Below are 55,889 nucleotides of genomic sequence, written 5' to 3'. Positions count from 1 at the left end.
GATGCGCAAGGTGGCACTGACCCAGATCGAGCGCTCGAAGCTGGGCCGCAAGAGCAAGAGCTAGCCGCCCGCGATGGCGGGTGTGGTTGTTACGCTCGACCGGTTCTGCAAATCGTGCTTAGTCGGAAGTGAGAAGACACCGAGCCATGGTGGATCGTGCGGTTGTTGATGGTCTGTTCCCGAGCGACCTTCCGGAGCCCGCGTACTGGGAGGAGCAGTATCCGGCGCGCGAGCTTCCGGAAGGGGCGAAGGTAACGCGGTTCGGGCCTTCGCCTACCGGGTTCGTGCACATCGGCGGGATCTACACGGCGATGATCGATCGCGATGTCGCGACCGACTCCAAGGGCGTGTACCTGGTCCGGGTCGAAGACACCGACCAGGCTCGTGAGGTCGAGGGCGCGCTCGAGCAGTTCGATCGCGCCTTCAGCTACTTCCGCATCAGCTCCGACGAGGACCGGCGTCAGGGTTCGTACGGGCCGTACGTGCAGTCGCAGCGCGAGCAGATCTACCTGACCTTCGTGCGGCACCTGCTCCGGCAGGGCAAGGCGTACCTGTGCTTTGCGACCAAGGACGAGCTCGCCGACATCACCGCCCGCCAGCAGGCCGCAAAGGTCCCCACGGGGTACTACGGGAAGTACGCCCTGTGGCGCAACGCCGATCCGGCCGACGTGCAGGCGAAGCTCGACGAGGGTGCGCCGTACGTCGTGCGCTTCCGGGCTCCCGATGACGCCGACGGGCAGCGGACCAGTTTCGTCGACGCGATCCGCGGCCGGCTCGAGCATGAGGCGAATCGCAACGACGCAGTGATCCTGAAGTCGTCGGACCAGTCGCCGCGCCTTCCGACGTACCACTTCGCGCACGCGGTCGACGACCACCTGATGCGGGTGAACCTGGTGATCCGCGGCGACGAGTGGATCTCGTCGGTTCCCCTGCACCAGCAGCTGTTTGCGGCGCTCGAGTTCGAGCCGATCACCTACGCGCACGTCGCACCGCTGATGAAGCAGATCCCGGGCGGGAAGCGGAAGCTGTCGAAGCGGAAGGACCTCGAGGCCGGCGTCGACTTCTACATCGGCGCTGGGTACCCCGCTGACGCGGTCCTGTACTACCTGCGCGGCTTGGCCAACGGCCGGCTCGCGGAGATGCCGTTGGCGGAAGCGCTGACGACGCCGATCGATCTGGCCCAATGCGGCGTTGCCGGTCCGCTGGTCGATCTGGTGAAGCTCGAGGACATCAGCGCCGACTACATCGCGACGCTCAGCGGTCAGCAGATCCTCGACGCGGTGCGGGTGTGGGCGACGGAGTACGACCCTGACCTCGTGCCCGTCCTCGACAACGAGAAGGAGCTCGCGCTGCGGGCGCTCGCGGTTGAGCGCGACGGCGTCGAGAACCCTCGCAAGGACCTGCGCAAGTGGTCGGACTTCCGCTCGGCGTACGGCTTCTTCTTCACCGAGCTGTTCGTCCCGGTCGACGGTCCGACCGACGAACGCCTGGCACCGCTCGGCGTCGCGCCGGACGTCACGGCGGCGTTCGCGGCCGATCTGGTCGCCGGGTACGAGCACCGCGACGACCCGCAGGAGTGGTTCGACCAGATCCGTTCGCTCGCGGCCAAGCACGGGTTCGCGCCGAACGCCAAGGAGTACAAGAAAGATCCGGACGCGTACGCCGGTTCGATCCGCGAGGCCTCGCAGCTCGTCCGCGTCGCGATCACCGGTGCGACCCGGAGTCCCGACCTGCACGCGACGGCCCAGGCGCTCGGGGCTCCTGAGGTGCTGCGCCGGCTGCAAGCACTGGTTGGCAAGTAACTCCTGTGGCGTAAGTGGCTGCCGGGAAACCCGTAGGGCACGAACTGGACACGGTGGCTCACAGCGCGCGACCGCAACTACATCGGTGTGATACATAATTCTCGGTCGCCGGTGGGGGAAGAAGTTTTGATTCGTTACCAACCAGACGCCATGCGGCGACGTCTGTCTTGTGGAAGCACTCTTTTGGGGGAAGGACAAGGGAAACATGGGCATTCTGCGTAAGGTCTGCGCAACTCTGACGGCCGTTGCGTTCGTGGGCGTCGGTGCACTGTCGGCGACCACTTCGGCTGAGGCCGCGCCCCAGGTTGCGGGGTCGGCGCAGAAGTCGGCCACGGCGCCGGCGCCGGCCGGCCTGCCGCCGAAGGCGGTGACGAAGGCCCCCGCCGCCTCGTCCACCAGCAAGCTCATCGCCAAGTACAAGATCGACCGGCGATGCCTGACCAAGGGCCGGGTCCTCTGCATCAACAAGAAGACCCGCAAGCTGGTGTACCTGGTGAACGGCAAGCCGATCCAGGTCATGGACGTCCGGTTCGGCGCGATGAAGACGCCGACTCGCAGCGGCGTCTTCAAGGTCTACCGCAAGTCGAAGAACCACGTCTCTTCGCTGTACCACTCGAAGATGCCGTACGCGATGTTCTTCAGCGGCGGTCAGGCCGTGCACTACTCGTCGGACTTCAAGGCCCGCGGCTACAACGGCGCCTCGCACGGCTGCGTCAACGTCCGCGACAAGAAGAAGATCGCCTGGATGTTCGCCCGGGTGCACGTCGGCGACAAGGTCGTCGTCTACAGCAAGTGAGCTGAGCGTTCAGAAACAGCGGCCGGGGAGCTACTGCCCGGCCGCTGTTGCGTTCCGGAACGCTTTGTACAGCCGCGGCTCCACCAGACAGAAGGTGCCCTGGGCAACATTCGTCGGCGTACGACGCAACGTCCCGACGGCGATCTCCGCCGCGGACTGCGCCGGCCACCCGTAGATCCCGGCCGAGACCGCCGGCAGCGTCATCGTCTTCACACCAAGGTCGTCCGCGATCCGCAACGCGTTGCGGTAGCAGGACTCGAGCAGCGCGGGATCGCGTTGCCCGGCCACGTAGTTCGGCCCGACCACGTGGATCACGTACGACGCCGGTAGCGCGCCGGCCGTCGTCCACACCGCCGTACCCGGGGGTGTGCCGTTCGGATACCGCTCGATCAGCTCCGCGAGGATCTCCGGCCCACCTGCCCGATGGATCGCCCCGTCGACGCCACCACCGCCGCGCAACGCGTGATGAGCAGCGTTCACGATCGCATCCGCAGGCACCGTGGTGATGTCCGCCGTACTCAGAACGATCTCCATGGTCGGGTCTCCTTCAGCAGGTCGGGATCCAGTCGACGAGTGCCTCCGCGATCGCGGCGGCCGAGTCCTCCGGCAGGAAGTGCAGGCCGGCGACAGTGACCTCACACTGGTTCGGCCAGCGCCGGCACAGCTCACGCAGCGGCCCGGTGAGCAGCGCTCCCGGATCGCCGTTCACGAACAACTTTGGTACCCGTGAATCCGCCATCCACGCCGCGTTGGCCGCCACGATGTCGTGCACGTCGGCCGGCCATCCGTCGATCGGGATCTCGCGCGCCCAGGTCAGGGTCGGGCGGCGGCGCTCCCCGGCCTCGGCGAACGGCTTTCGGTACGTCGCGAGCTCGTCGTCGGTGAGCTCGCGCAGGACGCCGCTGGGGAGGACCGTCTCCACGAACACGTTCTGTTCAAGGACCAGCTCTTCACCCTCCGGACCACGCAGCCGGCGGAACAACTCCGGCGCAGGCGCGTTCGGGCTGTCCCAGGTGACCGGCGCGACCAGTGTCTCGAGGTACGCGATCCCGCGGACAGCATCCGGATGCCGACGCGCCCAGTCGGTTCCGAGCACGCCGCCCCAGTCGTGGCCGACGATGATCACGTCGCTGGTCAGGCCGAGCGCCTCGAAGAACAGGTCGACGTACCGACGATGGTCGATGAACCGGTAGCGGTCCGCCTCAGCGGCCCCTGACGGATCCGAACTGCCCATCCCGGCCAGGTCCGGAGCGACGCAGTGAGCGATCGCGGACACCGGGCTCAAGACGTCGCGCCACAGGTACGACGACGTGGGATTGCCGTGCAGGAACACGACCGGCGGTCCGGTGCCGGCCTCGCGGTAGGCCATCCGGATACCGACGTCCACGGAGTTGAGCACGGTCACCAACTGGGCTTCCTCCGGTACGCTGAGCCAACCGAATGGCCGGTGAGGACGTCCTACAAGTGTAGGGACGAGGTCGAGACGGAGGGTGCCCGATGCGTGGGCTGATCATTCGCAAGGCACTGAGCACGTTGATCGTGGGCGGTGTGATTGCGACACTCCTGAGTTCCGGAACGACCGTGACGGCGAGCGGCTCCGATGTGAAGACGGTGCCGTTCGAGGTCAGTGGTGAGCTGCCGATCTACCCGAGGGCGTTGTGGAAGAACGGCTCCAGCGGGACGAACGTCCGCAAGGTCGAGGCGCGCCTGGTGCAGCTCAAGCTGCTCGAGAAGAAGTACCTCGACGACGACTTCGGCACGATGACCCGGTCCGCGGTGAAGAAGTTCCAGAAATCCCAGGGCATCCCCGGGCTCGGGTACGTCGACCAGAACACGCTGGACCAGCTGGCCAAGGTCACCCATGTGCCGACCCAGGCCGAGCTGTATCCGCCGGCGCCGGTGGTGAACGGCAAGAAGCTCGACGCGCGGTGCGCGACCGGTGTGGCGCTGTGCATCGACAAGACCACCCGCAAGCTGCGGTACGTCGTCGACGGCGTCGTGAAGATGCAGATGGACGTCCGGTTCGGCGCAGTGAAGACCGCGACCCGCGAGGGCAGCTTCACGGTCGGCTGGAAGAGCCGGAACCACGTCTCGAAGCTGTACGACTCGAAGATGCCGTACGCGATGTTCTTCAGCGGTGGCCAGGCGGTGCACTACTCGTCGGACTTCGCGGCGCGTGGTTACAACGGCGCGTCCCACGGCTGCGTGAACGTGCGTGACCTGGCCAAGATCAAGGTGCTCTTCGACGAGGTCCAGGTCGGCGACAAGGTCATCGTCTACCGCTCGTAATCCGTCGTACTGAACCTCGAACCGGGGGCTTGCACAGCTGGTGGCGGGCTTGAACAGGTTATTGCCTGTTCAAGCCCACCACGAGGTGTGCTGACCCTCCGCAAGGTGACGGCGAGCGCGGGGTGCTTCAGAGCGGGCGGGGGGTGCGTCAGAGCGGGCGGGGTCCGCGGCGGCGACGCAGGGCGCCCCATCCGCCTCGGCCGCGGCCGGTGGCGGCGCGGAGAGCAGGGCGGGCGTCGACCAGGTAGACGGCGGACGCGACGATGCCGATCAGGCCGAAGAAGCTCAGCCAGCCCTGGAAGAACTGACTCAGCGTGAACACGACCAGGATCAGCACCCAGCCCGGCTTGGTCAGCTTGTCGGCGGCGATGAACACTGCCCGCGGCCGGAACGCCGCGTCGAGCAGCGCGACCAGCTTGAGGACAAGCAGCACCCACCAGATGACCGACAGTGGATCGCCGAACCCGGGGATCAGGTTCTGGAAGGTGATCATGCTACGAGCCTAACCGACAGACCGGGCGGTCCACCTCTGCTGAGTCGCAGCTGTGGACCGCCCGGGCGAGGATTCACGCGAAAGATCGGTGAATTGTCACCGTCAGTGGTGCGTCAGTCGCCGATCTTGTCGGCCGCGGACCCGGCAGCCTTGCCGGCCGCCTTCGCGGTCTTGCGGGCGCTGGTCGCGGTCGCCTTCACCGTGCGGGTCGCGGTCTGGGCGGTCTTCTTCACCGTGGTCCGGGTCGCCTTGGCCTTGCTGACGGTGGACTTGACCTGGGTCTCCAGGTCCGCGGTGGCCTGCTGGTGGCGGATCCGCTCGACCAGCTCCTTGCCGCGGCCGGCCAGGTCCTCGTAGGTCTCCTCGGCCTGGCCGAGGACGGTGGTGAAGCCGGCCTGGGCGGTCTTCGGCAGCTCACGCAGCTTGGCCGGAGCGGTCCGCGCGTCGGCGACGATCGCCTCGAAGCGCTTGTTCAGCTCGGTCTGGGCCTTGGTGAGCTCGGTCTGCAGGGTCTTCTGGTCCAGCTTGGCGAACCGGGCGGTGACGTCCTCGCTGATCGCGCGGAACTTCTCGACCGCGAGGTCGCCGGCGCCGGCGATCGCGTAGAACGGGGTAACAGGCGTACGGGTAGCCATCAGGCTTCTCCTCGGGATGTCGTCAGCAGGTTTCAGTCGGTACCGGGTTCGGTACTGCGCTTGCGGGCGGAGGTCTTCTTCGCCGCAGGCTCTTCCGGGACGGCGTTCTCCCGGACGAACGACGTGTACACGTCCAGCAGGACGCGTTTCTGCCGCTCGTTCAGCGCGGGGTCGAGCAGGACGGCGTCGACCACGCCAGAGGCCTGTCGGCCCTCCTCGTTCTCGTCCGGATCGAGGATGCCGGCCCGTACGTACAGCGTCTCCGCGGAGATCCGCAACGCCTTCGCGAGCTGCTGCAGCACCTCGGCCGACGGTTTCCGCAGGCCACGCTCGATCTGGCTCAAGTACGGGTTCGACACACCGGCCAGGTCCGACAACTGCCGCAACGACAACTGCGCGTGCCGCCGCTGCTCGGCGAGGTACTCCCCAACGGAGCCCACCGCCCCAGCCGCCCGATCACTCAACCTGGCCATACGCCCAGTGTGCTAGCAAGCTGCTTGCAATTGCAAGCAGCAACCCCGTGACCCCGCTCACCCTCCCTCCGCAGCCGCCGCGTTTGGTGGGTAAACCCACCGGCACGTGGGTTGGCCAACCGGAATCAGGCTGGCCAACCCATGGTTTCGTGGGTCTACCCACCAAACCCTGGGGCGGACCGGCAGGGGCGGAAGGGCTACTGCTCGCGGAAGACCTTGTGCTGGGCGGCCTGGGCGCGGGGACGGACCGTGATGCGGTCGAGGTTCACGTGGGCCGGGCGGGTTGCGACGTACGTGACGATGTCAGCGATGTCGTCGGCGGTGAGGGGTTCGCGGACGCCGGCGTACACGGCGTCGGCCTTGGCCTGGTCGCCGCCGAAGCGCGTCAAGGCGAAGCCTTCGCTCTGCACCATGCCGGGGGCGATCTCGGTGACGCGGACCGGCTGGTCCCAGAGCTCGAGGCGCAGGGTGTCGACGACGGCCTTCGCGCCGTGCTTGGCGGCGACGTATCCGCCGCCGCCTTCGTATGCGACCTGTCCGGCCGTCGAACCCATCACGATGATCGTGCCGCGACCGGCGATAAGGGCCGGGAGCAACGACTTCGTGACGGCCGCGACCCCGATCACGTTCACCTCGTACATCCGCCGCCACGCGTCGAGGTCGGCCTCGGCGACCGGCTCGAACCCGAACGCGCCGCCGGCGTTGTTCACCAGCACCTGCAGTTCGTCCCCGACGGCCGCGGTCAGCGTGGCGACGTCCTCGGCCGAGGTCACGTCGCACTGCACGGCGCGGCCGTCGATCTCTTTCGCCAGCGTCTCGATCCGGTCGAGCCGCCGCGCGGCGCAGATGACCTCGAACCCTGCCCGGGCGAGGTATCGCGCCGACGCGGCTCCGATCCCGCTGCTAGCTCCGGTCACCACGGCAAGAGGACGCTCGGAAGTCATAGTCCGAGTCTCTCAAACCCACCGGTCGAGCCAGTCGGCCGTCTCAGCGCGGCATCTGTCGGCATACCATACGGTTTGGTATGCCGCCGCTCAGACGCGGTGGGTCGACGGCCGGGGTCGGCCAGGCGCGGGCGGTCGGCGGCTGGGGTCGGCTGGGTCGCCTCGGGCGACTCGAGCGGCTGGGGCGGCTTTCAGACGCGGGCGGCCGGGGTCGGCTGGATCGGTTCTAGCGGCTGGGTGGGCTGGGTCGGCTCGAGCGGCTCGAGTGCCGCCGTGCGGCGGGCGGCGGTGAGGACGCCGGTCAGGGCCGCGAGGCTGATCACGGCAACGCCGGCCAGCATGCCCAGCGTCTTCACGTCTGGGTGGATCAGGGACTGGCCGCGGAAAGCCTGCACGGTGACGGTCGCCATCAGACCGGCGTACGCGAAGGCGGCGACGCCGATCAGGCGGGCGCGGACGCGCTCGGGGCGGAGCCAGGTGATGCGACCGGCGAGGAGGTGCAGGACCAGCAGGGTGATGAGCAGGAAGTGGATCGCGTGCAGGCCGACGAAGTGTGGGATGCGCAGGTCGCCGCCGACGGTGCTCCAGTGCGTGAGCGGCATCCCGGGACCGCCCGGCTCGACGCCGATGCCGTGGCTGCCGGCGAGGGTGACGGGGTGGCCGTAGGCGTCGGTGACCTGCTCGCGGCCGCTGTGCGAGCCCACCAGGTAGAACGCGATCGCCATCCCCGCGACGGCGAGGCCGAGACCGATCCGGATGGCGCGGTTCATCGGGGCGTCGCCGACGCGCTGGAACAGCAGCATGATCGCGACCACCAGGCTGGCGCCGAACAGCCCGAGTACGCCGGACATGAAGACCTTCTGCCCGACCTGGTTGAACGTGTCGGTGTTGTCGTTGAAGTGGCTGAACGTGCCGCGGGCTGCCTGTACGGCGATGAACCCGACGTCGACGATCCCGGTGACCGCGAACACGGTGCCGGTCCACCAGCCGAAGCGCCTCGCCTTCCGCAGCTTCGACAGCAGCCAGGCCAGCGTCGCGCCGTACAGGACGAACGAGATACCGAACTTGAACGGCTTGAGCCACACGGACTCGTTGAGGATCTCCCGATGGTCGACCGCCATGCCGATCCCCGACGCGACGACGAGACCCATCATGGCGAGCACCATCAGCATCAGAGGACGGTGCCAGGACTTGGCTTGCTCGAGGACTGTACGCATGGGGTCAATGCTTTCGGCGCAGAGACCCGAGCGCAGTGGTGCGAATCCGCCAACGCAGGTAGGGATAAACCCACCCTGAGAGAGACTCCGGGTATGACCAGGTTTGCGTTGCGGGCCGAGCAGATCTTCGACGGTGAACGGGTTTTCGACGAGAACGTCGTGCTGGTGGACGGCGGCAAGGTGGTCGGTGTCGGGCGGCAGGTTCCGTCGGATTGGGCAGTTCGCGAGGTGCCTGGTGGGACGATCCTGCCTGGGCTGATCGATGCGCATGTCCACCTGACGGCTGACGGAGGTGCCGGTGCCCTGGATCGGCTGGGCGTATCGCCTGCCGAGGCGGCGACGAGTGAGTACGCCGAAGCGATCGGTGCGACGATCGAGCAGTCGCTCCGGACCCACCTCGCTGCCGGTGTCACCACGGTCCGCGACCTCGGCGACCCCCACGACGCCGTACTCCGCTGGCGAAGCGCCGCAACGTCCGGCCCAAGCGCTCCTACCGCGGTCGGCTCGGGCACTGGTTCGGGCCTGCCTAGTGTGGTTGCGTCGGGCGCTCCGCTGACGAGCGTTCGCGGACATTGCTGGGCTTTCGGCGCTGAGGTGTCCGGGCCTGACGAGATGCGTGCGGCCGTTCACCTCCGCGCCGACCGCGGTGCAGACGTCATCAAGATCATGGCGAGCGGCGGAGTACTCACCCCAGGCACTGACACGATGAGCCCGCAGTTCACCCTCGAAGAGCTCAAGGCAGCCGTCGATGCGGCGCACGAGCACGGCCTGCCGATCACTGCGCACGCGCACGCGTTGACCGCGGTCCGTCAGGCTCTGCAGGCCGGTGTGGACGGCATCGAGCACTGCACCTGCCTCACTCCAGCAGGTGCTGCCCTCGACGACGAACTCGGCCGTGCGCTCGCCGCATCCGGGATCGCCATCTGCGGCACCCTCGGCTCGGACCGCTCGATCGTCGTACCGCCCGCAGTCCTGGAGTTGGTCGCAAAGGCCGGGATCGGGGAGGCCATCCTGCAGGAGGCCGTCCGCCGGCTGTACGCCGCAGGAGTCAGGCTGGTCGCCGGCTCCGACGGCGGGATCGGCCCCGCGAAACCGCACGGCCTCCTCCCCGCCACGCTCGCCGAGTACGTCGAGGCCGGCATCCCACCCGTCGCGGCCCTGACAGCTGGTACGTCGACCGCCGCCGACGCTCTTCGCGTCCGGAAAGGTCGCATCCGACCCGGCGCGGACGCCGATCTCCTCGTCGTACCAGGTAATCCCACCGAAGACATCACAACGTTGGCCACTCCAACGGCCGTCTACCTCGCCGGGGAAGACGTCACGCCTGGCGCGTCGGTAGCGCGATGATCTGACGCAGGTTGACCTCGCGACGGCGGCTCACGGCGAACGTCACCACGTCTGCGATGTCCTCCGCGGCGAGCGGCCCGATCTGCTCGTTCATCGAGGCGATCAGGTCTTGCCCGGAGCTGTCCAGGTGGGTGGCGAGTTCGGTGTCGGTCAGCCCCGGCTCGACGTTCGTGACGCGGACGTCGTACGGCGCGAAGTCCGCGCGAAGTGACGTCGACAGCTGCGTCAGTGCGGCCTTGGTCGCCCCGTACACGGCGTACCCAGGAAAGACCACATGCGCGCCGATCGACGAGATGTTGACCAGGTCGGCGGTCCGTCCGTCGCCGGCGGCCGAGATCAGATCGGGCGTGAACGCCTGCACGAGCCGGAGTACGCCGGTCACGTTGGTGTCGATCATCCGCGTCCAGTCGTCGAGTCGGCCGTCCTCAATCGGCGCGGCCAGCATCACCCCGGCAGCGTTCACGACGAGGTCCGGCCGGCCCAGCCGCTCGTGGATCTGCCGGACGCCGGCATCGACGGAGGTCTGCGACGTGACGTCGAGGCTGACACCGATCGTCCGCGGCCCGAGCTTGCCGGCCAGGTCGTCGAGGCGGTCCTGCCGCCGCGCCACCAGTGCGACCGACGCGCCTGCATCCGCCAATTGGGTGGCGATCGCAGCTCCGATTCCGCTGGCAGCGCCGGTGACGACAGCAATGCGGCCGGTGAGATCGGTCATGGTGTTCCTCCAGGTTCGGTTGATGTCACCGATCCTGGAGCGGTCGCCGAGGCTTACCCAGGTGTCTGTTGAGCCTGGTCCTGGCAGAACCAGGTTGAGATCGGGGCCGGCCTGGATACTGGAGGCATGGATCGTCGAGCGGAGCTGACCGAGTTCCTCAAGTCGCGCAGGGCCCGGGTGCAGCCCGAGGACCTGGGGCTGAAGGTGTTCACCGGCCGGCGCCGCGTCCCCGGGCTGCGCCGCGAGGAGCTCGCGCAGGCGGCCGGGGTCAGCGCCGACTACTACGTCCGGTTCGAGCAGGGCCGGGCGGAGAACGTCTCGCAGGAGATCCTCGACGCTGTCGCCGACGTACTGCGTCTGAGCGACGACGAGCGCAAACACCTTGCCCTGTTGGCGAAACCGGCCCGGCGCAAGGCACGACGCCGTACGGCGGAGCGCATGCGTCCCGGGCTGCAGCGGCTGCTGGACTCGATGACCGACGTACCGGCGTTCGTGCTGGGCCGTCGCATGGACGTCATCGGGTGGAACCGGCTGGCCTCGGCCCTGATCGCCGACTTCGACAGCCTGGACCTCAAGGAGCGCAACATCCTGCGGATGGTGTTCCTCGACCCGGCGTCGCGCGACTTCTACCCGCAGTGGGAGGCCGTCGCGGACGAGACCGTCGGCTACCTGCGGATGTACGCCGGTCGCTACCCGGACGACCCGGAGCTTGCCGAGCTGGTCGGCGAACTGTCCATCCGCAGCCCGGAGTTCCGCGAGCACTGGGCCCGGCACGACGTGAAGGACAAGACCTTCGGGACCAAGACGCAGCACCATCCGATCGTGGGCGACATCACTGTGCAGTACGAGACCCTGCAGCCGCCGGGCGAACCGGACCAGCTGCTCGTCACGTACACCGTCGAGCCGGGATCGACGTCCGAACAGAATCTCCGTCTGCTCGCCAGCTGGACGGCCGCGGATAGGGAGGATTCCCGATTCCCGGCGGAAAGCCCGGAGTTACCCTGACTCCGTGAACAAACCCCTCCGGGACTTCGTGAACAAACCCCTCCGGCGGGTCGCGATGATCAGCCTGCACACGTCGCCGCTCGACCAGCCCGGGACCGGGGACGCCGGTGGGATGAACGTCTACGTGGTCGAGCTGTCCAAGCAGCTCGCCGGCCTCGGGATCGAGGTCGATGTGTTCACCCGCGCTACCGCGTCGGTACTCCCGGCCCGGGTCGAGCTGATGCCCGGCGTAGTGGTCCGCAACGTCGCCGCCGGACCGTACGAAGGCCTCACGAAGAACGAGCTGCCCTCCCAGCTGTGCACGTTCGCCCGGGCCGTACTGCGCGCCGAGGCGATCCACGAGCCCGGCTGGTACGACGTGATCCACTCGCACTACTGGCTCTCCGGCCAGGTCGGTCTGCTCGCCCGCGACCGGTGGGCGGTCCCGCTGGTGCACACGATGCACACGATGGCCAAGGTAAAGAACGCCAGCCTGGCAGACGACGACGTACCGGAACCGCCCGCGCGCCTGCTCGGCGAGGAGCAGGTGGTCGAGTCCGCGGATCGGTTGCTGGCCAACACGTCCGACGAGGCGCAGGAGCTGATCGACCTCTATGGAGCGCAGCCCGCGAAGGTCGGCGTCGTCAACCCTGGCGTGGATCTGGAGCTGTTCAGCCCAGGTGATCAGGTCGCCGCTCGCAGCGCGGTCGGTCTGCCGGCGGATGCCGTCGTACTGGCGTTCGTCGGGCGGATCCAGCCGTTGAAGGCCCCTGATCTGCTGATCCGGGCGGCGGCGCGGATGCTGGAGCGGGATCCTTCGCTGCGCTCACGGCTAGTGGTCGCGATCATCGGCGGGCCGTCGGGGAACGGGATGGAGCATCCCGAGTCTCACGCCGAGTTGGCGCGGGCGCTCGGTATCGACGACGTGACGCAGTTCGTGAAGCCGATGGAGCGCGTGCGGTTGGCTGAGTGGTACCGCGCGGCCTCGGTCGTCTGCGTCCCGTCGTACTCGGAGTCCTTCGGGCTGGTGGCGTTGGAGGCTCAGGCCTGCGGTACGCCGGTTGTCGCGGCGGCTGTGGGTGGTCTGAGTACTGCGGTGGTGGACGGGCGGACCGGGTACCTCGTGCGCGGGCACCGGGTCGACGACTTCGCCGACGCGCTGGCCCGGATCGCGACGGATCCGGCCACTCGCGAGAGCATGAGCACCGCGGCGGTCAAGCACGCACAGGGATTCGGCTGGGAGGTGACCGCCCGCAAGACGCTGACGGCGTACCGGACCGCAGCGGACACGATGGCGGCGGAGATCGCCGCGGAGGTGGCCGGGTGAGAGTTGCAGCGGCGGACGTGATCCGCCAGGTGCTGACCGAGAACGAGATCGAGTTCACCGAGAAGGACGGGGCGTTCACCGCGGATCTGCCGGGGGAGCGCAAGCTGAAGACGACCGTGACGCTGACGGTCGGGCCGCAGGCCGTCCAGGTGCACGCGTTCGTGGCCCGGCACCCGGACGAGAACCACGAGGCCGTGTACCGCTGGCTGCTCGAGCGGAACCTGAAGATGTACGGCGTCGCGTTCGCGGTCGATCATCTCGGCGACATCCACCTGGACGGGCGCGTCCCGCTGCACGCGATCACGCCGACCGAGGTGGACCGGCTGCTCGGCGCCGTACTGGAATATGCCGATACGTCGTTCAACACGATCCTCGAACTCGGGTTCGCGACGTCGATCCGGCGCGAGTACGAATGGCGGATCGCGCGCGGTGAATCGACTCGAAACCTGGACGCTTTCAAGGGCTGGCTGGAGCCTCGATAGACTCCGGAGCATGACCTATCGCCTGATCCTGCTCCGCCACGGCCACAGCGACTGGAACGCCAAGAACCTCTTCACCGGCTGGGTCGATGTCGACCTGAACGCGCAGGGTGTCGAGGAGGCGCAGCGCGGCGGCGAGCTGCTCCGCGACCGCGATCTGCTCCCCGACGTACTCCACACCTCGGTGCTGACCCGGGCGATCCGCACCGCGAACATCGCGCTCGAGGTCGCCGATCGCCAGTGGATCGACGTACGGCGCTCCTGGCGGCTGAACGAGCGGCACTACGGCGGCCTGCAGGGCAAGGACAAGAAGCAGACCCTGGAGGAGCTCGGCGAGGAGCAGTTCATGCTGTTCCGCCGTTCGTACGACACCCCGCCGCCGGCGATCGAGCGCGGCTCGGAGTACGACCAGGCCGGCGACCCGCGGTACGCCGGACTCCCGTCCGAGCTGCTGCCCGCGACCGAGTGCCTGAAGGACGTCGTCGAGCGGATGCTGCCCTACTGGTACGACGCCATCGTCCCCGACCTCCGCGCCGGCAAGACCGTCCTGGTAGCCGCCCACGGCAACAGCCTCCGCGCCCTGGTCAAACACCTCGACAACCTCGACGAGAAGACCGTCGTGGGCCTCAACATCCCGACCGGCATCCCGCTGTACTACGAACTCGACGACGACTTCAACCCGCTCACCCCCGGCGGCGAATACCTCGACCCCGAAGCCGCCAAGGCCTCCATCGAAGCCGTCAAGAACCAGGGCCGCTAAACAGCCCGTCAGCCGCGCCGGGTCCAAAGGACACGCCTCCGGCGCGGCTAGTCTATCGCCGGCTTCGCCGGGGCGCGGGATCGCACCACAAGCACTTGCCCCGGCGCACGCAACTGCAGTTCGCGGGCAAAGGACACGCCTGCGGCGCGGCTGTTCTATTGCCGGCTCCGCCGGAGAGCGCGACCGCTCCACCAGCACTCGTCCGGCGTGGGCTACTGCAGTTCGCGGGAAAGGACGCGCCTTCGGCGCGGCTGTCTTATTTCCGGCTTCGCCGGGGTGCCGGATCGCACCACCGGCGTCTGCCCTGCGTGCGGGCAACCGGCGTTGGCGGGATGAACGGGGACGCCTACGACGCAGCTGCCTCATGCCGCCAGCGTTTGGTCATGTCATCCGGCCCTCGGTGTGCAGTCAGTCGAGGGGCTTGGTGCGGAGCTGGGTCAGGCGGGCCTGGAGGGCGGGCTGGTCGGCCAGGGCTTCTGCGTTCGCTTCGAGGAGGTCGCGTTCGGTGCGGAGGAGGTCCTTCATCCGCTGCTCGACCGCTGCCAAGTGGGCCTTCAGCTCCGTGGGGGTCAAGACGGAGACGTCGGTATTGACCAGGCGGTCGGTCTCGGAGGCGTCTGTCATGCGGTGAAGATATCGGTGATCGCACCTGGAAAAGCAAAAGCCCTCGGCAACCAGTTGGTTGCCGAGGGCTGCTTGGTTGGAGTTACAGGCCGACGAGCTGGTCGTAGTGCGACGCCTCGCGGACCGAGTCGACGCTGTCGCCGGCTTCGCCGGGCGGGAGCTGGATCCGCGCGATCTGCTTCCAGCGAGGCATCCCATCTCACCTGGAGCACCGCCGCTCGAGATCCCTGTCGCGGCAGGCGTCGTCGCACAATAGTCGGGATATCCGCACTTTAGTGGGGACAGTCGGCGCGCGAAGCCCAGCCGGACGCAAGCCTCTTCGCTTCGCAGACAGCCACGATTACGGAATGTAGGCGGACACTGCTTCAATTGTTTCCTCTCTTCTGGGTCGCGTCGCATGGTGCTGTGAGGGAAGGAAACACGTGGGAACCGGGATCGTGCACTTCGCGGAGTACCGCGCGTTCGAGGTGCAGCGTCAACAAGCTAGCAACGCGATGATGGGCCTATTGGCCGGTGCCGAACTGGCCTCGCATCAGCTGCAGTTGACCGAGGGCTCGGACACTCTGCTACCTGAGGTGTTCCCGCGTGTCCCGCACATCCGCCGCTTCAACCTCCGAACCGAGGCTGCACGGTCCATCCTGCAGTCTGCCGACACGCATCTCGGTGCGATGAGCGTTCCGTACGCCCTCGCACTGCACGAGGATTTCCTCAAGACCTGCGTCGGGCTCCTGATTCGAGACGGGAGAGCGCCCTCGAGTGCGGGCAGCGCTGTGCGCGCTCAATTGCACGATGGGATCGAGACGGCCACCGGTGAGACATTCGACGCGGACAGCATCATCCAGATCGACACAATTCGGCTGATGCGCAATGCGACCATCCACAGTGGTGGCCGGGCGCACCAGGCTCTGGTAGACAAGGTTGCGCAGTGGACACCGACCGCGGAGGCCGGCTGGGTGAGGATTGCGAAGAAGTCCCTGGCCGCGATCGCAGTGGGCGATCGGGTGGACTTCGGCCACCCCGAACTCATCCTCACGTTGGCAGTGACCAAGTCCCTTGGACGCCAGGCCAATTCCCTCAGCCGGACCTTGTGGGCGCAGCTCGTCATCGAAGACGTCCTTGCCGAGGAACCCGGGAACTTGAACCGGCACCAGCTTGAACGGAAAGCCGCAGGAAAGGCCCGGCGCCACTACGCCAGCCTCAAGCTGACCGACTACGAACTCACCGCTGCGATGCGCGTCGTACTGGCCAACACGTGACGAGGGGCGGACTGCCGAGCAGCCCGCCCCTCACGAAAAAGTGGGGCTCTGCCATTTGAGCTACGTCCCTCCAACGAGGGCGCCGGGACTCGAACCCGGATCGTCCACTTCAGTCGGAGCATCCGGCGATGAACCGCTGGGACTGACTCCCCATGCTCCGTTACAGCGAACTTCTTTTCACTTCTACTGTATAGCCGAGGCGCCCTCAGCAGACAGTTGCTGAGGGCGCCCTTCGGTTGGTGACTACTCGCCGACGAGTTGGTCGTAGTACGACGCCTCGCGGACGGTGTCTACGCCGTTGAAGACGACGCCTTGGATCGGGCCGTAGCCGGTCAGGGCGGTGGCTGCGCCGTTGGCCTTGCTCATCGCGTAGAGCGTTCCGCTCTGGGTGTTGTTGTCGACACCCAGGATCAGCAGACCGCCGCGGGTACCGCAGTTCTCGACGACCAGCGACTCGAAGTTCTGCCAGCCGCCGCTGCGGATCCGCTTGAGGATCGGCTTGGTCGAGGCGGCGGTCGGGATCCGGACCGACCACAGCGCGCCGGCCGTGGTCGTCATCAGCAGGGTGTCGTACGCCGCGTTCTCGCTGATGACGGTCATCGCCTTGAAGCCCTTGAAGCCGGGGAACGAGCCGTACGACTTGATGCCGGCGCCGACGATCGAGTACCGGTACAGGCTGCCGTTGCTGTTCAGGCCGTACAGGAACGCGTGGCGGGCGTTGTAGGTGTTGAGGTTCGACGTGGCGATCGTCTTGAAGCTCGTCCAGCCGCTACCGACCTTCTTGAAGGTCGCGAGCGGGGCGCGGTCGTCCTCGTAGATGTACGTCGTGTGCCGGTAGAGGTTCCCGCCCTGCAGCAGCAGGCCGTAGTAGTAGAACTGCGTGAGCGCGGCGTTCGACGCCAGGTACCACGTTGCGTTGGCGCGGGTTCCGACGAACTTGAACGGGTCGTACTGCACGCCCTGCGCCGGCCGTCCGGCGATCGCGTCGGCCTCCGACACGGTGCCCGCCGCGCTCGGGAAGGCGGCCGAGACCAAGCAGGCCGTCCCGGCTTTGGTCGTGTTCGTCTGCTTGGTCCGGTCGGACCAGGGCTTCGAGTCGGTCGTACTGGCGGTGGCCGGTGCAGAGACGACGGACGCAGCGAGCAGGCCCATCCCTGCCATCGCGAGGGCGAGTCGTTGCAGTCTCATGGGCGGATCCTCTTTCAGGAGAAGTCTTTCAGGTCACTTCCCGTCCCATCGCGCCGCGAACACCCGGCGTTACATCGACCACTGGACGTGATCAGATCGAGACATCGCTTCACAAGAAACGGCCCCCGGCAACCGATGGTTGCCGGGGGCTACAGAAAATCGGAGGGTCAGTTGCCGTTCGGGTTGGGGGCGGAGGCGCCGGCGCCGGAGCCTGCGGCGGTGCCGCCGATGGCGACCGGGAGCTCGCCGGTCACCAGGTAGACGACCCGGCGGGCCATGGCGACCGCGTGGTCGGAGATGCGCTCGTAGTAGCGGCTCAGCAGGGCCATGTCGACGGCCACCTCGACGCCGTGCGGCCAGGCGTCGTCCATCATCAGGCGGAACTGGTTGGAGCGGAGCTTGTCCATCTCGTCGTCGCTGGCCTCGAGCTTGCCGGCGGCCTCGACGTCGCGGGTCGCGATCACGTCACCGGCCGCGTCGACCATCTTGCCCGCGACCGAGCCCATCGACTCGATCACGTCGTGCAGCTCGGTCGGGATCGCGGGAGCCGGGTAGCGCATCCGGGCGATCTTCGAGACGTGGGCGGCCAGGTCGCCCATCCGCTCCAGGTCGGCGACCATCCGCAGCGCGGCGACGAGCATCCGGAGCTCGTTGGCGACCGGCGACTGCCGGGCCATCAGCTCGAAGACCTTCTCCTCCACGCCTTCGCCGGCGGCATCGAGCTGGATGTCGGCCGCGATGACCTCTTCGGCCTTGCGGATGTCGGCCTCCAGCAGCGCGGCGGTCGATCGGCGTACGGCGGTCGACACCGTCCGGGTCATCCGTTCCAGCTCGGCGAGGATGTCGTCGAGCTGCTCGTGGTAGGTGTCACGCATGGTGTTCGAATCCGATCTGTGGTCTCCGGTGCCGCGGCGGTGCACCCGCACGGTATCCCGCCACGGTGACCGTATGCCGTCGAGGTTGCCGGACGGCGACGAGTGGTGAACGACCGATGAACAGTTAGGTCGTGTCCCGGTCATCCGGTGCTCATTCGGTCTTTCCCTGCTGGTTGCCCGCGTAGCATCGTTGCCGTGGACCCCACGCTGGCTGCGGTGCTGGGCGGCGTCATCGGCGCGGCCCTGGCTCTGCTTTCACTCGGTGCGATGATGCTTTCCGAGCGGGCCCAGCGCAAGATTCCCGAGACCTCGGATCCGATCGTCCCGGCCGGCGTCGCCACGGTTCTGTCGGTACTGCGTTCGTCGGCGGTCGTGATGGGCCCGGAGGACCAGGTCCTGCAGGCCAGTGCCCCGGCGCACGTGCTCGGCATCGTCCGCGGTGAGCGGCTGGTGGTCGACGACATCCTGACGATGGTCCGCCAGGTCCGGCGCGACGGCGAGATCCGGCAGCAGGATCTCGAGATCGTCCGCGGCCGGCTCGGCGCCACGCAGTACGTCAGTGCCCGCGTCGCGCCGCTGGGCAGCCAGTTGGTCCTGGTGCTGGTCGAGGACCGGACCCGCGAGCGCCGGCTGGACGCGATCCGGCGGGACTTCACCGTCAATGTCAGCCACGAGCTCAAGACCCCGGTCGGCGCGCTGATCCTGCTCGCCGACGCGGTCTCGGAGGCCTCCGACGACCCGGACGCGGTGCAGCGGTTCTCGGACCGGATGCGGATCGAGGCCTCGCGGCTGAGCCGCCTGGTCAAGGAGATCATCGAGCTGTCCCGGTTGCAGGGCGACGACCCGCTGGAGAACCCCGGCCCGGTCGACGTCAACTCGATCATCGAGACCGCGGTGGACCGGTGCCGGATCGACGCCGAGGACCGCGACATCAAGATCGTGGTGAAGACCGAGCCCGACCTCGAGGTGATGGGCAGCGAGGACCAGCTCGCGATGGCGATCGGCAACCTGGTCGAGAACGCCATCAACTACAGCCCGGACGGTACCCGGGTCGCGGTCGCCGCGCACCCGATCGGCGACCTGGTCGAGCTGACCGTGTCCGACCAGGGCGTCGGCATCCCGAGCAGTGACCTGGAGCGGGTCTTCGAGCGGTTCTACCGGGTCGACCGGGCTCGCAGCCGCGAGACAGGCGGCACCGGGCTCGGCCTGTCGATCGTCAAGCACATCGCCTCCATCCACGGGGGCGACGTCCGGGTGTGGAGCGTCGAGGGCCAGGGCTCCACCTTCACCGTGAGACTCCCGCTGCGGCTCGAACCCGCGCCGGGCCAGACCGGCTCCTCCAGCCAGGAAGAGCAGGCCGTTCCCCTGACGCCTACCCCGTCAGGTCAGATCGCAAAGGAGACAGCTTCGTGACCCGAGTGCTGGTCGTCGAAGACGAAGAGAGCTACAGCGACGCGCTGTCGTACGTACTGCGCAAGGAAGGGTTCGAGGTCGCCGTCGCGGAGACCGGCCCGGATGCGCTGGACGAGTACGACCGCGCCGGTGCGGACATCGTCCTGCTCGACCTGATGCTGCCGGGTCTGTCCGGCACGGAGGTCTGCCGGGCGCTGCGCAGCCGGGGCAATGTCCCGGTGATCATCGTGAGCGCCAAGGACACCGAGGTCGACAAGGTCGTCGGGCTCGAGCTGGGCGCGGACGACTACGTGACCAAGCCCTACAGCCCGCGCGAGCTGCTCGCCCGGGTGCGCGCCGTACTGCGTCGTGGGCAGGACGTCGAGCTGTTGCCGGACACCCTCGAGGCGGGCCCGGTCCGGATGGACGTCGAGCGGCACGTGGTGACGGTGTCCGGGACCGAGATCCGGCTGCCGCTGAAGGAGTTCGAGCTGCTCGAGATGCTGTTGCGGAACACCGGCCGGGTGCTCACCCGCGGTCAGCTGATCGACCGGATCTGGGGCGCCGACTACGTGGGTGACACCAAGACCCTCGACGTGCACGTGAAGCGGTTGCGTTCCAAGCTCGAGAAGGACCCGTCGAACCCGCAACACCTGGTCACTGTGCGTGGCCTGGGCTACAAGTTCGAGTCCTGAGTCACACCTCCGGAGGTCGCAACGGCCGATGGGGTTAGCTTAGGCTCTCCTTAGTTGAGGCAACTGGTCTAAGGAGAGTCACCATGTCCTGGTCCCGTACCAAGGTCGTCAGTGCGGTCACCACCGTGCTGCTCGCCACGACCACGCTGGCCGCCTGCGGCAGCGACGGCGACAAACAGGCCGGCACATCGGCCGGTTCGGCCGATTCGTCACAGTCCGGGTTCCCGGTCACGCTGAAGAACACGTTCGGTGATACGACGATCACCAAGAAGCCGGAGCGGATCGTCACGCTCGGCTGGAACGCCCAGGACGTCGTCTATGCGCTCGGTGAGACCCCGGTCGGGATGCCGAAGGTCACCTACGGCCCGACCGCCGACGGCGTCACCGCGTGGGACGCGGACAAGTTCGACAAGTCCAGGACGACGTTGCTCGACACCGGGGACAAGTACCCGTTCGAGAAGATCGCGGCGCTCAAGCCCGACGTCATCCTGGCGCCGTACGAGGGCTTCGACGAGGCGACGTACAAGACTCTCAGCGGGATCGCGCCGACCGTCGCGTACCCGGGGGCGCCGTGGCAGACCACCTGGCAGGACCAGACGCTGCTGGTCGGTGAGGCGCTCGGCCGGAAGGCCGACGCGGAGAAGCTGATCTCCGGCATCGAGGACAAGATCAAGCAGGTCGCCGCCGCGCACCCGGAGTTCAAGGACAAGACGATCACGGTCGGCTCGTTCGGCGCGGACAACTACGTCTACATGCCGGGCGACCCGCGGGTGCAGATCCTGAACGAGATGGGCTTCAAGAACGCGCCGGGTGTCGAGGCGCTGGAGAAGACCAACACGAAGAAGGAGTTCTCGCTCGCGATCAGCAAGGAGAAGGTCGCCGACGTCGATGCCGACGTGCTGATCGCGTACGTCGACGGGATCGGGACGCAGAAGTTCCTGTCCGACCCGGTCTACTCGTCGTTGCAGGCGGTCAAGAGCGGCGGGGCATACGCGCTGCAGGACCAGCAGGTGATCTCCGGGATGAGCGCGGTCAGCGTGCTCAGCGTCCCGTGGGTGCTGGACAAGATGCTGCCGGGCCTGTCGAAGGCAGCCTCGGCCGGCAAGAACTAAGCACGACCAAGCGAGGGGTTGACCCCTGATCCGGACGGTTGCCCCCCGAGAATCTCGGGGGCAACCGGCAGGTTGCGGGGTTGACCCCTCAGACGTTCCGGGGGTGCGGGATTGACCCCTCAGACGTTCCGGGGGGGGGCGGGGTTGACCGCTCAGACGTTCCGGGGGGGCGGGGTTGACCGCTCAGACGTTCCGGGGGGGCGGGGTTGACCGCTCAGACGTTCCGGGGGTGCGCGGTTGGGTTACTGGGCCGCTGGGGACGGGGAGTAGTGGTCGTCGGTGAGGACCGGGATGTACGCCGAGACCGGCGCGGCGGTGCCGAACGTGACGGTCACGTTGACCATCTGACCCGGCTTCGCGCCGGTGACGATGATCGCCGGACCGGCGGCCTCCGCGCCCGGTTCCGGGGCCGACGGGGTGTCGGTCGGCGCCGCCGACGGGGTCTCGGAGGGGGTCTCGGACGGGGTCGCGCTCGGCGTGGCCCCGGCCTCGGCGATCGGCGGTGAGTCGGTGCCCGGCAGGCGGAGCGCGGTGTGCGGCTCCAGGTCGATCGGCTGCGTCAGGCCCTCGAACTTGACGTCGGTCGCCTGGTCGGCGCCTGCCTGGCCGTCCTGCGTGCCGGGTGCCGCCTGCGCGATGCCGACCAGCGTGTCCGGCTCGTCACTGTCGTTGACGATCACGCTGTGCAGTTCGCCCTTGCCCTCGGCATCGGCCAGCACCAGCATGTTGCGGATCTTGAGCTGGCCGGACTCGAAGTTCGTGCCCTCGGCGGCCTGGTACGGCTGCAGGGTCGGCGCATTGAAGCTCGCGCTGCACGCCGCCAGCGCGATACTGAGAGTGGCGGCGGCACTCGCCAGCGCAGTACGCCGGGCGAACCGCGAGGACAACGTGATCGGCACTGGAATCCCTCTCGTGCAAGCTGATTCGACACTGTCTAGGACAGTTCGTGACGCCGTCAGGCGGCCGCCTCCGGCGCCCCAAAGCGTAGCCCTCGGGCTCCCCGGGGCCGACGGCGGGATGCCCCTGGAGGGGGCGGTAGGCAACGGGTCGCGCGCGTACGAGGCACGCAAGAGAACGTTTGTCAAGGCGAGAAGTGGCCCCTGACCAGCGCAAACGCCAGAACCGGACCACCGGCCGCGTGGTAGGATGGATCTTGGAAAGGGGCATTTCACACATGACTTTCACAGTCGGCGAGACGGTTGTATACCCCAATCACGGAGCGGCCGTCATCGAGGACATCGAGACCCGTCAGATCAAAGGTGAGGACAAGACCTATCTGGTCTTGAGGATCGTCGCTCAGAACGACCTGGTCGTCCGGGTCCCCGCGTGCAACCTCGATCTTGTCGGCGTGCGTGACGTCGTGGATCAGGCCGGCCTGGAGCGCGTCTTCGACGTGCTGCGTGCACCGCACACGGAGGAGCCGACCAACTGGTCGCGTCGTTACAAGGCGAACCTGGAGAAGCTGCACTCCGGTGACGTGCTGAAGGTGGCAGAGGTCGTCCGCGACCTGTGGCGCCGTGAGCGTGACCGCGGTCTGTCCGCCGGTGAGAAGCGGATGCTGGCGAAGGCTCGCCAGATCCTGGTCTCCGAGCTGGCGCTGGCCGAGCACACCAACGAGGACAAGGCCGAGGCCATCCTCGACGAGGTCCTCGCCTCCTAAGACTGTTGACACAGTCTGAGCTGCAGTTCTGAATGACTAGCGCGGTCGTGATTCCCGCGGCCGGTTTAGGGCTGCGGCTCGGTGGAGAGACACCGAAGGCATTTCGAGAGGTCGGTGGCGATTCGCTGCTGGTCCACGCGGTCCGTGGACTGAAGGCAGCGACCGCCGCCGACCTCAGCTGTTTCGTGGTCGCCGTGCCGCCGGGTGCCGAGGAAGCGGTCTTCAAGGAGCTCGAGCCGTACGTCGGGGGCGCGGAGCTGCTCGTCGTCGCCGGTGGCGCCGAGCGAGCCGATTCGGTCCGGGCCGCGCTGGACGTGGTCCCGGTCGACGGGATCGACTGCATCCTGGTGCATGACGCGGCGCGGGCCTTCGTCCCGGCCGATGCGATCGAGCGGGTGGTCGCGGCGGTGCGAGCCGGCGCCGAGGCCGTCGTACCGGTGGTTCCGGTGACCGACACGATCAAGCGGATCGGGCCGAGTGGCGAGGTCGTCGACACGCCCGACCGTTCGACGCTGGTTGCCGTCCAGACGCCTCAGGGGTTCGCCCCTGAGGTGCTGCGTCGCGCGCACGCCGCGGGCGCTGATGCCGGCGTGACGGACGACGCGATGATGTGCGAGCGGCTCGGGGTGACCGTGCAGACGGTCGAAGGGTCGCCGGACGCGTTCAAGGTGACCCGCCCGCAGGACCTGCTGCTGGCCGAGGCCTTGCTGGCGGAGAGGCGGTCCGCGTGAAGATCCCGCGGGTCGGCAACGGTATCGACGTACATCCGTTGGAGGCCGGTCGCCCGATGTGGCTGGCCGGACTGCACTGGCCGGACGAGCCGGCTGGGCTGTCAGGTCATTCCGACGGCGATGCGGCCGCCCATGCCATCTGCACTGCGTTGCTCACGGCAGCGAAGCTGGGCGACCTGGGATCGAACTTCGGCACCGCCGAGCCCGAGTGGGCCGGTGCGGCCGGCGTCGCGCTGGTGGCGGAGGCCGCGCGCCGGGTGCGAGCGGCCGGGTTCGAGATCGGCAACGTCACGGTGCAGATCGTCTGCAACCGCCCTCGGATCGGCGCCCGCCGCGAGGAGGCCGAGAAGGTCCTCTCCGCCGCTTGTGACGCCGAGGTTTCGGTCAGCGCGGCAACGACCGACGGCCTGGGCTTCCCCGGCCGCGCCGAAGGCATCGTCGCCCTCGCGACCGCCCTCATCTACTGATCCTTGAGCACCGACCAACCGTTTTCAGGCGCTGTCCTTGGTTGGTGGGTTCCCAAAGTCGACCGGTTCCGGGGAGAAGCGGGCCGCCCGGGGATCGAGCTCGTTGCCTTGGCGTTCGGTGAGTAGGCCGTAGAGCTCGGGGCGTCGGCCGCGGAGCCAGCGGCGGCCGGTTGCCAAGGGCACCAGATCCAGGTCGAGATCGGCCACCACGACGGCCTCGGCGGGTACGGGCGTCTCGGCGACGATGCGACCGTATGGGTCCAGGATCATCGCGTTCCCGGTCCGCAGCTCGTCGTCGTCCCGGCCGACGCCGTTGCTGAACAGGACGAACATCCCGTTGTCGTGCGCCCGCGCCGGCAGCCACCGCATCAGCCAGCCCCGCCCGCTCGGCCCGTTGAACGCCTCCTCGATCCGCGCGCGGTCGCCGCTCTCCCAGACCTCGAGCGGGATCGGCTTCATCCCGTGCGGGCTGCGCGAGTTCGTCCCTCCGGTCTGGTGCGGCGCGATCAGGACCGTTGCACCGAGCAACGCCGTGATCCGGACATTCTCGACCAGGTTGTTGTCCCAGCAGATCAGCACGCCGGCGCGGAAGCCCCACGGCGTGTCGAACACCGTGTACGACGACCCGCTCGCGATCTCCTCGTGCTCGAACGCATGCAGCTTCCGGTGCACGTGGACGGTGCCGTCCGGCAGGCACACGGCGTACGCGTTGAACAGCGCGCCGTCGGCGTCCTCCAGGAACCCGACCCCGATACCGGCGTCCAGGTCCTTGGCCAGGGCAACGACCTGGCTGATCAACGGCCCGTCGGCCAGCTCGGCCAGCTCGTGGAGTCGTTCGGGGGTGTGCCGGCGCAGATGCCAGTAGCCGAGCAGACACATCTCCGGAAGTACGACGAGCCGGGCGCCGTCGGCGACCGCCGTACGGGCGAGTCGCTCGACGGTGGCGAGGTTGGTCGCGGGCTGGTCGGGAGTCGGCTCGAACTGGACGACGGCAGCGCGGAAGGGCGTCATACGACCATCGAAACGCCGATCGGTCCATGACGTCCAATAGCCGTTCGGAACGATTCCATATCCTGGAGTTATGGATCTCCGTCTGCTCCGGGCGTTCGTCACGGTAGCCAGGCTGCGGAACTTCGGCGCCGCGGCCGAGGAGTTGTCGACGAGTCAGCCGGCGCTGACCAAGCAGATCCAGGTGCTGGAGCGTCGGGTCGGTTCGGTGCTGTTCAGCCGGGGTCGGCACGGCGCCCGGCTGACCCCGGCCGGGGAGCTGTTGCTTCCTGACGCTCTGGAGTTGCTCGACCGGTCCGAGGCGTTCGAACGACGGGCTGCCCAGGTCGCGTCCGGGACTGAGGGATCGCTGGCGATCGGGTTCGGACTGTCCGGCATCGAGCTGGCTCCGAAGGCCGTTGCGTTGTTCCGGAGTCGGTGGCCGGGAGTGACGATCTCGCTCGAGGACATGCCGTCGTCGGTGCAGTGTGAGCGGCTGCTGGCGGGGAGCTTGCAGATCGGGTTCGTGCGGCTGCCGGTGCCGGCGGGTCTCGAACACCTTCGGTTACGACGGGATCGGCTCACGCTCGCGGTCCAGGCGGAGCAGGACCTCCCCCGCGACCTGGTCCACTGGATCGACTCCCGGCCGCTGATCCGGCTCACACCCTCGCGGGGACCCGGACTGGCGTCGCAGATCAACAGCCTGTACGCCGAGCTTGGTTGCCATCCGCAAGTACTTCAGGAAGCCGGTGATCTACAGACCGTGCTCGCCCTGACCGCGGCCGGCGCCGGGCCTTCCGTCGTACCGCAGTCTGCCGAGCGGATCGCGCCGCCGGAGGTCCGGCTGGTGCCGCTGCCGGGACGCGCGGCGACCTGGTGGATCGGGACCGCCTGGGCGACGAGGACGCCACTCACCGAACGTTTCGTGAAGGCTGCCGCCGAGGTGGCGCGGCAGGGCGCGGCGTGACGGTGCGTGTTCTTGCTGACGCTGCCTAGGGGCCGGAGCTGAAGCCTGGCTTCACGACGTGCCGGACATCGCCGTGCAGGCGGCGGTTGTGGACGGCCGCGGCCGCGATGATGCCGGCGGCAACGAGCAGGCAGAGGATGCCGCCGACGAGGTCCGCGGTCACGTTCTCCTCGCCGACGAACTCGGGTTGCAGTACGCCGTGCTTGTCGACGATCACCGGCACGTTGCCGCCGGGGAAGTCGTGCGAGCCGTGTTTGGTGAAGTCGTAGCTGTGGCCGTTCGGGCAGTCGGCGGTGAACTCGTACACCGGGTGGCCGTGATACCCGCGGACATGGCAGGTGATCGTCGTACCGACCTGGGAGAGGGCGACCGGCGTCGGCGTCATCACGAACGGCACCGCCGCGAGTCCGCCGGCCAACGCACCGAAGTACCCGAAGTTGCCGCCGCCCAGAGTCGCAACGCCCATCACCAGGAAGCCGACGCCGAGAACCAGCACCAGCACCGACAGCACGATGTCGTGCGGCGGGAACGTGTACAGCGCGCCGGCCGCGACCAGCAGCACCCAGCCCAGGACGATGTGATGCCAGGTCGGCCCCTTCGGCGAGCCCGGCCGCCGGAGGTGACGCCCGGCGACGATCACGATGGCGATGATCGCCGCCATGCCCCCGAAGAACTCGATCCCGATCCGCATCGACTAGCGTCTCCGCGGCAGCGGCGGCAGCTCGTAGGAGTCCAGCCAGGCGGCGAACAGGTGCCGGAGGGCTTCCTCGTCCGTGCTGAACGTGGTCGCCAGGGCGATGAACTCGGCGGTGGTGACGGAGCCGTGCCGATGCACCTTGGTCCAGGTCTGCAGGAGTTCGAAGAACGCGGCGTCGCCCAGGTGCTTCCGCAGCACGTGCAGGGTGATCGCGCCGCGCTTGTAGAGCCGGTCGTCGAACATCAGCTCCGGTCCGGGGTCCGACAGCATCAGGTCCTGAGGCAGGCCCTTCAACCGCGAGTGTGCCTTCGAGACCTGCTGGTCGGCGGTGAGGCCGCGCGACTCCTCCGACCACAGCCACTCGGCGTAGCAGGCGAAGCCTTCGTTCAGCCAGATGTGCTGCCAGCTCGCCGGGGTCAGGCTGTTGCCGAACCACTGGTGCGCCAGTTCGTGCGCGACCAGCCGCTCCGACCCCCGCCGGCCGTCGACGTGGTTGCTGCCGAACACCGAGATGCCTTGCGCCTCGAGGGGGATCTCCAGCGGATCGTCGGTCACGACGACCGTGTACCCGCCGAACGGATACGGCCCGAACTGCCGGCTGAACAGCTTCATCATGTCCTGCTGCCGCCCGAAGTCGTGCCGGAACTCGCGGGTCAACCGTCCCGGGACCGCACCCTTCGTCGTCACCGGTGTCGTGGCCAGACCCACCTCGTCGTACGACCCGATCTGCACGGTCGCGAGGTACGTCGCCATCGGCGCGGCCTGGTCGAACACCCACGTCGTACGACTTGCCTTCACCCGCCGCGACACCAGCCGGCCGTTGGCGACGACCTGGTACGGCGAATCCGTGGTGATCGACATCCGGTAGTGAGCCTTGTCGCCGGGGTGGTCGTTGCACGGGAACCAGGTGGCCGCGCCGCTCGGCTGGCTCGCGACGATCACGCCCTCGGTGAGTTCCTCCCAGCCGAGCTCGCCCCACGGGCTGTCCTCGGGTTTCGGGTTGCCGCCGTACTGGATGTCGACCGTGAACTCGGCGCCGTCGGGCAGGTTCGCGGTGATGTAGAGCTTGCCCGCGCGCTGGGTGAAGCGCTGCGGGCGACGGCCGTTGACCAGCACCTTGGACGCGCGCAGTCCGGACAGGTCGAAGCTGAACCGGGACAACGCCTGGGTGGCCAACGCCGTGATCGTCGCCTTGCCGCTCAGCCTGTTGCTGTTGACCCGATAATCGAGCTCGAGGTCGTAGGATTCGACCTTGTAGCCGGCGTTTCCATGGGTGGGCACATAGGGGTCAACCATCAGCCCTGCCACGGAGCACGGTGCTGCCACGGTGCAATGGGGTTCCCCGCCCAGCGCGTACCCGCCGGGACGCCTTCACCGCGCATCACGAGAGACACCGGCCCGATGGTAGCTCCTGCTCCTACCGAGGCGGCCGGGAGGACGATGCCGTGGGGCCCGAGGGTTGCTCCCGGCCCGAAGGTGACTGTGCTCATGGAGAGAACTCGATCATGAAAAAGGTGCGTCTGCAGCACACAACCGCGATTCACCGTGGCACCGTCGCCCAGGGTGACCAGATCTGCCTCGGGTAACCAGTACGTCTCGCACCAGACGCCCTTGCCGATCTTGGCTCCGAGTGACCTCAGCCACAGGTTGAGTACCGGCGTACCGGCTGCCGCGTTCGCGAACCACGGCGCGGCGACCAGCTCGACGAAGCTGTCGACCACCTCGTTGCGCCAGACGAACGAGCTCCACAACGGGTACTCGACCGCGCGCGTGCGGCCCACGATCAGCCACTTCGCGACCGTCGCCATCCCTCCCGCGACCGCGCCGGCGGCCAGGATCACCGCGCCGGAGAGCAGCAGTGCAGCCAGCGGACCGAGCCAGATGTCGAGCGCCTGCAGCGCGAACAGCACGCCGAGCGCGATCAGCACCGTGCACATCATCGGGACGAAGCGGCACAGCTCGACCAGCGCCCGCGCGACCTTCAGCTTGTACGGCGGGTTGAACGTCCGGCTCTGATCGCCCGTGACGGCCTGACGGCGGAGCTTCACCGGCGGCGACCCGAGCCACGACGTACCGGCCTTGGACTTCTTCGGGGCGGCGGACAGTACGGCGACGAGCCCGTTCTTCGGCACGCTGCGGCCGGGTGCGGTCATGCCCGAGTTGCCGAGGAACGCGCGTTTGCCGACCTTCGCGCCGGCCACGTGCAGCCAGCCGCCACCGAGCTCGTACGACGCGATCATCGTGTCGTCGGCGAGGAACGCCCCTTCGCCGACGGTGGTCATCTTCGGGAGCAGCAGCACGGTCGAGGCCTCGACATCGCGGCCGATCTTGGCGCCGAGCGCCCGCAGCCACCACGGCGTCAGCAGGCTCGCGTACATCGGGAAGAGCAGGGTGCGGGCCGAGTCGAGCAGCCGCTCGGTCGCCCAGACCTGCCACCCGATCCGGCTGCGGACCGGGAAGTGACCGGGCTTGATCCCGATACCGAGCAACCGGACGCCGATCAGCGTGAGGACCGCCATCGTCACGAAGCCGACCAGCGTCATCAACGGGATCGCTTCCAGCGCCTTGAGTGCCGCGTCGCCGAGGGTCTGCGTGCCCTTCACGTACTGTCCGAGGACGACGAACGCCGCCGCGGCAGCCGCGACTGGGATCAGCGACATGATCGCGGACTGGGCGCCGTACGCCGCGACCCACCAGGGCGCGCGAGCGGGCCGATGATCCGGCCACGGGTGCCGGGCGCGACCGATCCGGGCCGCGGGCGAACCGGACCAGCGCTCGTTCGCGGGCACCTTGCCGGAGACAGCCGAGCCGGCCACGATCTCGGCGTTCCGGCCGATCTCCGCGCCCGGAAGCAGTGTGCTGCGGGAACCGACCACGGCCTCCGCACCGACGGTCACCGGGCCGACGTGCAGTTGGTCGCCGTCGATCCAGTAGCCGGCCAGGTCGACCTCGGGCTCGACGGACGCGCCCCGACCCATCGTGAGCATGCCGGTCACCGGCGGAAGCGTGTGCAGGTCGACGCCGCGGCCGACCTTGGCGCCGAGTGCGCGGGCGTAGTACGCGATCCATGGCGCGCCTGCGAGGTTGGCCGCACCGGCCGCGTCGGACAGGTTCTCGGCGGCCCAGAGGCGGACGTGGACGGTGCCGCCGCGGGGGTAGGTGCCGGGTTTGAGGCCGCGCAGGAGGATCCGGGCACCGAGCACTGCAATGCCCATCCGGCCGGCCGGGCTGATGAGGATCAGCCAGCCCGCAAGGATCCACCACCAGGACACGGTCCGCACCCACGGCAGTGGCCCGATCAGCTCCGCGAGCAAGTTGTTCAGCGTGAAGAGGTAGACCAGCCAGCGGACGCCGACGACGGTCTGGAGGATCAGGGTCAACGCCGTCTGCAGGAGCTGGGTGCCCTTCGGCGTCGGCCGGATATCGCGCAGCTCGACCGGCTCGAGCGCGGCCGGCTGGAACTCGTCGAGCCGCTCGGCCAGCGCGCCGAGGCGCGGGTACTCGTAGATGTCGCCGACGGTGACGTCCGGGAACTTCTCCCGGAGTGCGGAGACCAGCTGCGCAGCGGCGAGACTGCCGCCGCCGTGCAGGAAGAAATCGTTGTCGGCGCTGGTCACCTTGGCGCCGAGGACCTTGGTCCAGCGCTCGGCGAGCCAGCCCGCAGTGCCGGACAGCTCGGCAGGCGGGCCGTCGCTGTCCATCCCCGGCAGCGGCCAGGGGAGCGCGTTGCGGTCGACCTTGCCCGAGGTCCTGGTCGGCAGGGTGTCGACGACGGCGAGCAACGGCACGAGCGCCGCGGGGAGTTCTTCACGCAGCCGCGCGGTGGCTTTGGCGTTGTCGAACGATGTCGGGTCGTCCGGTACGACGTACCCCACGAGGAGCTGATTTCCGGCCGCACTGTTGCGGACGGCGGCCGCGGCGCCGGTAATGCCGGGGAGGGCCTGCAGGGCGGCATCGACCTCGCCGAGCTCGATGCGGCGACCGCCGAGTTTGACCTGTTCGTCGGCGCGACCCTGGAACAGCAGGCCCAACGGATCGGATCTGACCAGGTCGCCGCTGCGGTACGCCCGCTCCCAGCCGAGCGTCGGCATCGGGGCGAACTTCTCCGCGTCCTTGACCGGGTCGAGGTACCGGGCCAGGCCGACACCGCCGATGATCAGCTCGCCGATCTCACCGTCGGCAACTTCGTTGCCTGCAGCATCTACTACGGCGAGATCCCAACCGTCCAAGGGTAAACCGATCCGGACCGGGCCAACGCCGGTGAGCTGGGCGGCGCAGGCCACCACGGTCGCCTCGGTCGGGCCGTACGTGTTCCAGACCTCGCGGCCGTCGACCGCGAGCCGCTCGGCGAGCTCGGGCGGGCACGCCTCGCCGCCGAAGATCAGCAGCCGCACCTGGTCCAGCGCGTCCGGCGGCCAGAGCGCGGCCAGGGTCGGCACGGTAGAGACGATAGTGATGCCTTGGGCAACTAACCACGGGCCGAGGTCCATACCGGTCCGCACCAGCGAGCGCGGCGCCGGTACGAGACAGGCGCCGTGCCGCCAGGCCAGCCACATCTCCTCGCAGGACGCGTCGAACGCGACCGACAGGCCGGCCAGGACGCGGTCGTCCGGCCCGATCGGCTCGTCCTGCAGGAAGAGGCGGGCCTCGGCGTCGACGAACGCGGCGGCCGACCGGTGTGTGACCGCGACACCCTTCGGTACGCCGGTGGAGCCCGAGGTGAAGATGATCCATGCGTCGTCGGTGGTCTCCGGGCCCTGCTTGCTGCGGGGGACGTCGGTCACCGTCGGGGCGTCCATGCGCGCCGAGTACGGGTAGTCGAAGGCGCCGTTGGCCGCGTCGTTGTCGACGATCGGTTGTTGCTGGGGACGGGTCACCGTCAGCTTGAGCTCGTCGCCGACGGTGGCCGCGACCGCTGCTTCACCGAACACCAGCTCGGCGCGCTCCTCGGGGTCGTCCGCGTCGACGGGAACGTACGCCGCGCCGGCTTGGAGGGTGCCGAGAATCGCGACGTACAGGTCGTTGTGGCCGGACGAGATCCGGATGCCGACGCGGTCGCCGGGACCGATCCCCGCGGCCGTCAGGCGGTTGGCGAACTTGGTGGTCTGCTCCAGCAGTTCGCGATAACTGAGGCTGACGCTGCCGTCGTCGAGCGCCGGCTCGTCGGCAAACCTGTTGGCCGTCTCCTCAAGCACATCCACAAGCGTCCGCGCGGCCGTCGCCAACTCCCCGCGTCGCAACGTCACGGCCGGATAATACGCCGCATGGTTATCTGCTGGATAACCCGAAGCGAACACCTCAACTGCTTGTTTTCTCCCGATCGTGCGCGAATGCCTTGAAAGTACGGGCTGCGCGACCGAGCGCTTGCTCCACATCGGTCGTCGGTTCGCCGCCGTGCCCGTCGGCGATCGAGGCCAGGATGCGGGTGAGAAGTTCGGCGCCGGCCCGCGGAACGCCTTGGGCTACTTGCTGTTCGATGTACTCGGCCGGAGACAGAGCGACGTACTCGACGGGCCGGCCGGCCTCGGTCAAGTGGTTGGCGGCTTCGGTGAAGGTGATGGCTTCGGGGCCGGTCAATTCGTAGGTGCGGCCGTTGTGATCGGCGGTCGTCAGGGCGGCGGTGGCTACGTCCGCGATGTCGTTGGCGTCGATGAACGGCGTACGGCCGTCGCCGGCTGGTAGGGCGAGGGTGCCGGTGCGGACCGCGTTCTTCCACGGGCCTTCGGTGAAGTTCTGCGCGAACCAGTTGGGGTGCAGGATCGTCCACTCGGCATCGGAGCCGCGGACGGCCTGTTGGACGGCGTGCAGGGGATGGCTGGGGTCGGATGCGAGGGACGCCGACAGCAGGACAAGCCGTCGTACGCCGGAAGCGAGCGCCGCCTCCGCGAACCGGGCCAAGCGGTCTCCCGGACGGACCGTGGGTTCCATGAGATACGCGGCAGCGACGCCGTCGAGCGCGGGCGTCCACGTGGACGGGTCGTCGAGGTCGAGTCGTACGTCGCTTCCTGTGCGCGACGCCGTACGGACCTCGTGGCCGGTGGAGCGAAGGCGGTCTGCGATGCGGCGGCCGGTGGTGCCCGTGCCGCCAAGGACGAGGAACTTGTTCATAGGACAAGCCAACGGGAGTCGGTGCAGACGATCCATGGGAGAGCGTCGCCGATCCATTTGTGATCGTCTAGCTTAGACTGGTGGATGTCCTCAGCGACCTGCTGCAACGCGCGCAGGCGACCGATGCGCTGGTCCGGCAGATCATCGCGCGCGGGCCGTGGTCCGTGACCTACGCCGACGTGCCGTCGCTGTCGGTTGTCGCGACGCTCGGCGGCAGCGCCTGGCTGCGGCTCGACGACGGCGTACCGACGATGCTGGCGGCCGGCGACATCGCGCTGATCACAGGAGTCGGCAGCTACACGATCGCGGACGATCCGGCGACGCCGGCGTACTACGTGATCCGCGGCGGGCAGAAGTACACGATCGACGGCGATCCGGTGGAGTGGCGTGGCGAGTACCTGGCGCCGCGCACCTACGGCGATGGGCTGCCCGGCGCGACGACGATGGTGCGTGGCGCCTACGACCTGCGCGGTGACGTCGGCCGGCGGGTACTCGATCTACTGCCTCCGCTCGCGGTGGTGTCCGCTACGCCGCAGACCGGGCCGGCGCTGGACCTCCTCACCACTGAGATCGCCCGTGAGGAGCCAGGACAGGACGCCGTACTGCGGAGGCTGCTCGACTTCGTGCTGGTGCTCGCTCTCCGCGCATGGTGCGCCGAGTCGAGGCTCCCGTCCTGGTACCAGGCCCTCACCGCACCTGGCGTTGGCGATGCGCTCCGCCACCTCCACGAGGACCCCGCGCACCGCTGGTCGGTCGCCGAGCTGGCCTCCAAGGTCGGGCTCTCCCGCGCCACCTTCGCCGCTCGCTTCACCAAGCTCGTCGGTCAGCCGCCGCTCACGTACCTCACCGCCTGGCGGATGACGCTCGCAGCCGACCTCCTCCGCACCACAACCGCCACCATCGCGACTGTGGCCCACCAGGTCGGCTACGAGGACCCCTTCGCCTTCAGCGTCGCCTTCAAACGCACGTACAACGAGTCACCGACGACCTGGCGCAGAGCGGCGGCAGATTGACGGTGTTCACTTCACCAGGTCCGCCGATACCGCGAAGGTGTCGCACGCCTTGTTGGCGCCGATGTTGAAGCCGTTCTGGATCCAGAAGCCCTGGCTGGTGGCCAGACCGTGCGTCCGCTCGTCCTCCGGCGTGTCCGGGGACTCACCGAAGCTGTTGCTGGACTGCTCCTTGAACTCGTCCAGCCGGTTCGTCAACGGGTAGGACTTCTCAACGGCCTTGCTGAACACACCGCCGAAACAGGACGCCTGCAACTCGTTCCGCCGCGAGCTCTCGAGCTTCTGGTCCGGGTGGTCCTGCAGGTAGACGGCACGCGCGTAGAACAGTCCGGTGACGCCTTGCACGTGGTGCCCGTACTCGTGCGCGATCGTCATCAGATACGCGAGGTCCTCCTGCGGTCCGAACGCCTTGTTCATCTGCTTCACGTCGACGTACATGACCTGGTTGCCGTAGCAGTAGAACGCCAGCACGCGTCCGGACAGCGGCTGGAAGTTGCCGCACGCGGTCTGGACCGGCTGGTCGAACACGACCAGGCCAGGGTCCGGCTTGTCCTGCCCGAGCTCGTGGAAGACCGGACGCCACGCGTCGTTCAGGCACTTGAAGAGTCGCTGGTAGTAGACCTTCTGCGCGGCCAGGCTGCCGCTGCCGAGGTTCGCTGCCGGACAGTTCTGCTCCGGGAGCGGACCGGTGCGGTAGACGTCGGCGTTCAGCAGGTAGTCCTCGGCGGACCCCTTCTGCGGGTTCGTGGTCGGTGTCGGCACGATCGACGGACCGGTCACCCCGGGGTCCGCGGTGTCGTCGGTGCCTTTCCCCAGCAGGGCGGACGCGATGGCGAACGAGACGCCGAGGAAGATCAGCAGGACGAAGCCGAAGAGGATGAGCCGGAGTGGACCGCCGCGCTTCCGCGGTGGCTGGAATCCGTTGAAGTGGCCCGGAGGTCCGTAGTACGGCTGCGCCCATTGACCGGGGTACTGCTGCGGCGGCCCGCCTTGCATCGGGCCAGGCGCGTACTGGCCCTGCTGCGGAGGCCACGGTGCTGCCTGCGGCGGTGGCAGGATGCCGGGCGGCGGGCCGGGTGGCCGGCCCTGCGGCGGGCCGCCGTACCCGTACGGGCTGCTCACTACTGTGGCCTCCAGGCTGGTCGGTCGAGTTCGCTGCACGAACCGGCACGAGACTACTCTCGACCCATGTCACCGAAGCGCCGCCTCCTTCCGGCTGCCCTGCTGATCTGTCTGACCGCGCCGGTAGCGGGCCTGTTCGTTGCCCTGAGCCCGGTATCTGCCCAGGCAGCCGGCCGGGCCGACGACCGGATCACGGCGTACACCGCGGATGCGACGCTCACCAAGGACGGGCAGCTCCAGGTGAAGGAGACGGTCGACCTGACCGCCGGCGGTACGACGTTCAGCCGGACGCTGACGACCCGGGTCCGGTCCGACTCCGAGCGCGACCGCACGTACGACCTGAAGGACGTGTCGGCGACGGTGAACGGCGAGCCCGCGCAGGGCTTCCAGAACCAGAGCACCGACGACGGCCGCAAGCTCACGGTGAACGTGTCCGGTCAGTCGAAGATCGTCTACAGCTACACCGTGGACAACGTGGTCGCCGATTCGACCGAGGGCCGCGAGGTGAGCTGGCCGATCGTGCAGGGCTTCGCTGTCCCGGTCCCGACGGCCAACCTGAGCGTCAGCGTGCCGTTCGCGACCTGGGTGACCTGTTTCGCCGGCCGGACCGGTTCGAGCATGCCGTGTACGTCGTCCCAGCTGGGCGAGTCGGCGGACCTGCAGATCCAGCAGAACGGCGTACCGGCGGGTGGCCGGGTGACCTTCCTGACCGGGCTGAGCGATCAGGCGACGGTGCAGGCGAACGCGCAGTACTCGACCCGCTGGTCGCTCGGCCGGGCGTTCACCGTGGACTCGAGCACGATCGGCCTGGCCGTGATCGTGTTCGGCATCGGACTGCTCGGTGCGGTTGGCCTGTGGTTCTTCCGTGGCCGCGACGCGGCGAAGGTCGGTGAAGGCGCGCCGGAACGTCCGGTGCTCGACAGTGCCGACGGGCCGCAGTTCGCCGCGCCGGACGGCATCCGGCCCGGTCAGGTCGGCACGGTGGTGGACGAGACGGCCGACGTCGTCGACATCACCGCCACGCTGCTGGACCTTGCCGTGCGCAACTACCTGACGATCGTCGAGCAGCCGCGCGAGTCGCACTTCGGCAAGCTGGACTGGGAGTTGCAGCGGCTGCACGCGGGCGGGCCGGAGCTCCTGCCGTACGAGAAGGCCTTGCTGGACGCAGTGTTCGCGGACGGCGACACCGTGCTGGTGTCCGCGCTCGGCCCGTCACTGCGGCCGCGGCTCAACCTGGTCCGCGAGCAGCTGTACGCCGACGTCGTGACGCAGGGCTGGTTCAACAACCGCCCGGACGCCGTGCGGAACCGGTGGACCACAGCAGGCGTGGTGCTGCTCGGTGCGGGCGTCGTACTGACGATCGTGCTCGCGATCGTCACCAAGTTCGGTCTGGTCGGCTTCGCCGTCATGGCGGCCGGTCTGGTGCTCGCACTGGTCGGTCAGGCCGCACCGGCCCGGACCGCGCGCGGTGCCGCCGTATTGGGTCGCGTAGCCGGTCTGCAGCACTACCTGGCCAACGAGTCCTCGTCGACGCTGCCGCAGAGCCACCGGCTCGAGTTCGCGTCCCGCTGTCTGCCGTACGCCGCTGTGCTCGGGCTGACCGAGAAGTGGGCGCTGGAGATCGCAGCGACCGATGACGACGACGACCCCGACGCCGGCATCGGCTGGTACTCCGGACCGGAGAACTGGCACCTGTCGGACATCGGGGAGTCGCTCAGCAACTTCGTGACCGCGTTCGGCGGCTCGCTGACCACCGCCCGCCGGCTGTTCGGCTGACGGGCGGCGGCTGCGCTGTTGCGGCTAGTTGACCCGGACGTCTGCTGCGGTGAACGTGTTGCAGGCGTCCGGCTTCTTGCTGTTGAAACCGCTGATCGACCACTGGTAGTTGCTCACCCGGTTGCCGTGGTCGTGCACGCGCGGCCGGGCGTAGTCGTCACCGGAGTGGGAGATCAGGAACTTCCAGTTGGCGAGCAGCGGGCCGTTCATCGGCGTGAACGCCGCGTTGGCGCCGAGGTAGACGGCGCCGAGGCAGGTCGCCTGCAGTTCGCGCCGGCGGCTCTCGAGGAGCTTCTGGTTCGGCGTCATCGACTGCTGCCGGGACATCGACGAGGCGAGGATCCCGCTCAGCTTCTGCACGTGGTGCCCGTACTCGTGGGCGAACGTGTTCAGCATGACCGCACGCGCGTAGACCGGGTTGGTCCGGTAGTACCCGTTGTCCACGCTGAACGGCAGGTAGATCGTCTCGTTCGCGCCGCAGTACGCCGCGCGCACGCTGCGCTGGATCCCGCACGGGGACGGCGTCTTGCCGACGTACACGACCGCCTTCGGGTTGCGGAACGGCAGGTTGGCCTTCTTCATCGCCAGCCACCAGGTGCGGTTGAGGCAAGGCAGCAGGCGGTTGTAGTACTGCTGCGCTGCCGGGACCGTGACCGGTGCGAACGGCGGCTCCGCGCATTTCGACGCGGCGACCGGGCCGACTTTGTAGAGCGCGCTGCCCTTCACCACCTCGTCGGCCGTCGGGCCGCGGGGCGTGGACGGGCTCGGTGAGGTCGACGGGCTCTCGGACGGCGACGAGGACGACTCTGACACGGGCGCCGTCGGACTGTCCTTGGCCTGCGGGTCGTCACCGCCACCGACACTGCGGATGAGCAGGGTGATGCCCGAGCCGACCACTAGTACAGCGAGCGCGACCAGAAGGATCAGCAGATTGCGCGAGACCTTCTTCTTACGACGACGCCGGCCGCCCGGTGGCTGCGGGATCGGGATCGGCGGGTACTGCCAGTTCGGTCCTTGCTGGACGGGCTGACCCATCGGCCCGATCTGGCCCGGACCGCCCTGGGATGCGGCGTGGCGGGGACCGGCCTGCTGCTGTGGTGAGAGCGCGTTGCTCCATGGGGACGTGGGCTGCTGACTCTGGTTGGCCGGGCCCCACAAGTAGGAGTCTTCGGAGCGCGGACCACTCTGATCCCGCTGCGGCGGCTGCGACGGCGCCGCCTGCCAAGCACTCGACCCGGACTGCGCTGTCGCGGACCAGCCCTGGCCGGACTGACGGGAACCAGCTTCGGAGGACTCATGCTGCGACTCGCTGTCGCCTGCAGAGTCGTCCCGCAACGTCCACGACTGCGCGGACCAGGAGGCCCCTGCTTGTGACGCTCCGGACTGCGGCGAGCTCGGCTGGGACGGGCCGTCGGGTCCGGACTGCTTGGGGCTCTGCGGGGTTGGGGCGGACTGCGACCAGAACGAGTCCGACTGCGGAGTGGACGCCGTCGGGCTGGTCTGCCACGGGTCAACCTGGGGCGGGCCGGACTGCCACGGACTCGGCTGGCTCGGGCCGGGCCGGCCGGAACCCCCTTGGTTAGGGCGAGGCCGATTGCGACCCGACTGCCTCGGGCCGGGCTGGTTGGGACCCGACTGGTTCGGCCCAGACTGTTGTGGTCCGCGGTGCTGACGGCCGGGCTGGTTCGGACCTGGTCGGTTCGGACCCGGCTGGTTCGGGCCTGACTGGTTCGGGCCTGACTGGTTCGGGCCTGGCTGGTTCGGGCCTGGCTGGTTCGGGCCTGGCTGGTTCGGGCCTGGCTGGTTCGGGCCCGGGCGGGCAGGACCGGACTGCTGCGGACGGGATTGCTGCGGGCCCGACTGCTGGGGGCCGGACTGTTGCGGACTGCGCTGGCCTGGGCCGGGGCGGCCCGGAGCTGAACCCTGGACCGGTTGGTTCGGGTCGGCGGGCTGGTCGGGGTGTTCGCGGCGGGTGGGGTTCCAGCCGCCGGCGAACCAGTTGTTGGCGGGAGGCTCGGCCTGCGACGGGTTCTGGAACTCGCGCTTGGCGTCGGTGTCACCGATCCACCACGACTGCCCACCCTGGCCGTTCCCAGGACCACCCTTCGCCTGCCGAGGACCGCTCGTGGCGGGGCCGCGCCGGCTCTCCCCAGGAGCGCCTTGGCCCTGTCCGGGGCCTTGGTCGTCTGCGCTGGGGCGGTGGGGGTTCTGCCCGGGACCGTGCTCCGGTGGGCGGTTCGGCTGATCGTCAGCCGGGTCGCTCCCCGGGGGCTGGTTCCAGTTGTCCGACATCGATACTCCTCACGACCTTGCTGGGTGGGGGTGCCGGATGCCGATTCCCCCGGACATACTTTGCGCGATCCGGACGCACCAGGCTAGCTACCCCGGCCAGTCGTCTCGAACTGGTTTCACCTACTTCACCTGCGCCGCCGATGCGGCCCAGGTGTTGCACGCGTTCGGGTTGCGCCCGTTCCACCCGCGCAGTGCCCAGTAGTTGTGGATCGGCGGGGCTCCGTGGTCGTTCCCGTTGTCGATCGTGTTGGCGATCAGCCACCGCCACTGGACCAGGGACTGCCCGGTGATCGGGTAGCTGCGCCGGTTCGAGCCGATGAAGATGTCCGAGAAGCACGACGCCTGCAACTCCAGCCGTCGGCTGTCCTGCAACTCCTGTGTGTACGTCGCCCGCTCGTACCGGATCCGCGCGTACGCCTGCAGGATCCCGGTCTGGTTCTGCACGTGGTGCCCGTACTCGTGGGCGAACTGGTGCAGCATCCACATCCGCGCCCAGACCTTGCTGTACGACTGGGGGTAGCTGTTGTAGTTCCCGACGTCCTGGGTGAGGTTCATGTAGATCGTGTCGTTGGTGCCGCAGAAGAACGGCGGCCCGGTGTCGCTGTGGGCCCCGCACGGCGACTGCACGGTGCCGCTGAACGTGATCACGTTCGGGGACCGGAACCGCCCGCCGGCCTTGGTGATCATCGGCGCCCACGCCTTGTTCAGGCAGGCCAGCAGGTTCTTGTAGTTGGCCCGTGCGCCGGCCGCGGTGCTCTGCCGCGACTTGGACTCCTTGCAGTTCACCGACCTCATCGCGCCGACCTTGTACAGCTTGTTCCGCACCACCAGGTCGGTGTCGCTCGGCCCGGGGTTGGTCGTCGGCGTGCTGCTGGCTGTCGAGCGGGACGTGGTCGGCAGCGGCGCCTGCGTGGTCGGCCGGGTCGTGGTCGGCCTCACGGTGGGCTTGGTGGTCGGCTGGCCGGACGGCTCGGTCGATGGTTCGGTCGTCGGTTCGGTCGTCGGGCTGTACGACGACGTGGTGGTCGGCTCGGCGTACGACGGGTCGTCGTTGGATTTCAGGATCGACGAGGCGATCTTCAGCCCGATCACTCCGACTACCACCACGCCCAGGACCACGAACAGCGCGATCACTCCGCCACGGCCTTTCTTCGGCGGACGCGGTCCGCCGGGCGGCGCACCCGCGCCCCAGCCGAACTGCGGCTGACCGTGGAACGGCTGCCCCTGGAACGGTTGGCCTTGGAACGGCTGCCCTGGGAACGGTTGGCCTTGATACGGCGGACCAGGAGGACCTTGGTACGGCGGTCCCGGCGGGCCCGGCGGCGGTCCTTGCGGTCCTTGCGGCGGACGGCCAGGCTGTCCGCCGTACCCGGGCGCTTGCTGACCCGGTCCCGGCTGCCACGGCGGTGGCTGCTGCGGCGGGTACTGCTGCCCGGGCGGTGGACCCCATTGGTTGCCTGACACAGCGGTGACGCTACCGGAGCCCAGGCTCAACTTACCCGGGCGGGCGATGCCGACCAGGTGTTGCAACTCGACGGGTTACGGCTCGCAAAGGCCGCGCGGCTCCAGGCGCCGTGGCTGGTGGTGCTCCCGTGATCCCTCGGGTACGGCGGCCGGTCGCCGCTGTTGTTCACGTCGTACAGCCACATCTGGTACGCGTACCCGGTGATGCCGTAGCTGGCCCGGTTGGAGCCGAGGAACACGTTGCCCAGACAGGAGGCCTGGAGTTCGAGTCGTCTGCTCAGCACCAGTTGCCCGTCGGTGGTTGCGTCGTACCGGAGCTTCTCGTAGGCCTCGCCGAGCCCTGTCATCCACTGGACCGAGTGCGCGTACTCGTGCGCCACCGTGAAGCTGCCGACCATCCGGCCGAACGTCGGGTTCTGCTTGTAGAACGAGATGACCGACGGCGACTCCATATAAATGGTGTGGGTCGTCGGGCAGTAGAACGACCGCCCCGGCCCGCTGCCGCACGGTGTGTTGAACGTGCCGCCCCAAACGACCAGACCGGGCGAACGGAACCGCCCACCGGCCGCAGCGACCTGTCGCGGCCACGCGCGGTCCAGACAGGCCTTGATCGTCTTGAAGTACGCCAATGCCTGCGCACCATTACCCGGACCGGTCCTCGCCTGCTTGCAGTTCACCGTCCGCATCGCACCGGTCTTGTACAGCCGATGCGTCGCGTTGTACGTCGCCGGGTTGACCTGCACGGGCTTCGGCGGGGCTGTGGTCGTCGTCTTGGTAGGCGCGGGCCGTGTCGACACAGCCGCGGTCGGGCGCACTGACGTGGTGACAGTCGGTGGTGCGGCGACAGTCGGCTCCGCACCGCCGCTCTGCGCGCGTTTGACGAACAGGAACACGCCACCGGCGGCAACTACGGCGACCAAGGCAACAATCAGTAGCGCCGCGCCACCTGACTTCTTCCGCGGCGGTTGCGGCGGCAACGGACCCCACCCGAACTGCGGTCCGGGCGGTGGCGGCGCTGCGTAGTACTGCGGCGGCCGGGGAGGAGCCGGGTAACCCTGCGGTGGCGGGACGAATTGCCCGGGAGGCGGTCCCCATTGGTTGCCTGACACTCCGCAGACGCTATCGTGCCCGGTGTCAACCTGACCCTCTTTCTACGGTGTGATTGGGCGATGCGTCTACGTCTCCTCGGGCTCTCCCTGTGTGCCCTCGGCCTGCTCGGCCTGTCCACTGTCCCGGCAGGCGCGACCGGGACCTCCGGGACCGGCGCTGCCGCCGACCCGGTGGTGACCAACTACGACAGCCAGGTCCGGGTCGAACGTGACGGCCTGCTCCGGGTCGCGGAGACCTGGAAGCTCAGCAACGTGAACGGGACCTTCACCCGGTTCATCCTCACGCGGGACCACCTGCCCGACGACATCGACCACGTCCAGGAGATCGGCGATGTGCAGGTCAAGGCCGGCGGCCAGGACAAGAAGGCGGACGTCAAGACCGACGGTGACGTCACGTCGATCGCGGTCCCCGGCATCGACAGCGGTACGACGGAGCTCGACTTCTCGTACACGGTCAAGGGCGCGGTGGCGACGGTCCTGGACGGCACCGAGGTGCGGTTCGCGCCGCTGACCGGGATCAGCATCCCGATCCAGCAGGCGAACGTGGTCTACAGCGTCCCTGAGGTTTCGCACGTCTCGTGTTTCGCGGGCCCGATCGACAGCAATATCCCGTGCACGCTGGCGCAGATCGGCGAGACGTCCGGTCCGACCTTCCAGCAGGCCAACCTGCCGCCGGGCAACACGGTCCGGATGGCGGTCGGCTTCCCGAAGGGCCAGATCGCGGCCAACTCGATCGTCGAGTACCGCCACACCTTCAAGCGCGCTTTCTCCACCGACGCGGCGCAGTTGATCACCGCACTGGCCGTGCTGCTGCTCGGTGCGATCGCACTGTTCGCCCTGTACCGGCTGCGTGGCCGTGACCAGGTCGACCCGCGTCGCGTCGTACCGGCCTCGCTGTTCAGCCTCGGGACCGATGCCCGGATCAACTTCTCGCCGCCCTCGGACCTGCGGCCCGGCGAGGTGGGCACGCTGATCGACGAGCGGATCGATCCGGTCGACGTGACCGCGACGATCATCGACCTGGCCGTCCGCGGGCACATCACGATCATCGAGCAGGAGCACAGCACGGAGTACTCGCGTCCGGACTGGGAGCTGCGCCGGGTCTCGAACGCTCCGTCGGAAGAGCTGCAGCGCTACGAGAACGTGCTGATCCGCGCGATCTTCGGCGACGCCGACTCGGTGCTGGTCTCCGAGCTCGGCCGCCAGGTCCGTGCGAACCTCGAGCAGGTGCAGGACGCGCTGTACGACGGTGTGGTCAAGCGCGGCTGGTTCAGCGAGCGCCCGGACCGGACTCGGTCGCTGTGGGCAACGATCGGCATCGCCACCACTGTGATCGGCGCAGTTGCGACTGTTCTGCTGGCCCTGCTGTCGACCTGGGGTCTGCTCGGCATCGCGATCACACTGGTCGGCATCGGACTGCTCGTCGTCGGTCGCTACATGCCGGCCAAGGCTCCGGCGGCAGGCCGCGTCCTGGGTCAGGTCGCCGCGATCCGCGGCGAGCTGCTGGAGATGGACGTCAGCGAACTGCCGACCGACCAGCACGCCGAGCTCTGCTCACGCGCTCTGCCGTACGCCGTCGTACTGGGCGGATCGGAGCGCTGGATCGACGCACTGGTTGCCACCGACACCACGCCGGACGAAGAGGACGAAGGCTTCACCTGGTATCGCGGTCCGCGCGGCTGGCATCTGCAGTACCTGCCGGACTCGCTCCGCAACCTCACCACGAACCTCACGGGCGCACTGTTCGCCCGCTAATCGCTAAAGGTCCACAAAGAACAGAGCCCGCCACGCCGCCCGGCGTGGCGGGCTCTGTCGTCTCTCACCAGTTGTGTTGAGGAGCAGGGCTCGGCGGAAGCGCCACACCCTCCGGGTGGATCACATAGACCAGCCCACCGGAGTGCGGCACCCATGCGTTCTCGAAGGCGGCCCGGTCGTACGTCGTCCGCACCTGGTCGTCACTCGCGATCAGATGCGACGCCGGGTCGTTCACCACCACGTTGCCGGCGGCATCGAACCCGACGATCACCATCAGGTGGCCGTTGGTGCCGTACCCCGCGCCGGGCAGATCGCTCTTCTTGAACGACAGCGAGGCCACCAGCGGGATCCCCGCCTTGATGAACTGTTCCGCCTCGGTCAGCGACCGCAGCCGGGTGACGAAGGCGTCCACGCCACGACTCCCGGCGTACGCCGTGTTGAACGGCCAGTTGCCCGCACCGTCGTACGAGTAGTCGAAGACGGACCGGGCCGAGTGATCCACCTGCGGATCCGGATCGGACGGATCGACCCAGACGGTCTCGGCCGCGGTCGGGCCGGCGCCCCAGTAGTCCAGCACCATCGCGGTCGACGTCGCCGAGCACCAGGCCTCGCCGCCGCCGTCCCACTGCGGGTAGTGGCCGATGTGCGTCTCCTGCGAGTACGTCGGCACGTCGAGCACCATGCCTTCCGCGCCGCCGAGGGGGCTCACGGCAACGGTCTTGTCGGACGGCAGCCGGGAGGCCATCGCGCCGACGGACCGGACCACCGGCGACTGCGTCGTACCACTGAGCCGGTAGAGCGTGACCTTCAGCTGCCAGCGATCCAGCCAGTGGCCGGTGGCTGCCTGGAAGGTGTCGACGGCAACAGATCCGTTCGCGTCACCCTGGCTCGGCACCGACGTCCGGTGGATGTCACCGGCCGCAGTGTCGTCGCCGCTGTTCCAGCGACCCATGACGTACCACTTGGTCGTGGCGCCGGTGTCCGTGACGCCGGCCATCGAGACTTCGATCCAGGTCCCGGGCGGGGTGGTGGCGTTCCAGGAGGCGACCAGCTCGGTCAGCCCGAAGCCGGTGCTGACGTGCGGTGAGATCCAGCTGGTCTGGTCGTAGTTCTTGGCGGTGCCGTCGCCGAACGGGTCGACGTACGACGTGGTGCCGGTCGACGTACCGAAGGTGAGGGCGCCGTCGGTGACGGTGGTGCCGAACTGGTCGCCGGACAGGAAGTCGGTGGTCGACGTCCAGGTGCGGTAGGCGACCTCCCGGGCCGGCGCGACCTTGACGGCTTCGCTCGGCAGAGTGCCGGCGCTGAGCACAACCGCCCCGACGATCAGGGCGGTGACAGAACGGGCGGAAGTCATAGTCCGACGTTAGACCTCGTTGGCACTCGCTGCCATGCGAATGCGTGCCGTAGCAAAAAACTTACGAACGCTTGTCCCATTCGGCTTTGAGCATGGCGAAGACCAGTTCGTCGGTCCACTCGCCCTTGAGGTATTCGTTCTGCATGAAATGCGCCTCCTGGCGCAGGCCGAGGCGCTTGAGCAGATTGACCGACCCGTCGTTGCGAGCGTCCAGCCGGGCGATGATCCGGTGCATGCCGAGCTCGTCGAACCCGATGCGGAGCAGCTCGACCGCAGCTTCACTGGCGTACCCGTGCCCGACCGACTCCGGGTGGAAGACGTACCCGAGCTCGCCGGTCTGCTGCTCGACGCTGTTCATGAACAGCGTGACCTCGCCGAGGTGCCGGCCGGTGTCCCGGAGGATGACCGCGGCGGTGAGCGCTTGACCGTCGCGGTCCATCGCAACGTCGGCCATCCGGCCGGCGAGAGCCTCCTTGACCTGCTCGGGCGTCCGTACGTCGTACAGCAGGTAACGGGTGACGTCCGGGTTCGACTGCAGTTTCAGCAGGTCGTCGTAATCGGTCTCGACATAGCGGCGCAGTGTCAGGCGATCGGTCTCGATCGGCAGCGTGTAGCTCACCGATCGAGACTATGCGACCACCGCAACCTGTTTAGCCGTTGGCGAGCGCCTGCAACCGGGACATGTCGCCGTTGAAGCGGTCCTGGTCGATCGGCGTCGAGCTGTACTGCCAGATGGTGTGGAAGGGCCAGCCACCCGGCAGCGTCCCGGGCGAGGAGGCGTACTTCGCGACCCATAGCGGGTTGGTGGTGTTGAACGCGGTGCTGTTGCCGGTGCAGCGCGTCCACCAGTCCAGGTTCGTGTAGATCGGCACGTCCCGCCCGGTCTTGGCCTTGTAGGTGTTGGCGAAGTCGCGGATCCAGCTGACCATGGAGGCCGCGCTCAGCCCGTAGCAGGTCGCGCCGTACGGGTTGTACTCGATGTCGAGTGCACCCGGCAGCGTCTTGCCGTCCCTGGACCAGCCGCCGCCGTGGGCCAGGAAGTACGTGGCCTGGTTCGCGCCGCTGGAGTCGTTCGGTGTGGCGAAGTGGTACGCGCCGCGGATCATCCCGACGTTGTAGGAACCGTTGTACTGCTGGGCGAAGTACGGGTTCGTGTAGTAGTTGCCTTCGGTCGCCTTCGTGTAGGCGAACCGCTTGCCGGCGTTCCACTGCGCGGTCCAGTCGACATTGCCCTGATGGCTGGACACGTCGATGCCTTCGACCGTGGCATCGGGCGCCATTACGGCGGGAGCCGCGGCGGCGGTAGTGGTGGTGTTCTGCACCCAGCCCATGTAAGCGTCGCCGGCCTTCTCGATGCCGTGCTGACGGGCCTGGGCGGTGGGCTGGTGGGACGAGGTGCTGCCATCGGTGGCGATGGTGCTTGCTTGGGCGGAGCCGATCGAGGCCAGCAACAGGCCAAGAGTCACGGCGGCACCCGTGAAAAGGGCGGACTTCACGGTTTCCTCCAGAGCGATGAGGGGCGGACAGAGCGCTCGGAACTCATTCTTCCCCGGCTCCGGAAAGAATCAACCTTTGAAGCTGTGGTGCAGGTGATTATTTACCTACGTAACCTCCCGTTACCCTTGACCGGTGACACTTCGTTTGTACGACACCGCGACAGCAGCAGTGCGAGATTTCGAGCCGGTCCACCCGGGCAAGGTCGGGATCTACCACTGTGGGCTGACGGTGCAGGGTGCCCCGCACGTCGGGCACATCTACAAGGAAGTCGTCTTCGACGTACTGCGCCGCTGGCTCGAGCGCTCCGGCTACGAGGTCACCGTGATCGCGAACGTGACCGACATCGAGGACAAGATCCTCGCCAAGTCGGCCGACCGCGGCGTCCCGTGGTGGGCGCACGCCTACGAGTTCGAGCGCGAGCTGCACTGGGCGTACGACGTCCTCGGCTGCCGCCCGCCGACGTACGAGCCGCGCGCGACCGGGCACATCCCGGAGATGATCGAGCTGATCGAGCAGCTGATCGCGGACGGGTATGCGTACGTCGCTCCGGACGGATCCGGTGACGTGTACTTCGACGTGAAGGCCTGGCCGGCGTACGGCGCCCTGTCGCACCAGAAGATCGACGACATGGAAGCCGCCGAGGACGCCGACCCGCGCGGTAAGCGGGACCCGCGCGACTTCGCGCTGTGGAAGGGCTGGACCGAGGCCACGCCGCGGACCGCCTCCTGGCCGGCGCCGTGGGGACGCGGTCGCCCGGGCTGGCACATCGAGTGCTCGGCGATGGCAGGCAAGTATCTCGGCGAGGAGTTCGACATCCACGGCGGCGGGCTCGACCTGCGCTTCCCGCACCACGAGAACGAGTTGGCCCAGTCGACCGCGGTCGGGCAGAAGTTCGCCCGGTTCTGGATGCACAATGCGCTCGTCACCACGGCCGGCGAGAAGATGTCGAAGTCGATGGGCAACAGCGCCGTCGTGCGGAACGTGGTCGAGCGGGTCCGCCCGATCGAGCTGCGCTACTACCTCGTGCAGTCGCACTACCGGTCGGTGGTGGAGTTCTCGTTCGAGGCGCTCGAGGAGGCCGCGAAGAGCTTCCAGCGGATCGACGGATTCATCGCCCGGGCTGTCGAGGTGACCGGTGGGGTGGAGCCGGCGGCCGAGCTGCCCGCGGAGTTCGAGACCGCGATGGACGACGACCTCGGTACGCCGGCCGCCGTCGCCGTGCTGCACAACACCGTCCGGGACGGCAACAAGCTCGTCGCCGACGGGGACTCGGTGCTGCTGCGGGAGACCCTCGCGTCGGTGCGCGGGATGCTCGGAGTGCTCGGGCTGGACCCGCTGGCCGAGCCGTGGGTGTCGCGCACCGGTGGCAGCGACGAGCTCACGGAGGTCGTCGACGGGCTGGTGAAGGCGCTGCTCGAGCAGCGGCAGGCCGCCCGGGAACGCAAGGACTTTGCCGCCGCGGACGCCGTCCGCGACCGGCTGAAGGCGCTCGGCGTCGTCGTCGAGGACACCCCGCAGGGACCACGCTGGTCCCTCGCATCTACAGACGAAGGAAGCTGAAGTGCCAGGCAGTAGTCAGCGCAAGGGCGCCATCCGGAAGAAGCCGAAGGGTAACCCCACGGCCGGGTCCGGTGGGCGGGTTCGCCGTGGTCTTGAGGGCCGGGGCCCGACGCCGAAGGCGGTGGACCGGGTCAAGCACCCGGCACACAAGCGGGCGAAGGCGGCCGAGCGCGCCAAGGAGCGCGAGCGCGCCCCGCGGCGTCAGGCCCGTAAGGACGGCGACGCGAGCGTCGAGTGGGTGTACGGGCGCAACCCGGTTGTCGAGGCGCTGCGGGCCGGCGTGCCGGCATCGGCTCTGCATGTCGCCGAAGGCACGGAGCGGGACGCCCGGCTGCGCGAGGCGCTGCTGGTCGCGGTCGAGACCGGTGTCTCGGTGCTCGAAGTGCCGCGGACGGAGCTCGACCGGGTCACCGCGGGTGGTTCGCACCAGGGCGTCGCGCTGCAGATCCCGCCGTACGAGTATGCGCACCCGGACGACCTCGTCGCTAGGGCGCACGACTTGGGCGAGGTGCCGCTGATCGTCGCGCTCGACGGTGTGACGGATCCGCGCAACCTCGGCGCGATCACCCGTTCGGCGGCCGCGTTCGGCGCCCACGGTGTCGTCGTACCGGAGCGTCGTACGGCGTCGATGTCCGCGTCCGCGTGGAAGACCTCCGCCGGCGCCGCGGCCCGCATCCCCGTCGCCCGGGCCGGCAACCTCAACCGGGCGCTCAAGTCCTACAAGGACGCCGGCCTGCTGATCATCGGCCTGGACATGGACGGCGCCGTCGAGCTCCCGGAGTTCGAGGCCGCCACCGAGCCCGTGGTCCTGGTCATCGGCTCCGAAGGCAAGGGCCTGGCCCGCCTGGTCCGCGAGAACTGCGACCTGATCGTCTCCATCCCGATGACCAGCGCCACCGAGTCCCTGAACGCCGGCATCGCCGCCGGCGTAACCCTCTACGAAATCTCCCGCCGCCGCGCCTCTTGATGTAACTACATGATGTAGTTACATTGGTGGTATGAGAACGATCGGATTGCGGGAGCTGAACCAGAATCCCTCGAAGGCGGTGGCTCGCGTGCGGGCCGGCGAGACGATCCTGGTGACCGATCGGGGTCGGCCGGTGCTCCGTCTTGTGCCAGAGGATGATCAGCCCGGAGTTCTGCGGCACATGATCGAATCGGGCGAGGCGACGCCGCCGGCCGAGCTCGGAATGCCGGATTTGATGCTGGACCTTGCGCCGGGGCTCGACAGCCTTTCCGATCTGCTGATCGCTGATCGGGACAAGGATCGGCGCAGGTGATCTACCTGGATTCCTGCGCGCTGCTCAAGTTCATCAAGCCGGAGGCGGAGTCTGCTGCTCTCCGTGCGTGGCGTGAAGGGCTGAGCGCGGACACCGAGTTGGTAACCAGCGAGTTGGCCGGCCTCGAGATTACCCGCACGCTGCTCCGGGCAGGAGTCGATCACCAGCAGGTGCCGTATTTCGCCGGGCAGGCGGTCCGCGGCGTCTATTTGGTCGACCTGACGTCGACGGTCCTCGGCCGGGCGATGGCTTACCGGACGGCCAGGTTGGGTTCGCTTGATGCGATCCATCTGGCTAGTGCAGAGCCATTTCGGTCGGAGCTTTCGGAGTTCGTCACCTATGACAAGGAGCTGACCAGCGCAGCCGAGGAGCTGGGCTTCCCGGTCTTGTCGCCTGCCTGACAAGCGCTGTGGGCCCGGAGAGCTCCGGGCCCACAGCTATGTCAGCGTCAGTAGACGCTGACGCCGTAGCGGGAGAGGGCTTCGGTGACGGGCTGGAAGTAGGTGGTGCCGCCGGAGGAGCAGTTGCCGGAGCCGCCGGAGGTGAGGCCGAGGGCTACCGTGCCGGCGAACAGCGCGCCGCCGGAGTCGCCGCCCTCTGCGCAGACGTTGGTGCGGATCAGGCCGGTGACGGTGCCCTCGGCGTAGTTCACCGTGGCGTTCACTGCCTGGACCGTGCCGCTGTGCACACCGGTGGTGCTACCGCTGCGCTTGACCGCCTGGCCGACAGTTGCGTTGCCGGCGGACGTGATGTCCTGCGAGGTGCCGTTGTACAGGTCCACCGTGCCGGGGTGGTTCGTGTATGACGTGCTGTACTTGACGATCGCGTAGTCGTTACCCGGGAAGCTCGATCCGTACGTCGTACCGAGCAGGGTGGTCTTGCTGGAGTTCGAGTACCAGCTCGACGCGATGTTGCCGCAGTGACCCGCGGTCAGGAAGTAGTACGTGCTGCCGCTGCGCACGTTGAAGCCGAGCGAGCAGCGGTATTGCCCGCCGTAGATGGCGTCGCCGCCGGCGATGTACTTCGTCAGCTTGCCGGACATCTTCTCCAGCGTGATCCGGTTGCCGAACTGCTTGGTCACACTGGTCAGCTTCGACAGCTTCGCGCCGGTGACCGTGTCGTCGTACGACACGATGATCCGGCCGTTCGGGTCGGTCTGCCACGCCGTACCCGGGATCGTCGCGTCCTTGCTCAACGTCGACGTGATCGCGGATGCGGACAGTGCGGCGGGATTGACCGGCGCGGCCGAGGCCTGTGACGCCAGAAGTCCGGCGGCAGCAAGCCCGGCCGCGGCCAGGAGAGCGGTGGTACGGCGGAATGGGGACATGTTCACGGTTTCAGCCTCCTCACGATGAGGACGCCTTCGGGGCGGGGCGTCCTTGACTTCAACCGTCTCCAGTCCTACCCCGGATGTCCCTGAGTATTCAAGAGGTTCCGGAGAGTAGGGGAAACCTGCACCCAGAGCTGTCTCAGTAGATCGAGACGCCGTACACGTTGAGGGCCTCGACCACCGGCTGGAAGTAGGTCACTCCACCCGTCTTGCAGTCGCCGGAGCCACCGGAGGTCAGGCCGAACGCCCACTGGCGGTAGAACAGCGGACCGCCCGAGTCGCCCGGCTCCGCGCACACGCTGGTGCGAATCAGGCCTGCCACGCGTCCGTCGCCGTAGTTCACGGTCGCGTTCAGCCCGGTCACCCGGCCGCTGTGCAGGCCGCTGGTGGCGCCGGAGCGGTACACCAGCTGGTTGAGGCCCGGGTTCATCGCGGTGGTGATGTCCTGCGAGTGCCCGTTGTACAGGTAGACGCTGCCGCCCGGCGGCTTCATCTTGATGTCGGTGCGGTAGACGACGAGCGAGTAGTCGTTCCACGGGTAGCTGGCGCCGACGACTGCGCCGGTGTACACAGCGTGGTTCTGGTCCTGGTACCAGCGGGCCGCAGCGACGCCGCAGTGACCGGCAGTGAGGAAGTAGTACTTACCGCGCCGCTGCACGTTGAAGCCGACGGAGCACTTGTACTCGCCGCCGAACGTCGCCATCCCGCCGCTGATGTACTTCTGCAGCTTGCCGGGCAGTTTCTCCATCGTGATGTTGGAGGCGAGCTGCTTGGTCAGGCCGGTCAGCTTGGTCAGCTTCGTGCCGGTGACCGTGGAGTCGTACGACACCACGACGGTTCCGTCCGGCTTGGTCATCCACGCCGTACCGGGGGTGTTGATCTGGTCGTTCAGCGTCTCGGTGATTGCTTTGGCGGACAGTCGCGGCGGCTTCACCGGGTCCGCCTTGGCCGGTACGGCGGCGGCCAGGGCGAGCGCGGCGGCCGCCACCACGGCCGCGGTTCGTCGCAGGGTTTTCATAGTCATCAGCCTTCCGGGGCGTACGGCTCTGATGCGCAAGATGGCAGCAAGAGGACGAATCCCCAACCTTAGAGGTGCGGGTGGTTCAGTCCAGGCGCAGGGAGTGCAGGACGAACGAGGCGAGTTCGCGGTACGCCTCGGCGTCGTTCAGGCCGGTACGCCGGGCAATGTCGCCGCGCTGGATCGCCTGCATGGTGTGCGCGATCATCTCGGCCGCGAACGCGATGTCGACCTGCCGGAACGTCTTGTGGTTGATCCCGTCCTCGATCAGCTGCCGGACCCGCTCGGCGGCGATCCGGGTGTTCCGCTCGTACACGGACCGGGCCGGCGCGAACGTCGCCACGTCGTCCAGGAAGGTCCGGCTGGCCGGCCGCAGCGCGTCCGCGACGGCGTTCAGGTACGCCGCGATCCTGCGGTCGTGCCGGGTCTGGCGGGCGACCGCGGACTCCACCTGTGCGGTCGCGTTCTTGAAGTAGTGCTTGACCACCTCGACGGCGAGCTGTTCCTTGCTCGGCGCCAGCGCGTAGAGGGTCGTCTTGCTGCAGCGCAGCTCGGCGGCCAGATCGTCCAGGGTGAAGCGGCTGAACCCCTGCTCGAGGAACAGGGACAGGAGCCGGTCGAGGAGCTCGGACTGACGGCGGGTCCGCCGCCCCGGAACGACTGTTGTCATATCGAGACAGCATAGAACGATACGCAACTATGTTCGTCAGTATCATCAGGAGTATCATTTCGTCAGCTGTGGAGAGGGGGTTCCTGATGGCTGTCGACCGACTCCTGCCTTCTGACGAATCCATTGACCTGCTCGCCCTGGTCCGGGACCTGTGTGAGCACGAGCTCGCCCCGCACGCCGCCCGTGCGGAGGAGAGCGAGACCTTCCCGAGGGACGCGTTCCGCACCCTCGGCAAGGCCGGCCTGCTCGGCCTGCCGTACCCGGAGCAGTACGGCGGCGCCGAGCAGCCGTACGAGGTGTACCTGCAGATGCTCGAGGAGATCGCGTCCGCCTGGATGTCGGTCGGTGTCGGCGTCTCGGTGCACACGATGACGAGCTACGCCGTGGCGACGTTCGGGACCCAGGAGCAGAAGGACCGGCTGCTGCCGGACATGGTCGGCGGCGAGCTGCTGGGGGCCTATGCGCTGTCCGAGCCGCAGGCCGGCTCCGACATCAGCTCGCTCACGACCCGAGCGGTCCGGGACGGCGCCGAGTACGTCCTGAACGGCACGAAGGCGTGGATCAGCCACGGCTCGCACGCGGACTTCTACACGACGTTCGCCCGGACGTCGGAGGACCCGAAGCGCGGCATCTCGGCGTTCCACGTGCCCGGTTCGGCCGAGGGGCTGAGCTTCGGCGCGCCGGAGCGGAAGATGGGCCTGACCGGCTCGACCACGACGCTGGTCAACTACGACAACGTCCGGATCCCGGCCGCCAATCTGATCGGTGCGGAGGGCGACGGCATGCGGATCGCGTTGTCCGCGCTGGACTCCGGTCGGCTCGGGATCGCGGCGTGTGCGGTCGGTCTGGCGCAGGCGGCGCTGGACGTCGCCGCGGCGTACGCGAAGGAGCGCCGGCAGTTCGGGCACGCGATCGCGGATTTCCAGGGGATGCAGTTCCTAATCGCGGACATGGCGGCCGCGGTCGAATCCGCGCGGGCGACGTACCTGCACGCCGCGCGCCGGCGGGATCTCGGCCGGACGTTCACCCGCGAGGCGGCGATCGCCAAGCTGGTCTGCACGGACACGGCGATGAAGGTCACCACCGACGCGGTGCAGGTGCTCGGTGGGTACGGTTACACCCGGGAGTTCCCGGCCGAGCGGTACATGCGCGAGGCCAAGGTGACCCAGATCTTCGAAGGCACCAACCAGATCCAGCGGCTCGTGATCAGCCGCGAAGTTCTCAGGAGCGTGTAGATGAAGTTCAGCCCGTCCGACGTCGCCCTGGTGACCGGTGGTGGTTCGGGGCTCGGAGAGGCGACGGTACGACGGCTTGCCGCCGACGGACTGGGTGTCGTGATCGTCGACCTGCCATCGTCCGCGGGCAAGGCGGTCGCGGACGAGCTGGGCGATCGGGTGGTGTTCGCGCCGACCGACGTCACCGACGAAGCCGGGGTGACGGCAGCGCTCGACGCGGCGGCCGGCCTGGGTGACCTGCGGGTGGTCGTGAACTGTGCCGGCATCGCGACGCCGGGCCGCGTCGTCGGCCGTAAGGGCCCGTTGCCGCTGGCAACGTTCCGGCAGGTGATCGAAGTGAACCTGATCGGCACGTTCAACGTGCTCCGGCTGGCGGCCGAGCGGATGATGGCGTTGCAGCCCGGCGAAGACGGTGACCGCGGCGTCGTCGTGATGACCGCGTCGATCGCGGCGTACGACGGCCAGATCGGGCAAGCGGCGTACGCGTCGAGCAAGGGCGGGATCGTCGCGCTCACGTTGACGGCGGCGAGAGACCTTGCGGACAAGGGGATCCGGGTCGTGACGATCGCGCCAGGCACGATGGAGACGCCGATGCTCGCCGGGCTCCCGGAGGAGACGCGGGCGGTGCTCGAGCAGCAGGTCCCGCACCCGTCGCGGCTCGGCAAGCCGTCGGAGTACGCCGCGCTGGTGCGGCACATCCTCGACAACCAGCTGCTGAACGGCGAGGTCATCCGCCTGGACGGCGCGCTGCGGATGCCGCCGCGTTGATCCGCGTGCCCGCGATCCTGCTGCGTGCGGGATCGCCGTTCGCCCAAGTGTGGTGGCGGATCCGGAGACCGACCACGTTCGGCGTGAAAGCCCTTGTACGGCAGGCGGACGGCCGGTTCCTCGTCGTCCGCCACTCCTACGCCGACACCCGCCGCTGGGCTTTACCCGGCGGCGGCTACAAGCCCGCGCGCGAGACGCCCGCGGAGGCGGCTGCTCGCGAGCTCCACGAGGAACTGGGCCTCGTGCTCGCGCCGGAATCCTTCACGGTCCTGGACACCACGGTGACCACATTGGAAGGCAAACACGACACCCTCACCATCCTGACCGCGTTAGCCACGTCCGACGCTTTCACCCTCTCACCAGAGCTCGCTGAGGCCCGGTGGCTGACGAGCCTGGACGAGCTGGGTGACGCGCCGCTCTCCCAGTGGCTGCTGAGAGCGCTGGCCCGAGCGAACTGAAGCTGCCGCCTCACACCGTGCCGGGTCACCACTCGGCGAAGGAACCGTCTTCGTGGCGGAGGATCGGTGAGCGCCAGCGATGCGGATTTGCGGCGGCCTCGCGGACTACCTCTTCGTTGATCTCGATCCCCAGCCCGGGTCCTGTCGGGCGCTCCACGTGCCCGTCCGTGAAGGCGAACACTGCAGGATCCACCAGGTAGTCGAGTAGCTCGTTCCCACCGCCGTACTCGATGCCCAGGCTCTGTTCCTGGATCAGGAAGTTCGGTGTGGCGAAGTCGATCTGCAGGCTCGCGGCGAGCGTGATCGGCCCGAGCGGGCAGTGCGGCGCGACATTCACGTCGTACGCCTCGGCCATCGCGGCGATCCGTCGTACTTCGGAGACGCCGCCGGCATGCGAGATGTCCGGCTGCGCGACCGCGATCCCCGTCGTCAACACGTCCCGGAAGTCCCAGCGCGAGAACAACCGCTCGCCAGTCGCGATCGGAATACTGGTCGACTCTGTGATCCGGCGAAGATCGCGCGAGTACTCCGGCGTCACCGGCTCCTCGACGAACAACGGAAGCAACGGCTCGAGCAATGGCAGCAGTTGCCGAGTGGCCGCCGTACTCAGCCGCCCGTGGAAGTCGAGGGCAATGTCGACGCCATCGCCGAGCGCAGTCCGTAGCGCCTCGACCCGCGCAGCCATCCGCCGGACATCGGCGGCACCCGGAATCGGCGGCAGTGCCTCGGACACGTTGATCTTCACGGCGGTGAAACCGCTGGCGACCTTGGCCTGCGCATCGTCGACAAGAGCAGCGTTGTCGACTCCGTGCGCCCACGTGTACATCCGGACCCGCTCACGGACCGGCCCGCCAAGCAGCTCATGCACCGGTACGCCGTGATGCCGCCCCTTGATGTCCCACAACGCCTGGTCGATACCCGCCAGTGCACTCGACAGCACTGCACCGCCGCGGTAGAACCCGCCCTTGGCCAGCACCTGCCAGTGCTCCTCGATCCGCAACGGATCCGTGCCGACCAGGTACTCCATACAGGCCGCAACCGCTCCCTGCACCGCCTCGGCCCGCCCCTCGACGATCGGTTCACCCCAACCGCTGATCCCCTCATCGGTATCGATCCGCAGGAACTGCCACCGCGGCGCGACCAGAAACGTCTCGTAGCCCACAATTTT

At 68.2% G+C, this 55,889-nt stretch carries 55 protein-coding genes (2 of these 55 only partly in view); 27 read left to right on the top strand and 28 right to left on the bottom strand.

Going from position 1 to position 55,889, the window contains the following annotated elements; translation table 11 throughout:
* From typA to EV653_RS22000, 3 genes are all read left to right on the top strand, one after another.
* A protein-coding gene (gene typA, locus EV653_RS22010; RefSeq protein WP_134105601.1) for a translational GTPase TypA crosses the window boundary here: on the top strand, positions 1–64 show its 3' end. The gene continues 1,802 nt to the left of window position 1, outside the view; the window shows 64 of its 1,866 coding nt (coding positions 1,803–1,866); its start codon lies off the left edge, out of view; it ends in the stop codon at positions 62–64.
* Between the two features lie 82 nt (positions 65–146).
* Positions 147–1,802 (top strand): glutamate--tRNA ligase, encoded by a 1,656-nt coding sequence (locus EV653_RS22005; RefSeq protein ID WP_134105600.1) that lies wholly within the window; start codon positions 147–149, stop codon positions 1,800–1,802.
* A gap of 205 nt (positions 1,803–2,007) precedes the next feature.
* A complete protein-coding gene (locus tag EV653_RS22000; protein ID WP_134105599.1) occupies positions 2,008–2,598 on the top strand; it encodes a L,D-transpeptidase in 591 nt (196 codons plus the stop codon).
* Positions 2,599–2,628: 30 nt separating this feature from the next.
* On the opposite strand, the gene EV653_RS21995 is transcribed toward EV653_RS22000, so the two are convergent.
* Positions 2,629–3,132, bottom strand: coding sequence for a macro domain-containing protein (locus tag EV653_RS21995; protein WP_134105598.1), 504 nt, complete (start codon positions 3,130–3,132; stop codon positions 2,629–2,631).
* A 13-nt stretch (positions 3,133–3,145) separates the two neighbouring features.
* The gene (locus EV653_RS21990) at positions 3,146–4,003 is read right to left on the bottom strand and encodes a haloalkane dehalogenase (RefSeq protein WP_238159952.1); all 858 of its coding nucleotides are present in this window, start codon (positions 4,001–4,003) and stop codon (positions 3,146–3,148) included.
* A 92-nt stretch (positions 4,004–4,095) separates the two neighbouring features.
* Here EV653_RS21990 and EV653_RS21985 point away from each other — a divergent pair, with 92 nt between their 5' ends.
* The gene (locus tag EV653_RS21985; protein ID WP_134105597.1) at positions 4,096–4,887 is read left to right on the top strand and encodes a L,D-transpeptidase family protein; all 792 of its coding nucleotides are present in this window, start codon (positions 4,096–4,098) and stop codon (positions 4,885–4,887) included.
* A 148-nt stretch (positions 4,888–5,035) separates the two neighbouring features.
* On the opposite strand, the gene EV653_RS21980 is transcribed toward EV653_RS21985, so the two are convergent.
* The 5 genes from EV653_RS21980 to EV653_RS21960 all read right to left on the bottom strand — a co-directional run bounded on the left by EV653_RS21980 (position 5,036) and on the right by EV653_RS21960 (position 8,649).
* The gene (locus EV653_RS21980) at positions 5,036–5,380 is read right to left on the bottom strand and encodes a DUF2516 family protein (RefSeq protein ID WP_134105596.1); all 345 of its coding nucleotides are present in this window, start codon (positions 5,378–5,380) and stop codon (positions 5,036–5,038) included.
* Between the two features lie 113 nt (positions 5,381–5,493).
* The gene (locus EV653_RS21975; RefSeq protein WP_134105595.1) at positions 5,494–6,015 is read right to left on the bottom strand and encodes a hypothetical protein; all 522 of its coding nucleotides are present in this window, start codon (positions 6,013–6,015) and stop codon (positions 5,494–5,496) included.
* 32 nt (positions 6,016–6,047) lie between these two features.
* Positions 6,048–6,488, bottom strand: coding sequence for a helix-turn-helix domain-containing protein (locus EV653_RS21970; RefSeq protein WP_134105594.1), 441 nt, complete (start codon positions 6,486–6,488; stop codon positions 6,048–6,050).
* A 197-nt stretch (positions 6,489–6,685) separates the two neighbouring features.
* Positions 6,686–7,432, bottom strand: coding sequence for an SDR family NAD(P)-dependent oxidoreductase (locus EV653_RS21965; RefSeq protein ID WP_134105593.1), 747 nt, complete (start codon positions 7,430–7,432; stop codon positions 6,686–6,688).
* Between the two features lie 191 nt (positions 7,433–7,623).
* The gene (locus tag EV653_RS21960; protein ID WP_202871775.1) at positions 7,624–8,649 is read right to left on the bottom strand and encodes a hypothetical protein; all 1,026 of its coding nucleotides are present in this window, start codon (positions 8,647–8,649) and stop codon (positions 7,624–7,626) included.
* Positions 8,650–8,742: 93 nt separating this feature from the next.
* Between EV653_RS21960 and EV653_RS21955 the strand changes: the two genes are divergently transcribed.
* The gene (locus EV653_RS21955) at positions 8,743–9,996 is read left to right on the top strand and encodes a metal-dependent hydrolase family protein (RefSeq protein WP_134105592.1); all 1,254 of its coding nucleotides are present in this window, start codon (positions 8,743–8,745) and stop codon (positions 9,994–9,996) included.
* Here EV653_RS21955 and EV653_RS21950 read toward each other — a convergent pair.
* Complete coding sequence (locus EV653_RS21950; protein ID WP_134105591.1) at positions 9,968–10,711, bottom strand: SDR family oxidoreductase; 744 nt, start codon at positions 10,709–10,711, stop codon at positions 9,968–9,970. The two genes, EV653_RS21955 and EV653_RS21950, sit on opposite strands and share 29 nt — an antisense overlap.
* Positions 10,712–10,837: 126 nt before the next feature.
* On the opposite strand from EV653_RS21950, the gene EV653_RS21945 reads away from it, so the two are divergent.
* Genes EV653_RS21945 through EV653_RS21930 form a run of 4 tightly spaced genes read left to right on the top strand, consistent with a single transcriptional unit; the run spans position 10,838 to position 14,261 of the window.
* The gene (locus EV653_RS21945) at positions 10,838–11,716 is read left to right on the top strand and encodes a helix-turn-helix transcriptional regulator (RefSeq protein ID WP_134105590.1); all 879 of its coding nucleotides are present in this window, start codon (positions 10,838–10,840) and stop codon (positions 11,714–11,716) included.
* Positions 11,717–11,771: 55 nt separating this feature from the next.
* Complete coding sequence (gene mshA, locus EV653_RS21940; RefSeq protein ID WP_134106649.1) at positions 11,772–13,022, top strand: D-inositol-3-phosphate glycosyltransferase; 1,251 nt, start codon at positions 11,772–11,774, stop codon at positions 13,020–13,022.
* Positions 13,019–13,504, top strand: a complete 486-nt coding sequence (locus tag EV653_RS21935) for a YbjN domain-containing protein (protein WP_134105589.1) — start codon at positions 13,019–13,021, stop codon at positions 13,502–13,504. Before mshA ends, EV653_RS21935 begins: the two co-directional genes overlap by 4 nt.
* Before the next feature lie 10 nt (positions 13,505–13,514).
* Positions 13,515–14,261, top strand: a complete 747-nt coding sequence (locus EV653_RS21930) for a phosphoglyceromutase (RefSeq protein ID WP_134105588.1) — start codon at positions 13,515–13,517, stop codon at positions 14,259–14,261.
* 408 nt (positions 14,262–14,669) lie between these two features.
* Here the strand turns inward: EV653_RS21930 and EV653_RS21925 are convergent, their stop codons facing one another.
* Positions 14,670–14,885: a hypothetical protein gene (locus EV653_RS21925; protein ID WP_134105587.1), complete on the bottom strand. Its 216-nt coding sequence runs from the start codon at positions 14,883–14,885 to the stop codon at positions 14,670–14,672.
* Between the two features lie 422 nt (positions 14,886–15,307).
* Here EV653_RS21925 and EV653_RS21920 point away from each other — a divergent pair, with 422 nt between their 5' ends.
* A complete protein-coding gene (locus EV653_RS21920; RefSeq protein ID WP_134105586.1) occupies positions 15,308–16,141 on the top strand; it encodes a hypothetical protein in 834 nt (277 codons plus the stop codon).
* A gap of 243 nt (positions 16,142–16,384) precedes the next feature.
* Here the strand turns inward: EV653_RS21920 and EV653_RS21915 are convergent, their stop codons facing one another.
* Together EV653_RS21915 and phoU are read right to left on the bottom strand one after the other, a co-directional pair.
* Complete coding sequence (locus EV653_RS21915; RefSeq protein WP_134105585.1) at positions 16,385–17,329, bottom strand: hypothetical protein; 945 nt, start codon at positions 17,327–17,329, stop codon at positions 16,385–16,387.
* A 167-nt stretch (positions 17,330–17,496) separates the two neighbouring features.
* Positions 17,497–18,204, bottom strand: coding sequence for a phosphate signaling complex protein PhoU (phoU, locus tag EV653_RS21910; RefSeq protein WP_134105584.1), 708 nt, complete (start codon positions 18,202–18,204; stop codon positions 17,497–17,499).
* Between the two features lie 195 nt (positions 18,205–18,399).
* On the opposite strand from phoU, the gene EV653_RS21905 reads away from it, so the two are divergent.
* The 3 genes from EV653_RS21905 (at position 18,400) to EV653_RS21895 (ending at position 21,403) form a co-directional block, all read left to right on the top strand.
* Positions 18,400–19,617 (top strand): sensor histidine kinase, encoded by a 1,218-nt coding sequence (locus EV653_RS21905; RefSeq protein WP_134105583.1) that lies wholly within the window; start codon positions 18,400–18,402, stop codon positions 19,615–19,617.
* Positions 19,614–20,291: a response regulator transcription factor gene (locus EV653_RS21900; protein WP_133787236.1), complete on the top strand. Its 678-nt coding sequence runs from the start codon at positions 19,614–19,616 to the stop codon at positions 20,289–20,291. Before EV653_RS21905 ends, EV653_RS21900 begins: the two co-directional genes overlap by 4 nt.
* An 83-nt stretch (positions 20,292–20,374) precedes the next feature.
* Complete coding sequence (locus EV653_RS21895; protein ID WP_134105582.1) at positions 20,375–21,403, top strand: iron-siderophore ABC transporter substrate-binding protein; 1,029 nt, start codon at positions 20,375–20,377, stop codon at positions 21,401–21,403.
* Between the two features lie 242 nt (positions 21,404–21,645).
* Here EV653_RS21895 and EV653_RS21890 read toward each other — a convergent pair whose 3' ends face one another.
* On the bottom strand, positions 21,646–22,302 hold the full coding sequence (locus EV653_RS21890; RefSeq protein ID WP_134105581.1) for a hypothetical protein: 657 nt from the start codon (positions 22,300–22,302) through the stop codon (positions 21,646–21,648).
* 275 nt (positions 22,303–22,577) lie between these two features.
* On the opposite strand from EV653_RS21890, the gene EV653_RS21885 reads away from it, so the two are divergent.
* Genes EV653_RS21885 through ispF form a run of 3 tightly spaced genes read left to right on the top strand, consistent with a single transcriptional unit; the run spans position 22,578 to position 24,261 of the window.
* Entirely contained in the window at positions 22,578–23,063 is a 486-nt protein-coding gene (locus EV653_RS21885) for a CarD family transcriptional regulator (RefSeq protein ID WP_130446326.1), read from the top strand.
* A gap of 32 nt (positions 23,064–23,095) precedes the next feature.
* Positions 23,096–23,794, top strand: coding sequence for a 2-C-methyl-D-erythritol 4-phosphate cytidylyltransferase (gene ispD / locus EV653_RS21880; protein ID WP_134105580.1), 699 nt, complete (start codon positions 23,096–23,098; stop codon positions 23,792–23,794).
* On the top strand, positions 23,791–24,261 hold the full coding sequence (ispF, locus tag EV653_RS21875; protein ID WP_134105579.1) for a 2-C-methyl-D-erythritol 2,4-cyclodiphosphate synthase: 471 nt from the start codon (positions 23,791–23,793) through the stop codon (positions 24,259–24,261). The genes ispD and ispF overlap by 4 nt, the downstream gene beginning before the upstream one ends.
* Positions 24,262–24,285: 24 nt before the next feature.
* Here ispF and EV653_RS21870 read toward each other — a convergent pair whose 3' ends face one another.
* A complete protein-coding gene (locus tag EV653_RS21870; RefSeq protein ID WP_134105578.1) occupies positions 24,286–25,272 on the bottom strand; it encodes a nitrilase family protein in 987 nt (328 codons plus the stop codon).
* A gap of 70 nt (positions 25,273–25,342) precedes the next feature.
* Between EV653_RS21870 and EV653_RS21865 the strand changes: the two genes are divergently transcribed.
* Entirely contained in the window at positions 25,343–26,215 is an 873-nt protein-coding gene (locus EV653_RS21865; protein ID WP_134105577.1) for a LysR family transcriptional regulator, read from the top strand.
* A 25-nt stretch (positions 26,216–26,240) separates the two neighbouring features.
* On the opposite strand, the gene EV653_RS21860 is transcribed toward EV653_RS21865, so the two are convergent.
* From EV653_RS21860 to EV653_RS21845, 4 genes are read right to left on the bottom strand one after another with little or no spacing between them, the layout of a single operon-like run.
* On the bottom strand, positions 26,241–26,906 hold the full coding sequence (locus EV653_RS21860; protein WP_134105576.1) for a hypothetical protein: 666 nt from the start codon (positions 26,904–26,906) through the stop codon (positions 26,241–26,243).
* Between the two features lie 3 nt (positions 26,907–26,909).
* The gene (locus EV653_RS21855; protein WP_134105575.1) at positions 26,910–28,208 is read right to left on the bottom strand and encodes a M1 family metallopeptidase; all 1,299 of its coding nucleotides are present in this window, start codon (positions 28,206–28,208) and stop codon (positions 26,910–26,912) included.
* On the bottom strand, positions 28,208–32,158 hold the full coding sequence (locus tag EV653_RS21850; protein ID WP_202871774.1) for a Pls/PosA family non-ribosomal peptide synthetase: 3,951 nt from the start codon (positions 32,156–32,158) through the stop codon (positions 28,208–28,210). Before EV653_RS21850 ends, EV653_RS21855 begins: the two co-directional genes overlap by 1 nt.
* 52 nt (positions 32,159–32,210) lie before the next feature.
* The gene (locus tag EV653_RS21845) at positions 32,211–33,020 is read right to left on the bottom strand and encodes an NAD(P)H-binding protein (RefSeq protein ID WP_134105573.1); all 810 of its coding nucleotides are present in this window, start codon (positions 33,018–33,020) and stop codon (positions 32,211–32,213) included.
* A gap of 80 nt (positions 33,021–33,100) precedes the next feature.
* On the opposite strand from EV653_RS21845, the gene EV653_RS21840 reads away from it, so the two are divergent.
* The gene (locus EV653_RS21840; RefSeq protein ID WP_134105572.1) at positions 33,101–34,033 is read left to right on the top strand and encodes an AraC family transcriptional regulator; all 933 of its coding nucleotides are present in this window, start codon (positions 33,101–33,103) and stop codon (positions 34,031–34,033) included.
* A gap of 6 nt (positions 34,034–34,039) precedes the next feature.
* On the opposite strand, the gene EV653_RS21835 is transcribed toward EV653_RS21840, so the two are convergent.
* The gene (locus tag EV653_RS21835; protein WP_238159951.1) at positions 34,040–35,152 is read right to left on the bottom strand and encodes a neutral zinc metallopeptidase; all 1,113 of its coding nucleotides are present in this window, start codon (positions 35,150–35,152) and stop codon (positions 34,040–34,042) included.
* Positions 35,153–35,218: 66 nt separating this feature from the next.
* On the opposite strand from EV653_RS21835, the gene EV653_RS21830 reads away from it, so the two are divergent.
* Positions 35,219–36,928 carry a DUF2207 domain-containing protein gene (locus tag EV653_RS21830; protein WP_134105571.1) on the top strand — a complete coding sequence of 570 codons (1,710 nt, stop codon included), beginning with the start codon at positions 35,219–35,221 and terminating at the stop codon, positions 36,926–36,928.
* A 24-nt stretch (positions 36,929–36,952) separates the two neighbouring features.
* On the opposite strand, the gene EV653_RS21825 is transcribed toward EV653_RS21830, so the two are convergent.
* The 3 genes from EV653_RS21825 to EV653_RS21810 form a co-directional block, all read right to left on the bottom strand.
* Entirely contained in the window at positions 36,953–37,963 is a 1,011-nt protein-coding gene (locus EV653_RS21825) for a neutral zinc metallopeptidase (protein WP_134105570.1), read from the bottom strand.
* Positions 37,964–39,340: 1,377 nt separating this feature from the next.
* Entirely contained in the window at positions 39,341–40,684 is a 1,344-nt protein-coding gene (locus EV653_RS21820) for a neutral zinc metallopeptidase (RefSeq protein ID WP_238159950.1), read from the bottom strand.
* A gap of 26 nt (positions 40,685–40,710) precedes the next feature.
* Positions 40,711–41,661 carry a neutral zinc metallopeptidase gene (locus EV653_RS21810; protein WP_134105569.1) on the bottom strand — a complete coding sequence of 317 codons (951 nt, stop codon included), beginning with the start codon at positions 41,659–41,661 and terminating at the stop codon, positions 40,711–40,713.
* A gap of 192 nt (positions 41,662–41,853) precedes the next feature.
* Here EV653_RS21810 and EV653_RS21805 point away from each other — a divergent pair, with 192 nt between their 5' ends.
* Complete coding sequence (locus EV653_RS21805) at positions 41,854–43,548, top strand: DUF2207 domain-containing protein (RefSeq protein WP_134105568.1); 1,695 nt, start codon at positions 41,854–41,856, stop codon at positions 43,546–43,548.
* A gap of 64 nt (positions 43,549–43,612) precedes the next feature.
* On the opposite strand, the gene EV653_RS21800 is transcribed toward EV653_RS21805, so the two are convergent.
* The 3 genes from EV653_RS21800 to EV653_RS21790 all read right to left on the bottom strand — a co-directional run bounded on the left by EV653_RS21800 (position 43,613) and on the right by EV653_RS21790 (position 46,401).
* Positions 43,613–44,905 (bottom strand): peptidase C39 family protein, encoded by a 1,293-nt coding sequence (locus tag EV653_RS21800; protein WP_134105567.1) that lies wholly within the window; start codon positions 44,903–44,905, stop codon positions 43,613–43,615.
* A gap of 61 nt (positions 44,906–44,966) precedes the next feature.
* Positions 44,967–45,524 carry a GNAT family N-acetyltransferase gene (locus EV653_RS21795; protein WP_134105566.1) on the bottom strand — a complete coding sequence of 186 codons (558 nt, stop codon included), beginning with the start codon at positions 45,522–45,524 and terminating at the stop codon, positions 44,967–44,969.
* A 31-nt stretch (positions 45,525–45,555) separates the two neighbouring features.
* A complete protein-coding gene (locus tag EV653_RS21790; RefSeq protein ID WP_238159949.1) occupies positions 45,556–46,401 on the bottom strand; it encodes a lysozyme in 846 nt (281 codons plus the stop codon).
* A gap of 133 nt (positions 46,402–46,534) precedes the next feature.
* Between EV653_RS21790 and cysS the strand changes: the two genes are divergently transcribed.
* Genes cysS through EV653_RS21770 form a run of 4 tightly spaced genes read left to right on the top strand, consistent with a single transcriptional unit; the run spans position 46,535 to position 49,643 of the window.
* Positions 46,535–47,962 carry a cysteine--tRNA ligase gene (gene cysS, locus EV653_RS21785; RefSeq protein ID WP_134105565.1) on the top strand — a complete coding sequence of 476 codons (1,428 nt, stop codon included), beginning with the start codon at positions 46,535–46,537 and terminating at the stop codon, positions 47,960–47,962.
* Between the two features lies 1 nt (position 47,963).
* A complete protein-coding gene (rlmB, locus tag EV653_RS21780) occupies positions 47,964–48,929 on the top strand; it encodes a 23S rRNA (guanosine(2251)-2'-O)-methyltransferase RlmB (protein WP_134105564.1) in 966 nt (321 codons plus the stop codon).
* Between the two features lie 31 nt (positions 48,930–48,960).
* Positions 48,961–49,242, top strand: a complete 282-nt coding sequence (locus tag EV653_RS21775) for a type II toxin-antitoxin system Phd/YefM family antitoxin (RefSeq protein WP_134105563.1) — start codon at positions 48,961–48,963, stop codon at positions 49,240–49,242.
* Entirely contained in the window at positions 49,239–49,643 is a 405-nt protein-coding gene (locus tag EV653_RS21770) for a type II toxin-antitoxin system VapC family toxin (RefSeq protein WP_134105562.1), read from the top strand. The genes EV653_RS21775 and EV653_RS21770 overlap by 4 nt, the downstream gene beginning before the upstream one ends.
* Before the next feature lie 47 nt (positions 49,644–49,690).
* Here the strand turns inward: EV653_RS21770 and EV653_RS21765 are convergent, their stop codons facing one another.
* The 3 genes from EV653_RS21765 to EV653_RS21755 all read right to left on the bottom strand — a co-directional run bounded on the left by EV653_RS21765 (position 49,691) and on the right by EV653_RS21755 (position 52,260).
* The gene (locus tag EV653_RS21765; protein WP_134106645.1) at positions 49,691–50,569 is read right to left on the bottom strand and encodes a S1 family peptidase; all 879 of its coding nucleotides are present in this window, start codon (positions 50,567–50,569) and stop codon (positions 49,691–49,693) included.
* A 142-nt stretch (positions 50,570–50,711) separates the two neighbouring features.
* The gene (locus EV653_RS21760; RefSeq protein WP_238159948.1) at positions 50,712–51,590 is read right to left on the bottom strand and encodes a S1 family peptidase; all 879 of its coding nucleotides are present in this window, start codon (positions 51,588–51,590) and stop codon (positions 50,712–50,714) included.
* 85 nt (positions 51,591–51,675) lie between these two features.
* On the bottom strand, positions 51,676–52,260 hold the full coding sequence (locus EV653_RS21755) for a TetR/AcrR family transcriptional regulator (protein WP_131460575.1): 585 nt from the start codon (positions 52,258–52,260) through the stop codon (positions 51,676–51,678).
* Positions 52,261–52,346: 86 nt separating this feature from the next.
* Between EV653_RS21755 and EV653_RS21750 the strand changes: the two genes are divergently transcribed.
* The 3 genes from EV653_RS21750 to EV653_RS21740 are packed head-to-tail and all read left to right on the top strand — an operon-like array spanning position 52,347 to position 54,721.
* The gene (locus tag EV653_RS21750) at positions 52,347–53,495 is read left to right on the top strand and encodes an acyl-CoA dehydrogenase family protein (protein ID WP_134105560.1); all 1,149 of its coding nucleotides are present in this window, start codon (positions 52,347–52,349) and stop codon (positions 53,493–53,495) included.
* Positions 53,496–54,263, top strand: coding sequence for an SDR family NAD(P)-dependent oxidoreductase (locus tag EV653_RS21745; protein ID WP_134105559.1), 768 nt, complete (start codon positions 53,496–53,498; stop codon positions 54,261–54,263). It begins immediately after the preceding gene.
* A gap of 5 nt (positions 54,264–54,268) precedes the next feature.
* Complete coding sequence (locus EV653_RS21740) at positions 54,269–54,721, top strand: NUDIX domain-containing protein (RefSeq protein ID WP_238159947.1); 453 nt, start codon at positions 54,269–54,271, stop codon at positions 54,719–54,721.
* A 25-nt stretch (positions 54,722–54,746) separates the two neighbouring features.
* Here EV653_RS21740 and dgoD read toward each other — a convergent pair whose 3' ends face one another.
* Positions 54,747–55,889, bottom strand: partial view of a galactonate dehydratase gene (gene dgoD / locus EV653_RS21735; protein ID WP_134105558.1) — the 3' portion only. The gene runs 3 nt beyond the window's last position; 1,143 of the gene's 1,146 nt are visible here — the last part of the coding sequence; its start codon lies beyond the right edge, outside the window — the gene reads right to left on this strand; the stop codon is at positions 54,747–54,749.

The sequence above is a fragment of the Kribbella pratensis genome, assembly GCF_004365355.1.
In the GTDB taxonomy this organism is placed as follows: Bacteria; Actinomycetota; Actinomycetes; order Propionibacteriales; family Kribbellaceae; genus Kribbella.
Note: the sequence above shows the minus strand (reverse complement) of the source record. Positions and strands in the feature narration are given on the sequence as shown.

Excerpts from the sequence above, each read along its gene's own strand:
- EV653_RS21885 (WP_130446326.1), top strand. The coding sequence starts at position 22,578 with ATGACTTTCACAGTCGGCGAGACGGTTGTATACCCCAATCACGGAGCG.
- EV653_RS21955 (WP_134105592.1), top strand. The coding sequence starts at position 8,743 with ATGACCAGGTTTGCGTTGCGGGCCGAGCAGATCTTCGACGGTGAACGG.
- EV653_RS21915 (WP_134105585.1), bottom strand. The coding sequence starts at position 17,329 with ATGAGACTGCAACGACTCGCCCTCGCGATGGCAGGGATGGGCCTGCTC.
- EV653_RS21755 (WP_131460575.1), bottom strand. The coding sequence starts at position 52,260 with ATGACAACAGTCGTTCCGGGGCGGCGGACCCGCCGTCAGTCCGAGCTC.
- EV653_RS21930 (WP_134105588.1), top strand. The coding sequence starts at position 13,515 with ATGACCTATCGCCTGATCCTGCTCCGCCACGGCCACAGCGACTGGAAC.
- EV653_RS21845 (WP_134105573.1), bottom strand. The coding sequence starts at position 33,020 with ATGAACAAGTTCCTCGTCCTTGGCGGCACGGGCACCACCGGCCGCCGC.
- EV653_RS21760 (WP_238159948.1), bottom strand. The coding sequence starts at position 51,590 with ATGAAAACCCTGCGACGAACCGCGGCCGTGGTGGCGGCCGCCGCGCTC.
- EV653_RS21975 (WP_134105595.1), bottom strand. The coding sequence starts at position 6,015 with ATGGCTACCCGTACGCCTGTTACCCCGTTCTACGCGATCGCCGGCGCC.
- EV653_RS21830 (WP_134105571.1), top strand. The coding sequence starts at position 35,219 with ATGTCACCGAAGCGCCGCCTCCTTCCGGCTGCCCTGCTGATCTGTCTG.
- EV653_RS21865 (WP_134105577.1), top strand. The coding sequence starts at position 25,343 with ATGGATCTCCGTCTGCTCCGGGCGTTCGTCACGGTAGCCAGGCTGCGG.
- EV653_RS21945 (WP_134105590.1), top strand. The coding sequence starts at position 10,838 with ATGGATCGTCGAGCGGAGCTGACCGAGTTCCTCAAGTCGCGCAGGGCC.
- EV653_RS21970 (WP_134105594.1), bottom strand. The coding sequence starts at position 6,488 with ATGGCCAGGTTGAGTGATCGGGCGGCTGGGGCGGTGGGCTCCGTTGGG.
- EV653_RS21805 (WP_134105568.1), top strand. The coding sequence starts at position 41,854 with ATGCGTCTACGTCTCCTCGGGCTCTCCCTGTGTGCCCTCGGCCTGCTC.
- EV653_RS21825 (WP_134105570.1), bottom strand. The coding sequence starts at position 37,963 with ATGGGTCAGCCCGTCCAGCAAGGACCGAACTGGCAGTACCCGCCGATC.
- EV653_RS21985 (WP_134105597.1), top strand. The coding sequence starts at position 4,096 with ATGCGTGGGCTGATCATTCGCAAGGCACTGAGCACGTTGATCGTGGGC.
- EV653_RS21745 (WP_134105559.1), top strand. The coding sequence starts at position 53,496 with ATGAAGTTCAGCCCGTCCGACGTCGCCCTGGTGACCGGTGGTGGTTCG.
- EV653_RS21980 (WP_134105596.1), bottom strand. The coding sequence starts at position 5,380 with ATGATCACCTTCCAGAACCTGATCCCCGGGTTCGGCGATCCACTGTCG.
- EV653_RS22005 (WP_134105600.1), top strand. The coding sequence starts at position 147 with ATGGTGGATCGTGCGGTTGTTGATGGTCTGTTCCCGAGCGACCTTCCG.
- mshA (WP_134106649.1), top strand. The coding sequence starts at position 11,772 with ATGATCAGCCTGCACACGTCGCCGCTCGACCAGCCCGGGACCGGGGAC.
- ispD (WP_134105580.1), top strand. The coding sequence starts at position 23,096 with ATGACTAGCGCGGTCGTGATTCCCGCGGCCGGTTTAGGGCTGCGGCTC.
- EV653_RS22000 (WP_134105599.1), top strand. The coding sequence starts at position 2,008 with ATGGGCATTCTGCGTAAGGTCTGCGCAACTCTGACGGCCGTTGCGTTC.
- EV653_RS21950 (WP_134105591.1), bottom strand. The coding sequence starts at position 10,711 with ATGACCGATCTCACCGGCCGCATTGCTGTCGTCACCGGCGCTGCCAGC.
- EV653_RS21870 (WP_134105578.1), bottom strand. The coding sequence starts at position 25,272 with ATGACGCCCTTCCGCGCTGCCGTCGTCCAGTTCGAGCCGACTCCCGAC.
- phoU (WP_134105584.1), bottom strand. The coding sequence starts at position 18,204 with ATGCGTGACACCTACCACGAGCAGCTCGACGACATCCTCGCCGAGCTG.
- EV653_RS21995 (WP_134105598.1), bottom strand. The coding sequence starts at position 3,132 with ATGGAGATCGTTCTGAGTACGGCGGACATCACCACGGTGCCTGCGGAT.
- EV653_RS21860 (WP_134105576.1), bottom strand. The coding sequence starts at position 26,906 with ATGCGGATCGGGATCGAGTTCTTCGGGGGCATGGCGGCGATCATCGCC.
- EV653_RS21800 (WP_134105567.1), bottom strand. The coding sequence starts at position 44,905 with ATGACTTCCGCCCGTTCTGTCACCGCCCTGATCGTCGGGGCGGTTGTG.
- EV653_RS21965 (WP_134105593.1), bottom strand. The coding sequence starts at position 7,432 with ATGACTTCCGAGCGTCCTCTTGCCGTGGTGACCGGAGCTAGCAGCGGG.
- EV653_RS21775 (WP_134105563.1), top strand. The coding sequence starts at position 48,961 with ATGAGAACGATCGGATTGCGGGAGCTGAACCAGAATCCCTCGAAGGCG.
- EV653_RS21895 (WP_134105582.1), top strand. The coding sequence starts at position 20,375 with ATGTCCTGGTCCCGTACCAAGGTCGTCAGTGCGGTCACCACCGTGCTG.
- EV653_RS21765 (WP_134106645.1), bottom strand. The coding sequence starts at position 50,569 with ATGTCCCCATTCCGCCGTACCACCGCTCTCCTGGCCGCGGCCGGGCTT.
- EV653_RS21750 (WP_134105560.1), top strand. The coding sequence starts at position 52,347 with ATGGCTGTCGACCGACTCCTGCCTTCTGACGAATCCATTGACCTGCTC.
- EV653_RS21925 (WP_134105587.1), bottom strand. The coding sequence starts at position 14,885 with ATGACAGACGCCTCCGAGACCGACCGCCTGGTCAATACCGACGTCTCC.
- EV653_RS21960 (WP_202871775.1), bottom strand. The coding sequence starts at position 8,649 with ATGCGTACAGTCCTCGAGCAAGCCAAGTCCTGGCACCGTCCTCTGATG.
- EV653_RS21855 (WP_134105575.1), bottom strand. The coding sequence starts at position 28,208 with ATGGTTGACCCCTATGTGCCCACCCATGGAAACGCCGGCTACAAGGTC.